54 protein-coding genes, 1 tRNA gene and 1 pseudogene (1 of these 56 running past the window's edge) are annotated in these 55,919 nt (G+C 70.2%); 15 read left to right on the top strand and 41 right to left on the bottom strand.

Annotated features, from left to right (window positions below):
• Window positions 1-546 carry the 3' portion of a LacI family DNA-binding transcriptional regulator gene (locus CXY76_RS02215; RefSeq protein ID WP_104162637.1) on the top strand. Its footprint begins 477 nt before the window's first position, so only the last 546 of its 1,023 coding nucleotides appear in the window; its start codon lies beyond the left edge, outside the window; it ends in the stop codon at window positions 544-546.
• Between the two features lie 172 nt (window positions 547-718).
• Here CXY76_RS02215 and CXY76_RS02210 read toward each other — a convergent pair whose 3' ends face one another.
• Window positions 719-1,282, bottom strand: a complete 564-nt coding sequence (locus tag CXY76_RS02210; protein ID WP_104162636.1) for a hypothetical protein — start codon at window positions 1,280-1,282, stop codon at window positions 719-721.
• A 126-nt stretch (window positions 1,283-1,408) separates the two neighbouring features.
• On the opposite strand from CXY76_RS02210, the gene CXY76_RS02205 reads away from it, so the two are divergent.
• Together CXY76_RS02205 and CXY76_RS02200 are read left to right on the top strand one after the other, a co-directional pair.
• Entirely contained in the window at window positions 1,409-1,678 is a 270-nt protein-coding gene (locus CXY76_RS02205) for an acylphosphatase (RefSeq protein ID WP_369826048.1), read from the top strand.
• A gap of 62 nt (window positions 1,679-1,740) precedes the next feature.
• Entirely contained in the window at window positions 1,741-2,511 is a 771-nt protein-coding gene (locus CXY76_RS02200) for a Pr6Pr family membrane protein (protein ID WP_146073339.1), read from the top strand.
• Between the two features lie 69 nt (window positions 2,512-2,580).
• Here CXY76_RS02200 and CXY76_RS02195 read toward each other — a convergent pair whose 3' ends face one another.
• The 7 genes from CXY76_RS02195 to CXY76_RS02165 all read right to left on the bottom strand — a co-directional run bounded on the left by CXY76_RS02195 (window position 2,581) and on the right by CXY76_RS02165 (window position 10,731).
• Window positions 2,581-2,850, bottom strand: a complete 270-nt coding sequence (locus CXY76_RS02195) for a hypothetical protein (RefSeq protein ID WP_104162633.1) — start codon at window positions 2,848-2,850, stop codon at window positions 2,581-2,583.
• Window positions 2,851-3,127: 277 nt separating this feature from the next.
• A complete protein-coding gene (locus CXY76_RS02190) occupies window positions 3,128-4,564 on the bottom strand; it encodes an NAD(P)/FAD-dependent oxidoreductase (protein WP_104162632.1) in 1,437 nt (478 codons plus the stop codon).
• A 206-nt stretch (window positions 4,565-4,770) separates the two neighbouring features.
• Window positions 4,771-6,360, bottom strand: coding sequence for a methyltransferase (locus CXY76_RS02185; protein ID WP_233199517.1), 1,590 nt, complete (start codon window positions 6,358-6,360; stop codon window positions 4,771-4,773).
• A gap of 266 nt (window positions 6,361-6,626) precedes the next feature.
• Window positions 6,627-7,808, bottom strand: a complete 1,182-nt coding sequence (locus CXY76_RS02180; RefSeq protein WP_104162631.1) for an NAD(P)/FAD-dependent oxidoreductase — start codon at window positions 7,806-7,808, stop codon at window positions 6,627-6,629.
• A complete protein-coding gene (locus tag CXY76_RS02175; RefSeq protein WP_233199516.1) occupies window positions 7,801-8,541 on the bottom strand; it encodes a class I SAM-dependent methyltransferase in 741 nt (246 codons plus the stop codon). Before CXY76_RS02175 ends, CXY76_RS02180 begins: the two co-directional genes overlap by 8 nt.
• A gap of 4 nt (window positions 8,542-8,545) precedes the next feature.
• A complete protein-coding gene (locus CXY76_RS02170) occupies window positions 8,546-9,799 on the bottom strand; it encodes a type III polyketide synthase (RefSeq protein WP_233199515.1) in 1,254 nt (417 codons plus the stop codon).
• A 95-nt stretch (window positions 9,800-9,894) separates the two neighbouring features.
• Entirely contained in the window at window positions 9,895-10,731 is an 837-nt protein-coding gene (locus CXY76_RS02165) for a phosphatase PAP2 family protein (protein ID WP_104162630.1), read from the bottom strand.
• Between the two features lie 125 nt (window positions 10,732-10,856).
• Here CXY76_RS02165 and CXY76_RS02160 point away from each other — a divergent pair, with 125 nt between their 5' ends.
• Entirely contained in the window at window positions 10,857-11,063 is a 207-nt protein-coding gene (locus CXY76_RS02160) for a hypothetical protein (protein WP_104162629.1), read from the top strand.
• A gap of 189 nt (window positions 11,064-11,252) precedes the next feature.
• Window positions 11,253-12,191, top strand: coding sequence for a phosphodiesterase (locus tag CXY76_RS02155; RefSeq protein WP_104162628.1), 939 nt, complete (start codon window positions 11,253-11,255; stop codon window positions 12,189-12,191).
• Here CXY76_RS02155 and CXY76_RS02150 read toward each other — a convergent pair.
• The 3 genes from CXY76_RS02150 to CXY76_RS02140 all read right to left on the bottom strand — a co-directional run bounded on the left by CXY76_RS02150 (window position 12,121) and on the right by CXY76_RS02140 (window position 16,683).
• Complete coding sequence (locus tag CXY76_RS02150) at window positions 12,121-13,938, bottom strand: stealth family protein (protein ID WP_104162627.1); 1,818 nt, start codon at window positions 13,936-13,938, stop codon at window positions 12,121-12,123. The two genes, CXY76_RS02155 and CXY76_RS02150, sit on opposite strands and share 71 nt — an antisense overlap.
• Window positions 13,939-14,210: 272 nt before the next feature.
• Window positions 14,211-14,639, bottom strand: coding sequence for a DUF1761 domain-containing protein (locus CXY76_RS02145; protein ID WP_104162626.1), 429 nt, complete (start codon window positions 14,637-14,639; stop codon window positions 14,211-14,213).
• Between the two features lie 196 nt (window positions 14,640-14,835).
• Window positions 14,836-16,683, bottom strand: coding sequence for a thioredoxin domain-containing protein (locus CXY76_RS02140; RefSeq protein WP_104162625.1), 1,848 nt, complete (start codon window positions 16,681-16,683; stop codon window positions 14,836-14,838).
• Between the two features lie 275 nt (window positions 16,684-16,958).
• Between CXY76_RS02140 and CXY76_RS02135 the strand changes: the two genes are divergently transcribed.
• Window positions 16,959-17,180: a PLDc N-terminal domain-containing protein gene (locus CXY76_RS02135; protein ID WP_104162624.1), complete on the top strand. Its 222-nt coding sequence runs from the start codon at window positions 16,959-16,961 to the stop codon at window positions 17,178-17,180.
• Between the two features lie 65 nt (window positions 17,181-17,245).
• Window positions 17,246-17,974, top strand: coding sequence for a hypothetical protein (locus CXY76_RS02130; RefSeq protein ID WP_146073338.1), 729 nt, complete (start codon window positions 17,246-17,248; stop codon window positions 17,972-17,974).
• Window positions 17,975-18,157: 183 nt separating this feature from the next.
• Here CXY76_RS02130 and pnuC read toward each other — a convergent pair whose 3' ends face one another.
• The 7 genes from pnuC to CXY76_RS02095 form a co-directional block, all read right to left on the bottom strand.
• The gene (pnuC, locus tag CXY76_RS02125; protein ID WP_369826047.1) at window positions 18,158-18,853 is read right to left on the bottom strand and encodes a nicotinamide riboside transporter PnuC; all 696 of its coding nucleotides are present in this window, start codon (window positions 18,851-18,853) and stop codon (window positions 18,158-18,160) included.
• Window positions 18,854-18,913: 60 nt separating this feature from the next.
• Window positions 18,914-19,495, bottom strand: a complete 582-nt coding sequence (msuE, locus tag CXY76_RS02120) for an FMN reductase (RefSeq protein ID WP_104162621.1) — start codon at window positions 19,493-19,495, stop codon at window positions 18,914-18,916.
• Window positions 19,496-19,683: 188 nt separating this feature from the next.
• Window positions 19,684-20,517, bottom strand: coding sequence for an aldo/keto reductase (locus CXY76_RS02115; protein WP_104162620.1), 834 nt, complete (start codon window positions 20,515-20,517; stop codon window positions 19,684-19,686).
• A gap of 190 nt (window positions 20,518-20,707) precedes the next feature.
• Window positions 20,708-21,535 carry an ABC transporter permease gene (locus CXY76_RS02110; protein ID WP_233199514.1) on the bottom strand — a complete coding sequence of 276 codons (828 nt, stop codon included), beginning with the start codon at window positions 21,533-21,535 and terminating at the stop codon, window positions 20,708-20,710.
• On the bottom strand, window positions 21,532-22,491 hold the full coding sequence (locus CXY76_RS02105) for an ABC transporter ATP-binding protein (protein ID WP_104162619.1): 960 nt from the start codon (window positions 22,489-22,491) through the stop codon (window positions 21,532-21,534). Before CXY76_RS02105 ends, CXY76_RS02110 begins: the two co-directional genes overlap by 4 nt.
• Complete coding sequence (locus CXY76_RS02100; RefSeq protein WP_199190174.1) at window positions 22,488-22,790, bottom strand: transcriptional regulator; 303 nt, start codon at window positions 22,788-22,790, stop codon at window positions 22,488-22,490. Before CXY76_RS02100 ends, CXY76_RS02105 begins: the two co-directional genes overlap by 4 nt.
• Entirely contained in the window at window positions 22,787-23,434 is a 648-nt protein-coding gene (locus CXY76_RS02095) for a hypothetical protein (RefSeq protein WP_104162618.1), read from the bottom strand. Before CXY76_RS02095 ends, CXY76_RS02100 begins: the two co-directional genes overlap by 4 nt.
• Before the next feature lie 86 nt (window positions 23,435-23,520).
• Between CXY76_RS02095 and hrpA the strand changes: the two genes are divergently transcribed.
• On the top strand, window positions 23,521-27,513 hold the full coding sequence (gene hrpA / locus CXY76_RS02090) for an ATP-dependent RNA helicase HrpA (protein WP_104162617.1): 3,993 nt from the start codon (window positions 23,521-23,523) through the stop codon (window positions 27,511-27,513).
• A gap of 312 nt (window positions 27,514-27,825) precedes the next feature.
• Here hrpA and CXY76_RS02085 read toward each other — a convergent pair whose 3' ends face one another.
• Window positions 27,826-28,296, bottom strand: a complete 471-nt coding sequence (locus tag CXY76_RS02085; RefSeq protein WP_104162616.1) for a MarR family winged helix-turn-helix transcriptional regulator — start codon at window positions 28,294-28,296, stop codon at window positions 27,826-27,828.
• A 133-nt stretch (window positions 28,297-28,429) separates the two neighbouring features.
• Between CXY76_RS02085 and CXY76_RS02080 the strand changes: the two genes are divergently transcribed.
• Complete coding sequence (locus tag CXY76_RS02080) at window positions 28,430-28,807, top strand: DoxX family protein (protein ID WP_104162615.1); 378 nt, start codon at window positions 28,430-28,432, stop codon at window positions 28,805-28,807.
• Window positions 28,808-28,877: 70 nt separating this feature from the next.
• Here CXY76_RS02080 and CXY76_RS02075 read toward each other — a convergent pair whose 3' ends face one another.
• The 8 genes from CXY76_RS02075 to CXY76_RS02040 form a co-directional block, all read right to left on the bottom strand.
• Window positions 28,878-29,630 (bottom strand): amino acid ABC transporter ATP-binding protein, encoded by a 753-nt coding sequence (locus CXY76_RS02075; protein ID WP_146073340.1) that lies wholly within the window; start codon window positions 29,628-29,630, stop codon window positions 28,878-28,880.
• A gap of 41 nt (window positions 29,631-29,671) precedes the next feature.
• Window positions 29,672-30,715, bottom strand: a complete 1,044-nt coding sequence (locus CXY76_RS02070) for an amino acid ABC transporter permease (RefSeq protein ID WP_104162613.1) — start codon at window positions 30,713-30,715, stop codon at window positions 29,672-29,674.
• Window positions 30,716-30,718: 3 nt separating this feature from the next.
• The gene (locus CXY76_RS02065) at window positions 30,719-31,615 is read right to left on the bottom strand and encodes an ABC transporter substrate-binding protein (RefSeq protein ID WP_104162612.1); all 897 of its coding nucleotides are present in this window, start codon (window positions 31,613-31,615) and stop codon (window positions 30,719-30,721) included.
• A 188-nt stretch (window positions 31,616-31,803) separates the two neighbouring features.
• Window positions 31,804-32,700: an ABC transporter substrate-binding protein gene (locus CXY76_RS02060; protein WP_104162611.1), complete on the bottom strand. Its 897-nt coding sequence runs from the start codon at window positions 32,698-32,700 to the stop codon at window positions 31,804-31,806.
• Window positions 32,701-32,894: 194 nt separating this feature from the next.
• Window positions 32,895-33,920, bottom strand: a complete 1,026-nt coding sequence (locus tag CXY76_RS02055) for an iron-siderophore ABC transporter substrate-binding protein (protein WP_199190173.1) — start codon at window positions 33,918-33,920, stop codon at window positions 32,895-32,897.
• A 69-nt stretch (window positions 33,921-33,989) separates the two neighbouring features.
• Window positions 33,990-34,868 carry an ABC transporter ATP-binding protein gene (locus CXY76_RS02050; protein ID WP_104162610.1) on the bottom strand — a complete coding sequence of 293 codons (879 nt, stop codon included), beginning with the start codon at window positions 34,866-34,868 and terminating at the stop codon, window positions 33,990-33,992.
• Window positions 34,868-35,923, bottom strand: coding sequence for an iron chelate uptake ABC transporter family permease subunit (locus tag CXY76_RS02045; RefSeq protein WP_233199513.1), 1,056 nt, complete (start codon window positions 35,921-35,923; stop codon window positions 34,868-34,870). The genes CXY76_RS02050 and CXY76_RS02045 overlap by 1 nt, the downstream gene beginning before the upstream one ends.
• 8 nt (window positions 35,924-35,931) lie before the next feature.
• Complete coding sequence (locus tag CXY76_RS02040; protein WP_104162608.1) at window positions 35,932-37,047, bottom strand: iron ABC transporter permease; 1,116 nt, start codon at window positions 37,045-37,047, stop codon at window positions 35,932-35,934.
• Between the two features lie 125 nt (window positions 37,048-37,172).
• On the opposite strand from CXY76_RS02040, the gene CXY76_RS02035 reads away from it, so the two are divergent.
• Window positions 37,173-38,039, top strand: a complete 867-nt coding sequence (locus CXY76_RS02035) for a PhzF family phenazine biosynthesis protein (RefSeq protein WP_104162607.1) — start codon at window positions 37,173-37,175, stop codon at window positions 38,037-38,039.
• Window positions 38,040-38,183: 144 nt separating this feature from the next.
• Here the strand turns inward: CXY76_RS02035 and CXY76_RS02030 are convergent, their stop codons facing one another.
• Window positions 38,184-39,083, bottom strand: coding sequence for a sulfurtransferase (locus CXY76_RS02030; protein WP_104162606.1), 900 nt, complete (start codon window positions 39,081-39,083; stop codon window positions 38,184-38,186).
• A 73-nt stretch (window positions 39,084-39,156) separates the two neighbouring features.
• Between CXY76_RS02030 and CXY76_RS02025 the strand changes: the two genes are divergently transcribed.
• Window positions 39,157-40,365, top strand: coding sequence for an MFS transporter (locus CXY76_RS02025; protein WP_104162605.1), 1,209 nt, complete (start codon window positions 39,157-39,159; stop codon window positions 40,363-40,365).
• 65 nt (window positions 40,366-40,430) lie between these two features.
• On the opposite strand, the gene CXY76_RS02020 is transcribed toward CXY76_RS02025, so the two are convergent.
• Window positions 40,431-41,366 carry an SDR family oxidoreductase gene (locus tag CXY76_RS02020; protein ID WP_104162604.1) on the bottom strand — a complete coding sequence of 312 codons (936 nt, stop codon included), beginning with the start codon at window positions 41,364-41,366 and terminating at the stop codon, window positions 40,431-40,433.
• Between the two features lie 343 nt (window positions 41,367-41,709).
• Here CXY76_RS02020 and CXY76_RS02015 point away from each other — a divergent pair, with 343 nt between their 5' ends.
• Complete coding sequence (locus tag CXY76_RS02015) at window positions 41,710-42,528, top strand: aldo/keto reductase (protein ID WP_104162603.1); 819 nt, start codon at window positions 41,710-41,712, stop codon at window positions 42,526-42,528.
• Window positions 42,529-42,594: 66 nt separating this feature from the next.
• Here CXY76_RS02015 and CXY76_RS02010 read toward each other — a convergent pair whose 3' ends face one another.
• The 4 genes from CXY76_RS02010 to CXY76_RS01995 all read right to left on the bottom strand — a co-directional run bounded on the left by CXY76_RS02010 (window position 42,595) and on the right by CXY76_RS01995 (window position 45,550).
• Window positions 42,595-43,581, bottom strand: a complete 987-nt coding sequence (locus CXY76_RS02010; RefSeq protein WP_104162602.1) for an aldo/keto reductase — start codon at window positions 43,579-43,581, stop codon at window positions 42,595-42,597.
• A 61-nt stretch (window positions 43,582-43,642) separates the two neighbouring features.
• Window positions 43,643-44,449, bottom strand: coding sequence for a GNAT family N-acetyltransferase (locus tag CXY76_RS02005; RefSeq protein WP_104162642.1), 807 nt, complete (start codon window positions 44,447-44,449; stop codon window positions 43,643-43,645).
• Between the two features lie 4 nt (window positions 44,450-44,453).
• Window positions 44,454-45,314: an alpha/beta fold hydrolase gene (locus CXY76_RS02000; protein WP_199190172.1), complete on the bottom strand. Its 861-nt coding sequence runs from the start codon at window positions 45,312-45,314 to the stop codon at window positions 44,454-44,456.
• 23 nt (window positions 45,315-45,337) lie between these two features.
• A complete protein-coding gene (locus CXY76_RS01995) occupies window positions 45,338-45,550 on the bottom strand; it encodes a hypothetical protein (protein WP_104162601.1) in 213 nt (70 codons plus the stop codon).
• 161 nt (window positions 45,551-45,711) lie between these two features.
• Here CXY76_RS01995 and CXY76_RS01990 point away from each other — a divergent pair, with 161 nt between their 5' ends.
• The 3 genes from CXY76_RS01990 (at window position 45,712) to CXY76_RS01980 (ending at window position 49,481) form a co-directional block, all read left to right on the top strand.
• On the top strand, window positions 45,712-46,641 hold the full coding sequence (locus tag CXY76_RS01990; RefSeq protein ID WP_104162600.1) for a DUF4349 domain-containing protein: 930 nt from the start codon (window positions 45,712-45,714) through the stop codon (window positions 46,639-46,641).
• 10 nt (window positions 46,642-46,651) lie between these two features.
• The gene (locus CXY76_RS01985; RefSeq protein ID WP_104162599.1) at window positions 46,652-47,842 is read left to right on the top strand and encodes an acyl-CoA dehydrogenase family protein; all 1,191 of its coding nucleotides are present in this window, start codon (window positions 46,652-46,654) and stop codon (window positions 47,840-47,842) included.
• 103 nt (window positions 47,843-47,945) lie between these two features.
• Window positions 47,946-49,481: a threonine/serine exporter ThrE family protein gene (locus CXY76_RS01980; RefSeq protein ID WP_158253817.1), complete on the top strand. Its 1,536-nt coding sequence runs from the start codon at window positions 47,946-47,948 to the stop codon at window positions 49,479-49,481.
• A gap of 66 nt (window positions 49,482-49,547) precedes the next feature.
• On the opposite strand, the gene CXY76_RS01975 is transcribed toward CXY76_RS01980, so the two are convergent.
• From CXY76_RS01975 to CXY76_RS01940, 8 genes and pseudogenes are all read right to left on the bottom strand, one after another.
• Complete coding sequence (locus CXY76_RS01975; RefSeq protein ID WP_104162597.1) at window positions 49,548-49,793, bottom strand: hypothetical protein; 246 nt, start codon at window positions 49,791-49,793, stop codon at window positions 49,548-49,550.
• A 428-nt stretch (window positions 49,794-50,221) separates the two neighbouring features.
• Entirely contained in the window at window positions 50,222-51,358 is a 1,137-nt protein-coding gene (locus CXY76_RS01970) for a hypothetical protein (protein ID WP_104162596.1), read from the bottom strand.
• 77 nt (window positions 51,359-51,435) lie between these two features.
• A complete protein-coding gene (locus CXY76_RS01965; RefSeq protein ID WP_104162595.1) occupies window positions 51,436-52,206 on the bottom strand; it encodes a hypothetical protein in 771 nt (256 codons plus the stop codon).
• Between the two features lie 69 nt (window positions 52,207-52,275).
• Entirely contained in the window at window positions 52,276-52,731 is a 456-nt protein-coding gene (locus tag CXY76_RS01960; protein WP_104162594.1) for a DUF6194 family protein, read from the bottom strand.
• 66 nt (window positions 52,732-52,797) lie between these two features.
• On the bottom strand, window positions 52,798-54,525 hold the full coding sequence (locus tag CXY76_RS01955; protein ID WP_104162593.1) for an AarF/ABC1/UbiB kinase family protein: 1,728 nt from the start codon (window positions 54,523-54,525) through the stop codon (window positions 52,798-52,800).
• A 108-nt stretch (window positions 54,526-54,633) separates the two neighbouring features.
• The gene (locus CXY76_RS01950; protein ID WP_104162592.1) at window positions 54,634-55,047 is read right to left on the bottom strand and encodes an ankyrin repeat domain-containing protein; all 414 of its coding nucleotides are present in this window, start codon (window positions 55,045-55,047) and stop codon (window positions 54,634-54,636) included.
• 303 nt (window positions 55,048-55,350) lie between these two features.
• A tRNA-Ala gene (locus CXY76_RS01945) sits at window positions 55,351-55,426 on the bottom strand.
• A 46-nt stretch (window positions 55,427-55,472) separates the two neighbouring features.
• Window positions 55,473-55,919, bottom strand: a pseudogene (locus CXY76_RS01940) (hypothetical protein); the annotation flags it as partial.

Here is a 55,919-nt window from a genome sequence, read left to right as displayed (position 1 = left end):
CCGCAGGACCTGCGCGACCTGCCGTACGTGGGAATCAACAACCGCGCCGCGGCCCGCGCCATCACCGAGCGCCTGATCGGCACCGGCCGCAGCCGCATCGGCATGATCGCCGCGGCCCTGGACCGCGACTCCGGCGCCGACCGGCTGGCCGGCTTCACGGATGCGCTAGGCGACCGGTTCGACCCGTCGCTGGTGGCCCCGGTGCCGCTGTACACCTACGCCGACGGCCGCGACGGGATGCGCGCACTGCTGGCCCGCGACCCGCTGATCGACGGGGTCTTCGCGGCCTCCGACGTGATCGCGGCCGGGGCCCTGAACGCCCTGCGCGAGGCGGGCCGCAGCGTGCCCGGCGACGTGGGCATCGTCGGCTTCGACGACAGCGCCTGGGCGCTCCGCTGCCAACCCCTGCTCTCCACGGTGCGCCAGCCCGCCAACGGACTGGGCCAGCGGGCGGCCGAGTCGGTGCTCAGCCAGCTGCGCGGCGAGGCGCCCGAGCTGGGCGGCATTCTGCTCGACACCGAAATCGTCTGGCGCGACTCCGCCTGACCGTTCTGCTCGCTGGTCTCAGGAGGCCAACCGAATCCGTTGGTCGAGCTTGTCGACGCCGTGCTGAGCCTGTCGAAGTAGACCCCGTGAGCCGCCAGCCCGACGAACCGCACACGGGTCACCAGGTTTCGACACGCTCAACCAACGGGGATGGGAACGTACCGAAGACGCGTCACCCCTCCTGGATGTGGCGCGCGATCTCGGCCAGGATGCCCGCCTGCAGCTCGAGCGACCCCCGCCAGTCCCCCGGCAGCGTCAGCGCGTGGCCCGCACCCGGCACCGACAGCAGCTGTGCCTCGGTGCCGGCGACCGCATCGGGCCGCCAGAACGCATCCAGCTCGCCGCCCATGGCCAGGTCCGCGGCAGTCGCCTCCGACAGCGCCCGGTACACCGGCTCCTCGGTGAGAAGCGGGGTGAGCCACACCCCGGCGATACCCTCGCGCCGGGCCCACGGCAGCGCGTAGGTGCCGAACGATTTCGCCACGACCAACCTCCGTGAGCTCGGCGGACTCGCGTCGAACGCGCCCGCCACGGCGCGCTCCACGAAGGCAAGCGGATGCGCCAGCGCTTCGTCGTCCACCGACCAGTCCACGGCCTGCACGTGCCAGCCGCGCTCGGCGAGCAGAGTCGCGCACCAGTAGAGCAGCGGTGCCTGCACCGAGTAGTTCACTCCGGGCAGAAGCACCGCGACGGGCGCATCCGCCGACTCGGCCCGCGCCCACGCGTAAGAGGTCATGGCTCGACGGTACCGCCCCGTTTCTCACGCAACTGTTGCCGCTGCGGAAACAGTTGCGGCCCGGCCGGCGCGCGAGGCCGGCGGGCGGGGTTGTCCGGGCGGCGGCAGGCGCACAGAATGGGGACCGTGAGTCGCAAACGAGTGATCGTCAACGGGATGGTTCAGGGCGTGGGGTTTCGGTACTACACCGAGGCGCAGGCCGGCACCCTCGGCCTGGGCGGCTACGTGCGCAACCGGTCCGACGGAGCCGTCGAAGCCGAGATCGAGGGTGACGACGACGCGATCGAACGGATGCTGGCCTGGCTGCACACCGGACCCCGTTCGGCGAGCGTGGAATCGGTGCAGGTGACCGACCTGGCCGAGCACGGCGAGGCGAGTTTCAGCATCCGCCTGTAGGCAACCCGCCCCGATGCCGGCGATGGCCGCGGGCGACCGGCTCTCTGGCGTACCGTGGGAGTATGGGCGCGCAGGCATCCGGTCCCGGCCGGACGGGACCGACGGTGCGCGAATCCTCCCCGCTGCGGGAGGAACCACAGGCGCGCGAGCCGTTGCGCGCGCGCAAACGCCTGAGCCTGCGGTCCAGCTACGGCATCGGCCGGCTGCTGCTGGCCGTCGCCGGCATCGCGGGGCTGATCGGCAACTACGAGTACGTGTTGCGGTTCCCCACCTTCGCCGCGTACAACGTGTTCACCTATTTCACGGTGCAGAGCGCGATCGCGGCGGTGATCGCGTTCGTGCTCGGCGCGATCGTGGCCCTCCGGCAGCCGAAGGATCCGCAGTGGCTGGACGTGTTCCGGGCGCTCGTGACGACGTACATTCTGGTGTCCGGAATCGTGTTCCTCACCATCGTCATCCAGTCGTCATCGCGCGACTACTCGATCGAGGTGCCCTGGCCGAGCCAGGTGCTGCACTTCTACATCCCCACGCTCGCGCTGCTGGACTGGCTGACCGACACCGGCAAGGCCCGGTTGTCCTGGCGTTTTCTGCGCTGGATCCTGCCGTACCCGATCGCCTGGGGCATCTTCACCTTCGTGCGCGGCTCGGCGGTGGGCTGGTACCCGTACTTCTTCCTCGACCCGGCCCAGGTCAGCGGCCCGCTCGAGACCGCGTTCTACTGCCTGATCGCCGTGGTGCTGTTCCTGGGCATCGCGGCGGTGCTCGTGGCCACGTCGCGGCTCAGTTGGCGTCCCCGCCCGCGCGGGGACCGCACGTCGTCGGTGCCGAACTAGGACCGGCCCGGCCGGGGCCGACCCTGGGCGCGCATCCGGGCGGATGTTGGCCGCTGCGGGGACTCGCGGCTACTGCTCGACGGGGAGAAACGTGTACTGGCTGGTGAGGTGCTCGGACTCGCAGGTGCCGCAGTAGAGCACACCGGAGGCCTGCATCGCCGAGACGCGTGGCGAGCACTGGATCACCTTGGGGCCGCAGCACGGTGAGATCACCATGTAGGCGCCGGGCTCGGCGGCGGCGTGCCCGCTCAGGCTCCGGTGGTGGTGGCTGCCCTCGCAGGGCAGGTTCGTGTCGAAATCCAGCAACGACACGGAGTCAAGACTTGTCAGAATATACATGGTTCACACGGTCAATCAGATTGGGCATCGGCCGCGGTGCAGGTGGGACACCAGGATCGCGACCGCACCCGGTGACCGACGGCGAAAAGCGCCCCTCTGGACTCCGTCGGCACGTCCAGTCGGGAAACGACTGGATCTCCCCGTGGGGGCATCCCTGAATTGGGCGGCCCCTTCACCGACTAGACGTTTCGTGGAGCTTACACCCGAACTCTGAGCTTTGCTCGTTAATGTTCGGGCGGCATATCCTCCCGCCCAGAGCCCCGGGCAGAAGTGCCGGTCAGGGCGCCGGGGTGGCCGTGGCGACGATCGCGAACGGTTCCAGGCTGCGCAGCGCGGCGTCGGTGAACTCGGTGTTGTCGGCCTTCGCCAGCCCCAGCGCCTGTTCGCCGCTGACGAAGCCCACCAGGATCGGCTCGTTGGTGATCGGCATCATGTTCACCCAGACCCTGAAGTCGAGGGTGTCGTCCCCGACCGTTGTCCACAGGGCTGCGTCGGTGTCCCAGAACGGCTCCTCGAAGCGCAGCCAGATCTTGTCGAGAGTCCCCATCCCCAGCGCGGCGATCGCGCCCCGGTGGGCGAACGGCAGGGGCGGGTCGAATTCGATCACGTCGCTCTTGAGCACACCCAGCGGCACGGTCACGATCGCGCGGTCTACGGTGAGCGACTCGCCGGTGCCCAGCCGCAGGCTGACGGCGCTGTCGGTGTACGCCACCCGTGTCACCACGCTGGAGAAGAGCACATCCAGGTCCGCCGCATCCTCGTCAAGGAGCGTGCCGTAGCCGCCGAGCACAATGCGGATGTCGTCCGCGGCGGGCGTCGCCGGGGCGGGGGCATACCAGCCGGACATCTCGTCGGCCGGGGCGCCGGACTCCAGCGTGGTGGAGGTGGCGAGCTGGTAGTCCAGCCAGTCGGCGTCGGAGACGCCGGCTTCGCCATCCGCCATCGACAGCGTGGCGGAGCCGGTGGCGACGAGGGCCTTGGCCAGGGAGGTGTCCTCGGCCTGCGCGGCGGCCCAGGCCAGCGCCGCGGTGACGGCGTCGGCGCCGACGGGCGAGACCGGGGCGACGGTGCCGTCCGGGGTGCGCGCCTCCGGGGCCGGTACGAACGGGGCGTGCGAGACCTCGAGGCCGGTGAACTCCTCGTCGAGGGAGTTGGTGCTGCCGGCGACGATGAACGACGGGCCGAGCTCGACGGGCATCGGCCAGGAGTCGCTGGTGACGGTCTGGATTCGACCGCCGATCCTGTCGCGGGCCTCGATCACGAGCACGGTGAAACCGGCGTCGGTCAGCAGCCGGGCGGCGGCGATGCCGGCGGCGCCGGCGCCGATCACGGCCACCCGCTCGCCGGGTTCGGCGACGTCCGCCAGGGCCCTGGCGGCGCGCTGGCCGGAGCCGCGGGCGCCCTGCACGGTGCCGGGCGCGGTGTCTGAGAGCGCCTCGCCGGCGAGGAAGAGCCGGTCGAGGATGGGTTCGGCCAGGTCCTCGCGCTGCTGCGGCGTCGACGAGACCGCCGCGAAGCTGTAGGACCCGCGGGCGAACGGGTCGTCGGACCAGGAGCTGCGGAGCATGTCCTGGGGCTGCGGCACCAGGGACGGCGCCGGCGTGGTGGTGGGGGTGGGCGTGCCCGTCGGCGCGGGTTTGGGCGGTACGCATCCGCTGAGCGCGAGCAGGGAGAGCCCCGACAGGGAGCTGATCAGGAAGGTCCGACGTTTCATCGCTGTGTGCGCGTCACGTGACGCCCTCCTCTCGGCCCCTCGAAGTGGTACCCCTCACGCTACCTCAGGCCGTGGCCGCCGGGTTTCGACCGCGGTCGGGGCGCGCCGGGCCGCGCCGGGCCCCGGCGGCAGCAACTGTTACCGGTGCGGACAATTGGTCCCGGCACACCGGGCGCAATTGTCCGCATCGGCAACAGTTAGCGCGGTTAGGCGGCGGGCGGCTCGAGGAAGCCGTCGTCGAGCAGGCCGCGCACCCGGGGCAGCAGCTCCGCCCGGAGCGCGGCCGCATCGGCGTCGAGCAGCTGGGCGATCGCGTCGATGATGGCGCCCACCGGCAGTTCGCCGTCGCAGGCGCCGATCAGGGCGGCCTGGGCGGTGTCCAGCGGCACCGACCGGCCGAAGCCGCCGCCCTGGTGCAGGGTCATCAGGGTCGGGTCCTCCTGGCCGGGCCAGAAGTGCCGTTCCTCGGTGACGTCGGATGCCACGGTGAGCGTGCTGCGGGAGAGCGCGTCGTCGTCCAGTCCGGCCTGCCAGTCGTGCGCGGCCAGGCACTCGGCCAGGTGGTGGCCGATGCCGGCCGGGTTGTGGCCCAGGGCCTCCGGCAGCCGTTCGAGCCGCACCAGGCGGGGGCGAGCCGGCGCGGCGGAGCGGCGGCGGCCATCCGTCGGGCGGCGCAGCAGCATGTAGCCGAAGCCCACCTGACGCACCCCGCGGGCCTCGAAGTCGTCGAGCCAGGCGCCGTAGAGGCGGTCGAAGTCGGGGGTGTCCGGGCGGGTGCCGCCGTCGCGGATCCAGGTCTCGGCGTAGCCCGTTGGCGGCTGCACCTCGCGTTCGATGATCCAGGCGTCCAGCGCGGCCTCCTCCGGGCTCTCCAACCAGCCGGTGAGCCTGTCGAAGGCGTCGTCGGCGTGGTACTCCCAGTTGCCGAGCAGCTGGGCTACGCCGCCGGGGGTGAGGTGATCGGCGGCGCCGCGCACCACGGCCTCGACGAGGGCATCGCCGACCAGGCCGCCGTCGCGGTATTCGTAGCTGGGCACGCCCTCCACCCGCGGGGTGATCACGAACGGCGGGTTGGAGATGATGTGGTCGAAGCGCTCCCCCGCGACGGGGTCGAACAGGCTGCCGAGCCGGAACTCGATGTTCTCGACGCCGTTCAGCCGGGCGTTGAGCGCGGCGAGCTCGAGGGCGCGCTCGGAGATGTCGGTGGCCACCACCCGGGTGGCGTGTCTGGAGGCGTGCAGGGCCTGGATGCCGCAGCCGGTGCCGAGGTCCAGCGCACTGTCGACCGCGGTGGGGATCATCAGGGCGCTCAGGGTGAGCGAGGCGCCGCCGACGCCGAGCACGTGGTTTTCGCCGAGCGGATGTCCCAGCGCCAGTTCCCCCAGGTCCGAGGTGATCCACCAGCTGCCGGCGCCGTGCGCGTCCACGAAGCTGTACGGCCGCAGCTCCACCAGCGGTGCCACCTGTGCCGGGCCGGCGTCGGGGGTCGAATCCTGCGGGTGGGCGCCGACCAGGCCGAGTTGCTCGGCGCCGTGCACGCCGAGGGACGGCAGTGCGGTGTCGAGTTCGGTGCGTTCGACGGGCAGGCCGAGGACGAACAGCTGGGCCAGCACCACATTGGGTTCGGGCACGGTGAGGGTGGCGCGCAGCGTGCCGAGCGCCCGCAGGGCCGGCACCCGCTGGTTGCGGCGCAGGGCGGCATCCGCTTCGATGCCCCACAGCCCGGTCAGGGCGGTCACCGAGAAGTTGGCGGCGGCGAGGTCGGCGCGGAGCAGGTCGATCAGAGGAGCAGTCACCCCTCTATTCAACTGCACGCCGGCCCGCCGACCTTCCGTTGGTCGAGCCTGTCGAGACCCCGCGACCCGGCCCACGCGACGCAACCATCCCGTCGGTCGAGCCTGTCGAGACCCCGCGACCCGGCCTACGCGACGCAACCATCCCGTTGGTCGAGCCTGTCGAGACCCCGCGACCCGGTCTACGGGACGCAACCGTCCCGTCGGTCGAGCTTGTCGAGACCTCGCACCAGGTCTCGACAGGCTCGACCAACGGCGGCTATGACCGGCTAGAGCCAGCGCATCGTGAACGCCCGCGCGAGCAGCCCGTTCAGCGGCGGTGTCGCCAGCAGCCGCACGATCACGTTGCGCAGCCGCAGCCGCAGCCCTCGCGCGGGCCGGCCCATGGCCATGTTGAAGCCGGCCTGTCGGGCGGCCATGCGTGCGCTCCGCCGCCGGCGCCGGTCGTAGCCGGCGAGCGTGACCCGGGCCTCGATCGGTTGCGCGAGCGCGTGCGTGAGCGCCGGCGCCAGCGCCACCGCGTCGAGCCAGCCGAGGTTCATGCCCTGCCCGCCGATCGGGCTGATCTCGTGCGCCGCATCCCCCACCAGCAGCACCCGGCCCTGCACCATCGTGGCGGCCAGCCGCTGCCGCACCGAGAACGAGCTCGGCAGGGCGTCCGAGGCCGGCAGCAGCACCCCGGTGCGATCGAGCACCAGCGCCGTCAGATCCTCGAGCGAGGCATCCGTCATCAGGGTGGGCGTCAGCGCCACCCAGCGGCGCCGGCCGTTCGGCAGCGGGAACGACTCGACGACGCCGCCGCGCTCGAAGAACAAAACGGCCTCGCTGCCGTGTTCGCCGGTGTCGGGATAGTCGGCCATCAGGTAGGTGTCGCCGCCGCCGAGCGGCCGGGAGGCGATGCCGACAGCGTCGCGCAGCTGACCGCGGGCGCCGTCGGCCACCACCACGTACCGCGCCGACCCCACGATTTCGAGTCCGTTGTCGCCGGCGCCCTCGTCGGCGGCGTCCCCGGTTCCGTCCGGGCCCGGCTCAGCGATCAGGTCAACGTGGTGCCCACGATCGTGCAGCATGCCCACACCCACGCCGGAGCGCAAGCCGTCCGGCCGCAGCTGCTTGAACCGCTCCCGCAACACGGCCTCGGTCTCGTGCTGCGGCAGGGCCACGACGAACGGAAACCGCCCCGTCGTCTGCGCGAACGACAGCCGTCCGAGTGTGCGTCCGCCGCTTTGCACGCTGCCGGTCTCGATGCGCACCGCCCGGGCCAGCACCTCCTCGGCCACGCCGGCCTGGCGCAGCACCCGCATCGACGGCGGGTGGATGCCGATGGCCCTGGCGAGCATCGACGGTTCGGTGCGCCGTTCGAGCACCTCCACGTCCACGCCGCGTTCGGCGAGCAGGCAGGCCAGCAGGATGCCCACCGGGCCACCGCCGACCACGATCACGTCACGCATGCGCCCGCCTTTCCTCGGCCCGGTGCGGTTCGGCGGCCGCGGGGGCCTGCCAGCGCAGCATCAGCCGGTACGGCACCTCCCGGCGCACACTCCATCCCGGCGGCGCCACCGCCGCAAGCTCCTGCCAGGTGAAGCTGCGCCGGATCGAGGTGAGGCCGTCGGGGCGAATGTAGGAGCGGCGAAAGAACGGCCAGGTGCCCAGCCCGAAGCCGAGGTAGGCCAACGGGGAACGTTCGATGTCGCCGTGCAGCACCAGGGCGCGGCTGAGCCGTTCGGAGTCCACCAGCAGCGCGCCGAGCTCGGCGCCGCTGAGGTGGTGCAACACATGGTTGGAGAGCACAATGTCGAACCGCTCCCCCGCGGCCACGAGGTCGCTGCTGAGGGCCCGGCGAAACACCAGCCCGGGCAGCGGCGGCCGGCCGGACGCGTAGGCGTGCGCCCGGGCATCCGGGTCGATCGCGGTCACGGTCAGGCGCAGCCCGTCACGGGCGGCCCACCGGGCCAGTGACCGGGCCACGTCGCCGCCGCCGGAGCCGATGTCGAGCAGGCTGGTCTCGGCGCCGGCCGACAGGCGCGGCCGGATGTCGCGGCGGTAGGTGTGCCGCAGCCCGGAGACGACGGCGTTGACGTACCGAAAGTTCGCGTAGGTGCGTCGAAGCGCCTCGGCGTCGCAGTGCGGATCATCCATGATCTCGACGGCGTCGACCGCCCGTTCGCGGAGCGTCAGGAGCACGGCGTCAGCCGCGCTGCACGGTCATCAGGCCCGACTCCACGGTCAGTCCCGGCCCGAACGCCATCGCGCAGACCCTGTCGCCGTCGGCGGTGGCCAGGCCGTCGAGGATCTCCTTCATCACGAAGAGGATGGTGGCGCTGGACATGTTGCCGTTGGTGCGCAGGGTCTGGCGCGACGGCACCAGTTGCGCCTCGGTGAGGCCGAGTTTGGCCTCGGTCTTATCGAGGATGCTGCGCCCGCCGGGGTGGATCGCCCAGTGCGCGATGGCGGTGCTCAACGCCGAGGCCGAGGTCGCGGCCGTAAGCACCTGTCCGGGGCTCCCGCCGACCTCCTGCGTCTGCGATTGGGACTGCGCCTGCACGGTAACGGCGTCGGCTTCGGCCACCACACCGGCCGCCAGCGCCAGGGTCAACGACTCGTCCCGGCCGAACAACGGCGCCAGGGCCGACTCGATGTGCTCGTCGATGATGTGCGGCACATAGGAGCTCAGGACCATTTCGAACCCCTCGTCGCCGATCTTCCAGGCCATGTCGCCCTCACCGACGGGCGTGATCACGGTCTCGAAGTGGTCGAGGTTGAGGGCGTTCTCACCGGCGACCGGCGGTCGGCTGCTCACGATGCCGGCGGCAGCGCCATCCGAGAACAGCGACGACGCCACGATGGTGTCGGGGTCGCTGGAGGTGCGCAGGTGCAGCGAGCACAGCTCGGCGCTGACCACGAGCACCACGGCGGTCGGGTCGGCTTCCACGAACTGCTTCGCGGTGCGCAGCGCCGGCATTGCCGCGTAACAGCCCATGAAACCGAGGTGATAGCGCTGGGTGGACGGCGCCAGACCCAGCTCGCGCACCAGCATGTAGTCGGGGCCCGGTGCGTAGAAGCCGGTGCAGGAGACCGTCACGACATGGGTGATGTCGCTGGCGTCCAGCCCCGGGCAGGCGGCCAGCGCGCGCCGGCCGGCCTCCACGAACAGCTTCGTGGCCTGCTCGATGTACAGCTCATTGCGCACCCGGGTGCCGGGCACGAGCAGCCGCTGGGTGGCCGCGTCGAAGAACTGCGGCTCGGCCACCTGCGAGTCGAGGGTGAGTTCCTCGATCACGGTGTGGCGGGTGTCGATCCCGGACAGGTTGAAGGATGCGGTGACCAGCCGCTGCGCAAGCCGGCTGAGGCCGGGTTGGGCGGCGAAGATGTCCCTGACCTGCTCCTGCACAAGGACGGTGGGCGGTACAACGGTCTGGAGCGCTCTCAGCGTGACGGCCATGCCCCAGTGTTACACGCACCGCGCCGTGGGCACATCCCCCTCTGCGGCGAGGCGTGAGGCCGATGCGCCGGCCGGAGGGCTCGAGGCCGCGGCCGTTAGGGCAGGCGGTCGAAGAGCCGGGTGGCGGTGATGGCGAGCACAAAACCGACCGCGACGATCGCGGTGACCGCGCCGAGATAGGCCACCGGCGCATCCGAGACACCGAACGCCCCGGTGGCGCCGATGCCGGCGGCCACCGCGGTGACGATGCCGGCGAGCACGGCGATCCCGGTCTGCAGCTTCAGGCCCACCCGGGCCGGGGTGGGGGTGCGGGCGGTGCGCTGCCGGCCACCGGCCCTGGTGAGCACGGCTCCGGCGACGCAGCCCCAGAACGCCACGACGAGCAGCCCCGCGATCACGTCGCTGGGCCGGTGCCACAGGCTCACCAGCGTCGACACCCCGGCCGCGACAGCGAAGGCCGCCCCGATGGTGCCGGCCAGCCAGCGCGTGTGCGCGCTGGCGACGAGGAACACCACCAGCGCGGATGCGGCCGCCACCGTCGTATGCCCGGAGGGGAATGAGTTGGGAATGTAGCCGTCCACGCCGAGTTCCGGTCGGGTGAGGATCACGTTCTTGAGCAGCTGGGTGGTCACAACGGCGGCCGTGGCGGCGCTCACGGCGACCACGAGCGGGAACCAGGCGCGTCGCACCAGGGCGATGACCAGGCTCACGATCGCACCGACGGCGACCATCACCGAGGGGATGAGGTCGAGCAGCTGCCGGGTGACCGTGGTTCCTGTCGAGCCGTCCTCGGCTCCATTGAAGGCCAGTTGATCGATGGCCTGCCCGGCGACATCCCGTACGAAGAAGAGGTAGAGCACCACAAACGCAGCGACGCAGAGCAGCGCAGCCCCGATGTAGCGGGTGGGGGTGAGGCGGGAGGTCGAGGGCACTCTCTAGTTTCCCATGACAGCTTGAGTGAACCGTGAAAGCCCGGTGCACAAAACATGTGCGCCAGAACCTGACAGACGCTCAGATTGTCTCTTGACATCGGGATTCTGCGGCGTAGCGTCGAATCATGTTCGGCAAAAAGACGAAAGAACGTGCCACCCGCGGTGAGGATCGCTCCCTGGACCGCGGCGGGTACCCGGGGCTGGAGGGCGACTTCGAGTCCGAGCGACGCCGTGCCGCCGCCGCCGCCCACGACACCATCGAACCGTATGAGCACGACGAGGGCGCGCTGGCGGTGCTGCCGGTCACGGAGCCCGGGCTCACGCATCCCTGAGCAAAAAGACGGGCGGCTCGTCACCACGCGGAACGCGGTGGGAAGGCGGGATCCAGAGGGTTTATCCTCCGGGTCCCGTCTTTTCGCGTGTTGGACACGCTATGTTCATAATTCTCTGATCGACTGGTTTTGTAGCATCCGCAGCGTAATCCCCGTAAAGTGCCTAAGTACCAAACGAATGGAAGCTCCGTGAGCATTCGAACGGCCGAATACCCCAGGCCGGATTATTTCCTTCTCCACCTCAGCGACACGCACCTGCTCGCAGACGGCAACCGTCTCTACGGCAGCGTGGACAGTGCCGCACACGTGCAGCGGTTGGTCGCGGATGTCGAGGCATCCGGCGGCAGGCCCGACGCGATCATCATCACCGGCGACCTCGCCGACAAGGGTGAGCCGCATGCCTACGCACAGCTGCGCGGCATCGTCGAACCCGCGGCGGAGCGACTCGGCGCGAAGGTGATCTGGGTGATGGGCAACCATGACAACCGGGCGAACTTCCGCACCGAGCTGCTCGGTGAGGATCCCAGTCAGGCACCCATCGACCACGTTGACTTTGTCGGCGGCCTGCGCATCATCACCCTGGACACCTCGGTGCCCGGCAGCCACTACGGCGAGATCACCGAGCGTCAGCTCGAGTGGCTCAGCCTGCAGCTGAGCGTTCCCGCGCCGGACGGCACCATCCTGGCCATGCACCACCCGCCGGTGCCGAGCATGCTCGACCTGTCGGTGGCGGTGGAGCTGCGCGATCAGGCCAGCCTCGCGCGGGTGCTGCGCGGCACGGATGTGCGCAGCATCCTGGCCGGACACCTGCATTACTCGTCCACCGCCACGTTCGCGGGCATCCCGGTGTCGGTGGCGTCGGCCACCTGCTACACCCAGGACCTCAACGTTCCCGTCGGCGGCACCCGCGGCCGCGACGGCGCGCGGGCGTTCAACCTCGTGCATGTCTACGCCGACACCGTGCTGCACTCGGTGGTGCCGCTGGGCGAGTTCGAGCCGCTGGACTACATCGACGCCGCCGAAAGCGCCCGTCGCCTGGCCGCCTCCGGCATCGAGATCATGCCTGCGGGGAGTCTGCCCGCATACCGGGAGCCGCCAATGACCAGGCCGATCCAGGTTCTGCGCTGACGTCGCCGTTTCCCAGGCCGAGGGCACTCTCGATGAGGGTGTCCTCGCCGTGGTGGCTGGCCGCGATGACGCTTTCGCGTTCCCACGGGGCCACGATCGGGAAGTAACGCTCGAGGAAGTCGGTCACGGCCTCGGTGCGTACCTCGTCGCTGATCTCGGGGAAGCTGCCGTCGTTGAGGCAGAACATGTCCTGGTCGCGGCGCTTGAGCAGCTTGTTCATCTGGCGTAGCGCCAGCTTGAGCGTCGTTTCGACGTACAACGACCGAACCTGGGTCTGCTCCACGGCCCGCCCGGTGGCCAGCGCGTAGTAGTGGTACAGCGAGTTGGTGACCGAGATGTCGGTGGCCGAGCGGAACCGGCTGGCCATGGTGCGCCGGAAGTCCTCGGGGAACTCGGCCTCCAGGTCGGCCATGACGCTCTTCCGCAGCGGTGCCGGGGTGTGCTCGAGGTGCCGGGTGGTGACCTTGCCGAAGCGTTCGCGCAGCAGCGCCCGGTTCACCCGCGCGGCGTTCTCGAATCCGCTGCGGCTGGGGTCGTTGTCGCCCAGGCCGATGCGGGTCGCCGCCTCGACGAACTTGGTGATGCCGCCGGGTGAGAAGAACAGCTCCGGTCCCACCGGACGGCCGAAGAACATGTCGTCGTTGGAGTAGATGAAGTGCTCGGCGATGCCCGGGATGTGGTGCAGCTGGCTCTCCACGGCGTGCGAATTGTGGGTGGGCAGCACGGAGACATCCGGGAAGAAGTCCTCGCTGTTCATGATGGTCACCCGCGGGTGGTCGACCAGCCATTCGGGGGCGGGCGAGTCGGTGGCGATGAAGATCCGGCGCACCCACGGCGCGAACATGTAGACGCTGCGCAGCGCGTACTTGAGTTCGTCGATCTGGCGGAAGCGGGCATCCGAATCGTCGCCGGAGCCGGCGACGTAGCCACTCATGCGCAGGGCACGGGCCTTCTGGAAGTCGCTGGAGGAACCGTCGACCCAGGAGAAGACCAGGTCGATGTCGAAGCTGATGTCGCTGACGAGGTCGTCGAACATGTTCTGCAGGGTGCGCCAGGTGCGGCCGAAGAGTTCGACGGTGGTCTCGCGGGCCTCGGAGCGGGGCAGCCGGCGGCGCATGAGGGCGTTCTCGACGGGGGCGACGATCTCGTCTTCGCCGAAGCGCCACAGTTCAAGCTGGAACGCGGTCTCGGCGCCGTAGCGGAGCCGGCCGATGGGTTCGATGCGCGGCTGGTAGACCCTGAAGACGTCGGAGCTGCGCAGGGCGGCGAGGGCGCCGTCGGCGGCGAGGGCCGGGCGGGCGAGGTCGCCGTCGAGGGGCTTGAGGTAGAAGGGCGTGTTGGCGAAGGCCTCGGCCAGAACGCGGCTGATCTTCTTGCGACGCTTGCGGTTCACGGCGATGACCGGACGGTCGTGGTCGCCGCGCACCAGCAGGTAGTCGATACCCGCGGTGTCGAGGGCGTCTGCCAGGGCGAGAAGGTCGCTGACCCGGGACTCGTGCGGGGTGAAGTGACCGTTGATCAGGGCGATCTCGCCCTTCCGCACGACCACGTCATCGCGGTCGAAACGGCGGGTGCGGTCGTCGAGGGTGCGCAGCACCAGCTCGGGTTCGCTGCTCAGCGAGAGGATGGGAATGGACGCGGTGTCCGGGGCCGGTTCGTCGACCGGGCTCGGAGGTGCCTCGGAGAAGCCACTTCCGGCAGCGCTGCGGGAGTGTCGGGTGGAATCGGTGCGGTCAAAGCGTGCCATGGTCCTCCTTGGAGAAAATACGTGGAGTGGTAAACGGATGCAGGGCTCACTGCGGGTGCGAAGCCATTGTGCGGGAAATGCGACGGGCGATCTGCGCAGGGCGGGCATCGATGCACCAGGCCCCGGAGTTTGCGCCCGGATCTCCCGGGCATCCACGCACCGGTCCGGGCGGGCAAAGGGCCCGCTGGGAATAGTGACGTTGGTCTAGTGTACGTCGCCGGGGCGGCCGGGGCGTGACCCGCGCCGCCGGGCGGGTGCGGCGTGCTCCCGCGTCAGGCGGCGCTGATGCCGAACAGGCCGATGATGAGGGCCATCACCACGATGGTGACCAGCTCGTGGGCGAGGTTGAGCGCGGTGAGGCCCCAGGGCCGGCGATCGAACGCATCGTGGGTGATCATCCGGGCGGCGGTGAAACCGGCCCAGAGGATGACACCGGTGAGCAGGGTGTTGGCCAGGAAGTTGCCGCCGTAGAAGTTCTGCGCGATGGCCGCCGCACCGGCGAGCACCCACGCCGTGATGAAGCTCACGATGATCGTGACGACGATGGCCCGGGTGGCACCGGACTGCATGGTCTGATCGGTGTGCCCGACCGCCTTCATCCAGTAGCGGCCGAACACCGGCTTGGCGTACCAGATCGAACCGATGACCATGCTCGAGACTGTGGCGAGCAGTACGGCCCAGATGTTCACTTCGGGGATCACGGTGGTCTCCTTCCGCCGGGCGAAGGTGCCGCCGGGTCGCTCCGATGCTACTGCGGTCGGGTCCGTCGGCGGCGGATGTGGGCGCTCGAGTCGCGCAGCAGCAGCATCCGGCGAGATGACAGTTCGGGCCCTGTGCGAGGCCTGCCATGGGCCTCAACTGGCAACTCACAGGCGCGGCACGGGCGGATGGCGCGGGTCAGGTGAGGGCGGCGGCATCCGTGCTGGGCAGGCGGCAGACGAAGTCGCGGCAGAGGTATGCGGTGGGCAGGCCGTCGCGGGTCGTGCGGTCGGCGAACAGCTCGAAGCCGGCCGCGGTGAAGGCGGCGCCCTGCCCCTCGGTGACCACGGCGACGACCCCGGTGCGACGCCGTGCTGCGTCGAGCAGGGCCGGACCGTCCGGGCCCGCAACGTCCGGGGTTCCATCGGGGGTGACGACGACGAGTTGCTCCACCGGCGAGGTGAGTCCGTTGACGAGCCGGAGGGCGGCGCCGAAGGCGAGGGGGTTGGTGTCGCCGGCGCCGACCAGCCGCACCATCGCGGCCGTGGCCGCGTCGCGGTAACGGCCGGCTCCGGTGAGCAGGTGCAGCCGCCAGGCCGCCGCGGCGATGGCCGAGAGCCCGGACGGGTAGGCACCCTCCGAGGGGTCGGTGGCGAGGTCGAGGCCCTGGGCCGTGAGCACCGGGTCGGCGCCCTCCGGGGCGGCGACGGTCACGCCGTCGCCGGGTATTGCCCGGTCGATGAGCTCCCGGGCCGCGAGCGCGAACCGCACCTCTCCGGTGGCGGTGGCGAGCTCGAGCAGGCCGCCGGCGAACATGCCGTAGTCCTCCAGCGTCGCGACCGCGGGCGAGAGGCGCCCGTCGATGGATGCCCGCACCAGGGCGCCGTCGGCGCGGCGGTGCGACTCGAGCAGCCGGTCGGCCGCGCGGCGGGCCAGGTGCAGCGCGGCCTCGTCGGCGAAGGCGTGCCCCGCCAGGGCGAGGGCCCCGATGGCCAGCCCGTTCCAGCCGGTGAGCACCTTGGCGTCCAGGGCCGGCGGGGCCTGGTCGCGGCGCGCATCTTCGTCGAGGGCGTAGTAGCCGCCCTCCACCCGCAGACCGTCGACGGTGCTCTCCGAGTCCTGGGCGCTGGCGAAGCCGCCGTCGGGCAACTGCAGCACCGCGCCGAGAAACCCCACGATCCCCTCGGCGACGATGCGGGCCCAACGTTCGCCGGTGAGCATCCACGCCCGGGTGTATAGCTCGAGCAGTTGCGCGTTGTCGTAGAGCATCCGTTCGTAGTGCGGGTCGCTCCAGTCGCGGTTGACCGCGTAGCGGAAGAAGCCGCCCTCGATTGGGTCGCGCAGCGGCGACGCGCCCATGCGCTTGAGGGTGCGCAGGGCCAGCTCACGGCTGTCGGCGCGGTCGAGCAGCAGGCCCAGGGTCGGCGCGGCGGGAAACTTGGGGGCGCCGCCGAAGCCGCCGAAGACGGGATCCTCGGCCGTGGCCAGCCGGGCGACGACGTCGGCGAGTCTGGCCTGGTCGGGCAGCTCCCCCGCACCCGCGGGCACCGCCTGGGCGAGCGCCTCTGCCAGGCCCGCCGCACTGTCTTCCACGGCGTCCCGCCGGCTGGTCCAGGCATCCGTGACGGCGTTGAGCACCTCACGAAACGCCGGATGCCCGGGCATCGGCGTTGGCGGCGAATAGGTGCCGGCGTAGAACGGCCGGCCGGCCGGGGTGACGAACACGTTCAGCGGCCAGCCGAGGTTCTGGGTGAACGCACCGGCGGCGGCGAGGTAGCTGGCGTCGACATCCGGATGCTCTTCCCGGTCGACCTTGATGCTCACGAAGTGCTCGTTGAGGTACTCGGCGAGCGCCGGATCGCTGAAGCTCTCGCGGGCCATCACGTGGCACCAGTGGCAGGTGGCGTAACCGATCGACACCAGAACCGGCACATCCCGGTCGCGGGCTTCGGCGAAGGCGGCCTCGCTCCAGGGCTGCCAGTCGACCGGGTTGTCGGCGTGCGAGCACAGATACGGGCTGATGGCGTCGGCGAGGCGATTCGGCATGGCTCCATTGTGACCCGGCAATCTCCGTTCCGGCTGGTCGTGGCGATATCCAAGCGCGCGGCCGCCACGGCGAGTTGCCGCATAATTTCCCCCTCGCGCCGCCTGACAGGGGCATCCGACGCAACTCGACGCTCCGCCCCACGGCGACATGCCGCATAGTGCCCCGTCGGAGCGCGGAACGGGGCACATTGCGGCAACTCGCGCGCCACGACTCGTCTGCGGAGGCTTGCCGAGCCGATGGGCGGCTGTGAGACTGGAAGCGACGAAGGGGCACGATGGATCTCTGGGCACTGTTGCTGGGCATCGGCACGATTGCCCTGCTCGCCGCGGCCGTTCTCATGGTCTTCGGTTCGCTCTTTCGCACCCCGATGTCGGGCACCGAGCGCGCGATCTGGGTGCTGATCATCCTGATGTTCCCGGTTCTGGGCGCCTTCGTATGGATGTCGTGGGGCCAGGACTCCTTTCGCCGCCGGATCGTCGAACCGCCGCGGCGCTGACCGGACGCCTCTCTCCGTCATCCGCCCATGAGCACCCACCGCCGTCCCGTGACCGTCTGCATCGCATGACCGAGCGCACGATGACCCCGGCCGAGGCTGCGGCGCTCCTCGAGGTCGCGGTCGATGCCGAGCTGGAGCAGGTGGAGCGGGCGTTCAGGTTCCAGGCCCAACGCTCGCACCCCGACCTGTTGACCGCCCCGAGCCCGGCCGAGCTTGCCGCGGCGGCGGCCCGGTTCGACCGGATCACCCAGGCGCGGGCCGTGCTGCGTGAGGTCGAGGCCGATCGGATGCGCCGCTTCCCTGGATCCGCCGGGCGCCCGGCGCCCGACGGTGCGGGTTCCGGATCGGGCTCGGACTCCCCCTGGTTCGGCACCGGCCCGGCACCGCGCCGCACCGAACGGGCCGCCCCGCCGGGTTGGGCGGCCGACGAGCCGTACCAACCGGCGGAGCCCGCCGGCCCGTGGCTGTTCTGGGTGTGGACGGTGCTCTATGCGCTGGCCGCCGTGATCTCGGTCATCGGCGGGCCGCTCCCCCAGTCTCCGGCCGACCTGTGGCTGCGGCTGGTGCCGCTGGGGCTGGCATCCGTTGCCTTCGCCCGAACCGGTCGCACCCCTTATCTGGTGATCGTGCTGATCCTGGGCGCCGCGACGGCGGTGCTCACGGTGATGTTCGCCTCGTTCGGCCCTCTGGTGGCGCTGCAGTTGCTCATCGCGCCGGTGCTGGGGCTGGTGGCCCTCGGCCGGCCCAGGCAGCTCCGGCGCCGGTCACCCGCCCCGCCGCGCCCCGCCGGCTGACCGTCCCGACGGCACCCAAGCACCCGCGAAAGCTCGCGAAAGCGGCCATATGGTCACTTCGCCCCAGCCGAGGCAACCACACGGCCGCTCTCGCGGAAGGACGACCTCGCGAAAGCGGTGTTCTGGCTACCTCAGCCGCACCAGGCAACCACACGGCCGCTTTCGCGGGCGCGAAGGGTGGGATCAGGCCAGGGCCCGCTCCACGAGCGCGCGGCGGCGTTGCACCCGGGTCCAGATCACGAAGCCGGTGATGGTGAACGCGCCATAGAAGAGGTACAGGATCGCCGAGGCGTAGTAGCCGGCGCTGATCAGCAGGGGCACCCCCACGATGTCCACGGCCACCCAGATCAGCCAGAACTCGGTCCAGCCGCGGGCCATGCCGTAGGTGGCCAGCAGGGAGCCGGTGAAGATCCAGGCGTCGGCCCAGACCGGTTCGAACGAGCCCAGCGCCCGGAAGATCGGCGTGAGCACCAACGTGCCCACGACGAGGCCCACCCCCAGGCCGATGCGGGCGCGGGCGCCGGCCCAGTGCGGGGCCACGGCGACGGTACCGACGGAGCGGCTGCGCGACCACTGCACCCAGCCGTAGATCGACACGATGATGAACATCACCTGGCGGCCGGCCTGGCCGAGCAGGTTCACCGGGTTGGGCGTGCCGAAGACGGCGCCGAGGAACACCGTGAACAGCAGGGCGTTGCCGATGATGCCCACCGGCCAGGCCCAGATCTTGCGGCGCATCCCGCCGACGGCGCTGGCGATGCCGAAGACGTTGCCGATGATTTCGCGCCAGAGGATCGTCTGGCTGCCGATCTGCAGCTGGGCGTCGAAAAGCCAATCGATCAGGGACACAAGGATACTTCTCTCCCGGATGGGTCGCATCCGTGCACGTCCCAATGTAAGGCGTTCGGGCGCGGGTCTATTCCGTGGGCGCCCGCAGCATCACCAGACGATGGCGGCGGAGTCCGCCGAGAGGATGGCCGGCAGGCTGGCCCGCACCAGCGGCAGCCCGCGGCGGATGGCCTGGTCGATGCGCTCACTGAGCTCGGCGTTGGTCACCCTGTAGTCGGTGAAGTCGGAGTCCTTGGCGTACACCCCCAACGGCAGGGTGAGCGCCTGGAAGAAGCTGAACAGCGGCCGGAACTGGTGCTCGAGGATCAGCGCGTGCCGGTCGCTGCCGCCGGTCGCAGCCAGCAGCACCGGCTTGTCCACGAGCGAGTACTGCTCGACGAAGTCGAAGACGTGCTTGAACAGTCCGGTGAACGAGGCCCGGTACACCGGGGACGCCACGATGAGCAGGTCGGCGCCCTCGATGCGCCGCAGGTCGGCTTCGGCCGCGGCGGAGAGCTCGTCGCGGCGGAGAGCCCCGCTGAACTCGCGGCCGACCCGGCTCAGCTCGATCAGGTGAACGGTGATCGAGAGCTCGCGTTCGAGCGCGTCGAGGATCGCGCGCACCAGGGCGGTGGTCTTCGAGGGCGAGTGCAGGCTGCCGGAGACGGCGACGACGTTCAGGGTGTACGACATGTTCCGACGCTAAATGCCCCCGCCGGATGCCGCCAGCCGTGCCGACACACGGCGTAAGACGGTGGATGGCCCGGCGCAGGCCGCATCCGCCGCCGCACGTGGGCACAGAGCACCTCGCCCAGATGCCGCAAACGGCCCCGTCCGACGTGCGGAAGGGGCCGTTGGCGGCAACTCGACAACCGGTGCGGCTAGTTGACCTCGTTGGGGTGCGCGCTGACGCGGCCGCCGCGCTCGAGCGCCGAGATGGTGGCGAGCTCGGTGTGGCTGAGCTCGAAGTCGAAGACATCGAAGTTCTCGATCATGCGCTCACGGCGGTTGGACTTGGGGAAGACGATGTTGCCGGTCTGCAGGTGCCAGCGGATGATCACCTGTGCGGGCGTCTTGCCGTGCGCCTCGGCCGCGGTGGTGACCACGCCCTCCTCCAGCAGCGGGTACTTGCCCTGACCGAGCGGGCCCCAGGCCTCGATGTGGATGCCGTGCTCGCGGGCGAACGCCGTGATCTCGGCCTGCTGGTAGGCGGGGTGCAGCTCGATCTGGTTGACCGCCGGCACGACGTCGGTCTCGGTGAGCAGGCGCTCCAGGTGCGGCACCAGGAAGTTCGAGACGCCGATCGAGCGGGCCCGACCGGACTCGCGGATCTTCGCGAGCGTCTTCCAGCTCTCCACGAACTTGTCGTTCGCCGGTGCCGGCCAGTGGATGAGGTACAGGTCGACGTAGTCCAGACCGAGCTTCTCCAGGCTCTCATCGAACGCATCCAGCGCCGACTGGGTGCCCTGCTTGTCGTTCCACAGCTTGGTGGTCACGAACAGTTCCGACCGGTCGATGCCGGACGACGCCAGGGCCTGCCCGACACCCTCCTCGTTGCCGTAGACGGCGGCGGTGTCGATGTGACGGTAGCCCACCTCGAGGGCGTCGGTGACGATGCGGGTGGTCTCGGTCGGGTCGACCTTGAAGACCCCGAAGCCGAGCTGCGGGATGGTGTGGCCGTCGTTCAGGGTGATGGTGGGTACGGATTTCGTCATCCACTGAGCCTAGGGACCCGCCACGGCCCGCGCACGTCAGGCATGCCGAGAGCGTAATCCGCGGCCGCCCGCCGTCGAGACCCACTTCGCTGGTCGAGCTTGTCGAGACCCGGTGACCGTGCCTGCGTTCAGGGGACGGCTCACGAGGTTTCGACAAGCTCAACCAGCGAGATGGCGCGACCTCTCAGACCTAGCGGTAGCGGCGACCCTCGTCGCGGCGGAAGAGCAGCAGGGCCAGGGCGAAGGTCGCCGCGGTCCAGACCAGGATGCCGATCCACACCCACGGCTCCAGCTCGCCGCCCTGCACGGCCCAGATCACGAACTCCCGGGCCTGCCGGGAGGGCAGGAACTTCGACAGGGTGTCGAGCCAGTCCGCGAAGAGGTAGGGCGGCAGGAACAGCCCGCCCGCGAATGCCAGGGCGAACATCACGATCTGCACCACCGCGATCGCGGCCTTGGACGACATCGAGTAGCCGATCGAGATGCCGATGAACATGAACGGCAGCGCCGAGATTCCCAGCGCGACCAGGCCGGTCAGCACCCGCGGCACCGTCACATCGGCGGCGGTGAACAGCGCTCCGATCGCGATGACCGGCAGGATCGACACCAGCCCCATCAGCCCGGTGGAGAACACCTGGCCGAGCACCCGGGCGATGCCGGGCGCCGGCAGGGTGCGCAGGTACGGGTCCCAGGGCTGTTCCCGGTTGGCCGAGATGGTGAGGCCGAAGCTGAACAGCGAGTTGGACATCAGCGCGAACACGCTCAGCGCGATCACCGCCTGGGTGGCGAACTCCGGGTTGTCGGCCACGGTGCGCTGGGGCACCACGAAGAACAGCAGCGACAGTCCGGGGAATACCAGCGCCCCGATGACGGCGGCCGGGATGCGGAACGTCTCGACCAGGTTGATCCGGGCGTGCAGCAGCGTGAGGGCCAGGATGCCCGTGCGGCCGCCAAGAGCCGACCGGCGGCCGGGCGTGCCGGGAGCGGTGCCGGCCGGGGTTGGAGTCAGGGTGCTCATCGGTTCATCTCCTTCTGGGCGGCACGGGTGCTCGAGGAGCCCTCGGCGCGGGATGGCGACGGCGCGGCGGGGGCATCCGTCGCCCCGGTGAGGGTGAGGAACGCCTCTTCGAGGGTGGCGCCGCGCACGGTGAGGTCGGAAAACGGAATGCCGGAGCGCACCAGCTCGACGATCAGCCGGTCGCTGTCGTTGGCGTAGAAGGTGGTGCTGCCGTCGTCGCCGACGTCGCGGCCCACCACGCCGGGCAACCCGCTGACCCGGTCGGCCTGGGCGGTGACCAGGCGCACCTGCCGCAGCGACACCTGGTTGATCACGGCGGCCACGGTGTCGTCGGCGATCACCCGGCCGTGCCCCATCACCACGACCCGTTCGGCGAGCGCCTCGATCTCCTCGAGGTAGTGGCTGGTCACCACGACGGTGGCGCCGCGCTCGTGCTGGCGCCGCACCGCATCCCACAGGGTGCGGCGGGCATCCACGTCCAGGCCGGTGGTGGGTTCGTCGAGCAGCACCAGCCGCGGCTGGCCCACGAACGCGAGCGCCACGCTGAGCCGGCGCTTCTGGCCGCCGGAGAGCGCGCCGGTCTGCCGTTTGAGCAACTCCCCCAGGCCGAACTCCTCGGCCACGGCCGCGGTACTCAGCGGCTCCTCGAAGTGCCGGCCCACGAAGTCGATCACCTCGCCCACCCGCAGTGTCGGCGGCAGCGCGGTCTCCTGCGGGGTGCCGCCGAGCTTCTGGCGCATCCGGTAGTCGCCCGGCGACCCGCCGAACAGGGTCACCGTGCCGCTGCTGGGCCGGCGCAGGCCCTGCAGCATCGTGAGCACGGTGGACTTGCCCGCGCCGTTGGGCCCGAGCAGGCCCAGGATGCTGCCGGAGTGGATGTCGAGGCTGACGTCATCGACGGCGAGCACGTCGCCGAAGCGGCGGGTGACGTGATCGAGCCGGGCCAGAACTGTCATGCGGATTCTCCCAACAGCCCGCGCAGGGCTTCTCGGTAGTCTTCGAACGCGCGCCGGCCGGTGCGCGACAGGGCCAGGTAGGTGACCGGGCTGCGGCCCTGGTGGGACTTGACGACGTCAACATAGCCCGCGTCTTCGAGCTTGCGCAGGTGGGTGGAGAGGTTGCCGGCGGTCATGCCGAGCAGCTCCTGCAGCCGGGGAAAGGCGATCTGGTCGCCCACCGGCAGGGTGGCGAGCGTGGCAGTGATCTTGAGGCGGGCGGATGCGTGGATCACCGGGTCGAGTTCGTCCACGGTCATCGCCCCGATCGGCGCCGCACCTGCAGGGTGACGGCGGCGGTCAGGAACGCGCCACCCACCCCGATGGCCAGGACGAGGTCGTTGCCGGGCGACCCGGCGAACGAGGATGCCGCGCCGACCGCGAGAAGCACCAGGCCGAGCACCAGCTGGGAAATGTCGCGCCAGAGCGCGGCGCCGCCGAGGTAAATGGTGCCGCACATCAGTGCGTAGGCGGCCGGGAAGTAGAGGTTGGCGAGTTCGGGCGAGAGGCCCTGGCTGATCAGGCCGGTGCCGAGCACCGCGAACGCGGTGCCGCAGGCCGTCCAGGAGAGGCCGTAAACCGCCCCGGAGAAGACCGAGGCACCGCGCACGCCCCGGTTGATGCGCACGCCGAGCACGGCGGACGCCACGATCGAAGCCACCAGCATCACGATGAACAGCGGCGTGGCCACGTAGGCCGGGATGGTGAACCAGGGGTTGCCGTCGACGTCGCCCGACCAGAGGGCGAGGAAGCCGACCAACCAGGTGACGCCCCAGATGAAGTACATCCAGATCACCGGGGTCTGTTGGGCGTTCAGCACCTGCCGCTGCTGCGCCTCGAGCAGGGCAAGGGTGGTCCGCGGGTCGCCCAGCGGTTCGTCGGTATCCGGCGTCCGGTTTGTCATGTGTACTTTGTAACACAAACTACTTTGCACCACAACGGTTTGCGCCGAAGTGGTGCGACCGCTGGAGGCAATACGATGGAGGGCTAATGATTCCCGTGAAAATCACCTTCCCGCCCGAGTTGCCGATCAGCCAGCGCCGCGACGACATCGCGCGCGCCATCCGCGACAACCAGGTCGTGATCGTGGCGGGGTCGACGGGGTCGGGCAAGACCACCCAGCTGCCCAAGATCTGCCTGGAGCTCGGCCGGGAGTCGATCGGCCACACCCAGCCGCGCCGGCTCGCCGCGCGCACCATCGCCGAGCGCATCGCCGAGGAACTCGGCCAGGAGGTGGGCGAACTCGTCGGCTACCAGGTGCGCTTCACCGACCGGGTCGGCGTGAACACCCGCATCAAGCTGATGACCGACGGCATCCTGCTCAACGAGATCCACCGCGACCGGATGCTGCGCAAGTACGACACCATCATCATCGACGAGGCGCACGAGCGCAGCCTCAACATCGACTTCCTGCTCGGCTACCTGCAGCAGCTGCTCCCCCAGCGACCCGAGCTCAAGCTCATCATCACCTCCGCGACCATCGACCCGGCCAGCTTCGCGAAGCATTTCGCGGCCGCCGACGGCACCCCGGCGCCCATCATCGAGGTCTCCGGCCGCACCTATCCCGTCGAGATCCGTTATCGCCCGCTCGTGGCCGAGGCCGCGATCGACGACGAGGACGAGATCGCGGATGCCGCGCCCAGCGTGGACCGCGACTACATCGAGGGCATCTCCGCGGCGCTCGACGAGCTCGAGCAGGAGTCCAACGGCGACGTGCTGGTGTTCCTCTCCGGCGAGACCGAGATCCGCGACGCGGCCGACGCCCTGCAGGGCAAGTTCGCCGGCGGGGGCCGCACCAGCCCTACCGAGGTGCTGCCGCTCTACGGCCGGCTGTCCTCCGCCGACCAGCACAAGGTGTTCCAGCCCTCCACCGTGGCCGGGGTGCGGCGCCGCATCGTGTTGGCCACCAACGTGGCCGAGACCAGCCTCACCGTGCCGGGCATCCGGTACGTCATCGACGCCGGCACCGCCCGCATCAGCCGGTACAGCGTGCGCTCGAAGGTGCAGCGGCTGCCGATCGAGGCCATCGCGCAGGCCTCCGCCAACCAGCGCTCGGGCCGCAGCGGCCGCACCAGCGACGGCATCGCCATCCGCCTGTATAGCGAAGAGGACTTCACCCGCCGGCCCGAGTACACCGAGCCGGAGATCCTGCGCACCAACCTGGCCGCGGTGATCCTGCAGATGATCTCGTTGGGCCTGGGCGACATCGCCCAGTTCCCGTTCCTCACTCCGCCGGACTCCCGCAACATCAAGGACGGCCTCGACCTGCTCACCGAGCTCGGTGCGGTCAAAGCCACCGTGGCGCCGACGGGCACGCCCACCGAAGACCCGAGCCAGGCCGCCGGCGCCGGCGCTCGGTCCGGCGGGCGCGGTCGCGGCGGCGGCGGTCGCGGACCCCAGGGCGGCCGGATGGCCGTCACGGCCGGCACGCACACCCTCACCCGGGTGGGCCAACAGCTCGCCCAGCTGCCCATCGACCCGCGCTTCGGCCGCATGGTGATCGAGTCCAAGGTGCAGGGCACCAGCCGCGAGGTGATGGCCATCGTCGCCGGGCTCACCATCCAGGACGTGCGCGAGCGGCCGCTCGAGCGCCGCGGCTCCGCCGACGAGAAGCACGCCAGGTTCGCCGACCCCACCAGCGATTTCCTGTCGCTGCTCAACCTCTGGAACTATCTCGAGAACCAGCAGAAGGAGCTCGGCTCCAGCGCCTTCCGGCGGCTGTGCAAGAACGAGTACCTCAACTACCTGCGCGTGCGCGAGTGGCAGGACGTCTACAAGCAGCTCCGCCAGCTGGCCAAACCGCTGGGCCTGCACATCGGCGACCCGAGCGTGAACCCCGACGGCATCCACCGGTCGATGCTCTCCGGCCTGCTCTCGCACATCGGCCTGAAGGACGTGGCCAAGAAGGACTACATCGGCGCGAGGCAACAGCGCTTCGTGCTGTTCCCCGGCTCGGCGCTGGCCAAGAAGCAGCCCAACGCCGTGATGAGCGCCGAGCTGGTGGAGACCAGCCGGCTGTTCGCCCGGATGAACGCCGTCGTCGACCCGGCCTGGGCCGAACAGCTGGCCGGTGACCTCTGCAAGCGCTCGTATTCCGAGCCGCACTGGGAGAAGAAGCAGGGCGCCGTGGTCGCCTACGAGCGGGTCACCCTCTACGGGGTGCCGATCGTGCCCCGCCGCCGGGTGCAGTTCTCCAGGGTGGACCCGGCCTACGCCCGGGAGCTGTTCATCCGACACGCCCTCGTCGACGGCGAGTGGGACCTGGACCGCGTCGACCAGCGCGTCACCGCGTTCGACCGGGCCAACACTGCCCTCCGCAAGGAGCTCGCCGAGCTCGAGGAGCGCACCCGGCGCCGCGACATCCTCTTCGACGACGAGGCCGTCTTCGAGTTCTACCACCGCCGCATTCCGGCCGACGTGCACAGCACGCGCACCTTCGAGACCTGGTGGCGCGTCGCCCGCGCCGAAACGCCCGACCTGCTCACCATGACCGCCGAGGCGCTCGTGCCCGAGGATGCACCCGAGATCGACGAGTCGCTGTTTCCGCCGACCTGGCAGCAGCGCGACCAACGGTTCGCGCTGAGCTACCGGTTCGAGCCCGGCGAGGAGGACGACGGCGTGACCGTGCAGATTCCCCTCGCGCTGCTCGCCCGGGTCTCCCCCACCGGTTTCGACTGGCAGGTTCCGGGCCTCCGCGCTGACCTGGTCACCTCGCTGATCAAGTCGCTACCTAAGGCCATCCGCCGCAACGTCGTGCCCGCCGCCGACTGGGCCGTGCGCCTGCTCGCCGAGCTGCCGGAAGCCCCGGGTGTCGTGCGCTCGTCGGTCGAGCCTGTCGAGACCTCGCGAGCCAACGGGTCGCTGGTCGAGCCTGTCGAGACCTCCTTCGCCGAAACCCTCGCCGCCCTCATCCAGCGCCTCACCTACGTGCCCGTCACCGTGCGCGACTTCGACCTGTCCCGGGTGCCCGCGCACCTGCGGATGACCTTCCGGGTCGTCGACGAACGCGGCCGCGCCGTCGCCTCCGGCAAGGACCTGACCGAGCTGCAGCGCCGCCTGGGCAACAAGGTGCGCGAGTCCGTCGCCAAGGCCTCCGCGGCCACTCCCAAGAACGCCATCGAGCGCAGCGGCCTCACCACCTGGGACTTCATCGAGCTGCCCCGTTTCATCGACACCAAGCAGGGTGACAACACCATCCGCGGCTACCCCACCCTGGTCGACGACGGCACCTCGGTGAGCATCCGCATGATGAGCACCGCCGAGGAGCAGGCCCGCACCCTGCCCGGCGGCGTGCGCCGCCTGCTGTTGCTCGCCACCGCGTCACCGGTGGCGTACGTGCAGCAGCACCTCAAGGGCGGCGAGAAGCTCTCGCTGGCCACCAGCCCGTACCGCTCCACCCAGGCGTTGTTCGACGACTGCCTCGCGGCCGCCGTCGACGACGTGCTCTACAGGGTGCGACCCGACGGTCAGGTGTTCATGAAGGCCGAGTTCGACACCATCCGTGACCGGGTCTCCGGCGTCGTGATGGACTCGATGTTCGAGACCGTCGGGCTCGTCGCCCGCATTCTCACGGCGTCCCGGGCCGCCGACAAGGCGCTCAAGGCCTCCACCAGCATGGCCCTGCTGGCCGCGCTCACGGATGCCCGGGAGCAGCTGAACGGGCTGGTCTACCCGGGGTTCGTCAGCGCCACCGGCCTGGCCCAGCTGCGGCATCTGCCGCGCTACCTCGGCGGCATCAGCGCCCGCATCGACAAGCTTCTCGATAACCCCAACCGCGACCGGGTCTGGATGAACGAGGTGCAGTCGGCCACGGCCCGCTTCGCCGACGCGGGCGGGCGCATCCCGCTACCGGCGGAGGCCGCGCCCAACCTGGTGCGCGCCCGCTGGATGATCGAGGAGCTGCGCATCAGCCTCTTCGCCCAGGAGCTGCGCGCCGCCGAGTCGGTCTCCCTTCAGCGCATCCAGAAGGTCCTCGTCTCCTAGCGCGTCCCGCGAGATCTCGACAAGCTCGATCAACGAAATGGTCGCGACCCACACGCTTGTCGACGCCGTGCTGAGCCTGTCGAAGTAAACCCCGCAACAAACGCGCGGTCGCGCCCCACACGCTGGTCGAGCTTGTCGAGACCCTGCGACATACGCGCGGTCGCGCCCCGTCCGCTGGTCGAGCTTGTCGAGACCCGGTGACCCTGCCCCCGTTCAGAGGACGCCTCACGAGATCTCGACAAGCTCGATCAACGGAGATGGGCGCGTTCCGCGGGCCGACTCACGAAATCGCGAGACGCTCGATCGGCGAGGTTAGGTGTCGCAGGCGGCGTGGTCGTCGGGGTGCGCGAGGGCGCGGGCGATCTCGTTGAGGGAGAGCACCTGGGCGGGGGTGAGACGGTCGAAGATCAGCCTCCGCACCTGGGACACATGCCCCGGGGCCGCGGCAACGAGCTTCGCCAGGCCCGATTCGGTGAGGGTCGCCAGCACCGCTCGACGGTCATCCGGCGCCATCTCGCGGGTCACGTAACCGGCGGCCTCCAGCCGGGCCACGATGCGTGACAGCCGCGACTGCGAGGTGCTGGCGGATGTCGCGAGCTCGCTCATCCGCATGCAGTGGTCGTCCCGTTCGGAGAGCATCACCAGCACCATGTAGTCCGCCATGGCGAGATCCGAGTCGCGCTGCAACTGGGAGTCGAGCGCCGTCGGCAGCAGGAAGAGCACCCCGGCGAGGGCCTTCCACGCATCCAGCTCGTCGGCGTTCAGCCACTGCGGTTCGTCCATGCCCCCACCCTACCGATAATTACTTGACGCAGAAAGTAGTTCACGCTAGTTTATTTGACGCGGCAACTACTTCCGCCGCAATCATCGTCGTGTTCGGCGTCTTCCGGGGCCGGCATCAACACAGGAGTCCCCCATGAACATCGCCATCTGGATCATCACCGCCCTGCTCGCCGTCGCCTTCATCGGCGCCGGCGTGATGAAGGTCGCGCAGCCGCGCGCCAAACTCGCCGCCAACGGCATGGCCTGGACCAACGACTACTCGGATGCCGGCGTCAAGCTCGTCGGCCTCGCCGAACTGCTCGGCGGCATCGGCCTGATCCTGCCCGCGGTCACCGGCATCGCCCCGATCCTGGTGCCGATCGCGGCGGCGGCCCTCACTGTGATCATGATCGGCGCCGTCGTCTGGCACGTGCGCGCCGGCGACGGTGCCAAGGAGACCATGCCCAGCGTGATCCTCGGCGCGCTGGCCCTCGTCGTGGCCATCACCCGTTTCGGCCCCTGGGCGTTCTAGCCCGCGAACTGTGAGAAAAGCCCCAAAAACTCGACGTTTTTGGGGCTTTTCTCACGGTTCGCGTGGAGGGTTAGAGCACCTTGGAGAGGAACGCCTGCGTGCGGGCGTGACGCGGGTTGGCCAGAACCTCCGAGGGGAGGCCGGACTCGACCACAACACCGGCGTCCATGAACACCAGGGAGTCGGCGACCTCGCGGGCGAAGCCCATCTCGTGGGTCACCACGATCATGGTCATGCCCTCCTTGGCCAGGCCCTTCATCACGTCGAGCACTTCGCCGACGAGTTCGGGGTCCAGCGCGCTGGTGGGCTCGTCGAAGAGCATCAGCTTGGGCTCCATCGCCAGCGCCCGGGCGATCGCCACCCGCTGCTGCTGGCCGCCGGAGAGGTGCGCCGGGTAGTAGTCGGCCCGGTCGGCCAGGCCCACCCGGGCCAGCAGGTCGCGAGCGGTCGACTCCACCTTCGCCTTGGGCAGTCCCTTGACCCGCAGCGGCGCTTCCATCACGTTCTGCAGCGCGGTCATGTGCGGGAACAGGTTGAACCGCTGGAACACCATACCGATGTCCCGGCGCTGCTTCGAGGCTTCCTTGGGCGCCATCTCGTACAGCTTGCCGTTGGACTCGCGGTAGCCGATCAGCTCGCCGTCCACACTCAGCCGCCCGGCCGAGAGCACCTCGAGGTGGTTGATGCAGCGCAGGAACGTGGACTTGCCGGACCCGCTCGGCCCGACCAGGCACATCACCTCGCCGCGCTTGACCTCGAGGGTGATGCCCTTGAGCACCTGATTCGAGCCGAAGCTCTTGGTGACCTGCTCGGCCAGCACCATCGGCACGTCAACGGATGTCGCGGCCCTCGCTGTCGTCGCGCTCATCGTGCTCCTCCGTCGCCGGTCGTGCCCGGTGCATCCGTTTTCGGCGGCAGCACCACGGTGGGCTGTCCCGCCCCGACCACGGGTACGACACCGGTGATGGCGCCCGTGGTGGGAGCCGCCGGGTCGCTCTTGTCGGTCTGCCGGTCGCCCACCCCGCGGGAGAAGCGCTTCTCGAGGAAGTACTGGCCCACCATCAGGATCGAGGTGAAGAACAGGTACCAGATCGACGCAACGATCAGCAGCGGGATCGGGTTGAAGGTCTCCGCCGAGATGTCTCGCGATCTCGTGAACAGCTCCAGGCTGAACGGCACCGCGGTGACCAGGGAGGTGGTTTTCAGCATCGAGATCACCTCGTTGCCGGTCGGCGGGATGATCACCCGCATCGACTGCGGCAGGATGACCCGGGTCATCGTCTGCGACCAGCTCATGCCCAGGGCGACGGAGGCTTCTTCCTGACCCTTGTCGACCGAGAGCAGACCGGCACGCACGATCTCAGCCATGTACGCGGCCTCGTTCAGGGCCAGGCCGATGACGGCCAGGGTGAAGGTGTTCAGCGCCGCGTTGGTGCTGAACGAGATCCACGGCGTCATGAACGGCAGGCCGATGTCGATGCTCGTGTAGATCAGCGAGATCAGGCCCCAGATGGTGAGCTGCACGTACACCGGAGTGCCGCGGAAGATCCAGAGGTAGAACCACGCCACGGCCTTGACCACCGGGTTGGGTGAAAGCCGCATCACGGCCAGGATCACGCCGAGGATGATCGCGATCACCATCGAGAAGACCGTCAGTTCGATCGTCACCAGGGCGGCCATCGAGATGCGCCGGTCGAAGAGGTACTTGCCCACCGCCGGCCAGTCGTACGCCGGACGGAACGCCGCGTCGATGACGAAGAACGCGAAGATCGCCACGAGCAGCACGGCGAACACCATGCGCCATGGGTGTCGCAGCCGGATGGCCTTGATCGGCTCCGACGTGGGTGGTGCGTCGCTCGGCGGCGGGGTCGAGCCCGCCGCCGGGCCGTACGGGTGCGTGGCACTCACGGGTTAACCGTTCGCGCCCGCGTTGATTGTGATCTCGTCGATGCCGCCGTCGGCGACGCCCCACTCGTCGAGGATTGCCTGGTAGCTGCCGTCGTCGACCATGGACTGCAGCGCGGCCTGCACGGCCACGGTGAGCTCGGAACCCTTGGCGACGACCATGCCGTACGGGGCCACGTCGAAGGTCTCGCCGGCGAGCTGCAGCTTGTCGCCGGTCTGGGCGATCGCGTACAGCGTGACCGGGGAGTCGGCGCTGAGCGCGTCGGCCTGGCCGAGGACGACGGCGTTGGTGGCGGCATCCTGGGTGTCGAACTTGAGCTTGTCGATCGGGGGCTTGCCGGCCGCCACACACGCGTCACTCTTGGCGGGCACCTCGTCGGTGTCCTCGAAGGTGGTGGCCTGCACGGCAACCTTCAGGCCGCAGGCGTTGTTGGGGTCGACATCCTTACCCGCCGCTGAGGCCCACTGGATGCCCGCGGTGTAGTAGTTGACGAAGTCGACCTGCTGCTGCCGCTCGACGGTGTCGGTGAAGGAGGACGAGCCGATGTCGGCCTTGCCGCCGGTGACGCTGGGGATGATGTTGTCGAACTTGGCGACCTGGAACTTCGGTTCGAGGCCGAGCTTGGCGGCGATGCCACTGGCGATCTCCACGCCCCAGCCGATCGGGTCGCCGGCCTCGTCCTTGAACTCGTTCGGCGCGTAGGTCGGGTCGGTGCCGATGACCAGGGTGCCCGTGTCGGCGACCTCGGCGGGGACCAGGGCCGCTGCCGCGTCGTCGACCGCGATCGTGGGGGTGCTGCTGGTCTCGGAGCCGCTGGTCGCGGGCGTCGAGTTGTCGACGCAGCCGGTGAGCATCAGCGCAGCAGCGGCAGCGAGGGCGGGGAGTACGTATCTAACGCGCATGGCACGACCTTCTTCATTAGGGCGTCGAGGGTTCGATTCGACTGAATGGCAGTGAACGGTACGACTGCAGTGAGCCTAATACACCCCTGCTCCGGGGGAATGGTCTGGCGATATCGGTTCGGGAACAGCCCAAACGACGCCCGCCAAGGCTAGCGGGTTCCGCGATGTAGTCGCCGATGCCCCTGGGGTCAGCCGTTCGCGGCTGCGTTGATCATGATCTCGACCACGCCACCGTCCGTGACACCCCAGGCATCGAGGATGGTCGTGTAGCTGCCGTCATCCACCATCGACTGCAGGGCGGCCTGCACGGCGGCGGTGAGTTCGGAACCCCTGGCGACGACCATGCCGTACGGGGCCTCATCGAAAGTCTCGCCGGCCGGCTGCAATTTATCGCCGGTCTGGGCGATCGCGTACAGCGACACCGGGGAGTCGGCGCTGAGTGCGTCGGCCTGGCCGAGCACAACCGCGTTGGCCACGTCGGCCTGGGTGTCGAACTTCAGCTTGTTGATCGGCGACTTGCCGGCGGCCACGCAGGCCTCGCTCTTGGCGGGCACCTCATCGGTGTCCTCGAAGGTGGCGGTCTGCACGGCCACCTTCAGGCCGCACGCGTTGTCGGGGTCGACGTCAGTGCCCGTCGCCGACGCCCACTGGATGCCGGCGTTGTAGTAGTTGACGAAGTCGACCTGCTCCGCCCGCTCCGGGGTGTAGGTGAACGAGGATGCCCCGATGTCGGCCTTGCCGCCGGCCACGCTCGGGATGATGTTGTCGAACTTCGCGACCTGGAACTTCGGCATCAGGCCGAGCTTGGCGGCGACGCCGGCGGCCAGCTCGATGTCCCAGCCGATCGGCTCGCCGGCCTCGTTCTTGAACTCGTTCGGCGCGTAGGTCGGTTCGGTTCCGATGATCAGGGTGCCACGATCGGCCACCTCGGCCGGGACCAGCGCCGCTGCCGCGTCGTCTTTCGTGATCGCAGCGGCGCTGCTCCCTGGCACTCCTGACTCCGCCGGAGTCGAGTTGTCCACGCATCCGGTGAGCAGCAGCGCCGCCACGGCAGCGAGAGCGGGGAATACGTATCTAGCGCGCATGGCACAACCTTTTTTATGGATCTCGATGCCTCAAAGGATCGAGTCGACTGAGCGGTCCGTGGATGGTACGACCGGCGTGAGCCTGAAACACCCCTGCGCTGGGGTACGGCTCGTACGATATCGGCTTCGGAACCAGTCGGAACGGAGGCATACCAAGGTTACCGTGCTCAGGCAGCCCCCGCTCCCGGCCGCGATTACTTCGCGGCGTCGGCCGCCAGCGCGGCGACCGAGAGCTGCTTGACGTAGTCGTCGATGCCCCAGGTCAGCGACAGGCCGGTGGGCGGGGAGACCGAGGCGACGAAGGCAGCGCCGACCGGGGACGCCACTGCATTGTTCTGCACCTGCGGCATGACCTGCGCGTAGCCGGCGGTCAGGAACGCGTCGGATTCCTCCTGGGTGGGGGCAAAGTTGACGATCACGTCGCTGGTGAGCTTGTCGAGCTGCTCGTAGCTGATCGTGTAGAAGAAGTCGGACTCGCCGTTGGCCAGCTCGGCGACGCTCGGGGCGCTCTCGAAGCCGAGCTCGGTGGCGAAGGTCACGCGCGGGTCGGCATCCGTGTAGACGTAGAACACGCCGGCACTGTCGGAGGTGAGGGCCACGGTCTTGCCCTCGAACTCCGGATGCGCCGCGGCCTTCTCGGCGATCGTGTCGTCGATGTCGCCGAGCAGGGTGGTCGCCTCGTCGGACTTGCCCAGGGCCGTGCCGGTGATCTCGATCAGCTCGCGCCAGTCGGTGGACCAGGGCTCGTCGGGGTAGGCCACGACGGGGGCGATCTCGCTGAGCAGCTCGTACTGTTCCTCGGTCAGGCCGGAGTATGCGGCGAGGATCACGTCGGGCGCGGCGGCCGCGATCTCCTCGTAAGGGGGTTCGGTGGAGTCGGAGAGCACGGTGGGCAGGTCTGCGCCCTGCTCGTCCAGGGCTTCGGCGATCCACGGCAGCACACCGTTCTCGTCGCCGCCGTAGGCCTGGAAGGGGATGGCGACGGGCACGACGCCCAGGGCGATGGCGTCGTCGGCGCTGCCCCAGCCCCAGGTAGCCACGCGGGTGGGCTCGGCGTCGATGGTGGTCTCACCGAAGGCGTGCTCGATGGTGACGGGGAACGCGCCACCGGTCGCGGCATCCGTGTCGTCGCTGCCGGAGTCGGAGGCGGAGCATCCGCTGAGCGTGAGGGCGGCGATGGCCGCGGTGGCGGCGAGCACGGTGGTCAGACGTCTGGACACAGGTAACTCCGGTTCTAAAAGGGGGGAAGGACTACCAGCGTTTAGGGTAGCCTCACCTAATATAGCGGGTCAGGCGGTCCCGTGGAAGCGTCCGATCGGCACGACCAGCGGGGAGCCGCAGACCGGGTCGGCGATGATGCGCGCGGTGAGCCCGAAGGCGTCGAGCACGACGGCTTCGGTGAGCACCTGGGCCGGGGGCCCTTCGGCGATGATCCTGCCCTGGCGCATGACGACGAGCCTGTCGGCGTAGCGGGCGGCCAGGTTGAGGTCGTGCAGCACCATCACCACCGTGGTGCCCTGCTCGTGGTTGAGCTCGTGGAGCAGGTCGAGCACCTCCACCTGGTGGGTGACGTCGAGGAAGGTGGTGGGTTCGTCCAGCAGCAGGATGTCGGGCTTCTGTGCGAGGGCCATGGCGATCCAGACGCGTTGACGCTGGCCGCCGGAGAGCTCTTCCATGCGCCGGGAGGCCAGCTCCAGGGTCTGGGTGGCGGCCATGGCCTCGGCGACGATGGCGTCGTCGGTGCTCGACCAGTGCCGGAACCAGCCCTGGTGCGGGTACCGGCCGCGTCCGACGAGGTCGGCCACGCCGATGCCCTCGGGCGCGATGGGCTGTTGCGGCAGCAGGCCCACGATGGTGGCGACCTGACGGCTGGGCAGGCCGGCGATGTTCCGGCCGTCGAGGGTGACCGTGCCGGCCTGCGGCGGCAGCAGCCGGGCGAGGCCGCGCAGCAGGGTGGACTTGCCTGACGCGTTGGCGCCGACGATCACGGTGATCGCGCCGGGTTCGATGGCGAGGTCGAGGTTGTCGACGATGCGGGTGCCGTCGTAACCGAGGCTGAGGCCGGTGGCGGTGAGGGCGTGGCGGGCGGATGCGGCGGGCGCGACGGCGGTCTGGCCGACGGGCTTTTCGGTGGGCTGGGCGGTGGTCTGTCCGGTGGGCTGGGGCATCAGGCTCCCTTTCCGATTCGGTTCTGGGTGGCGAGCAACCAGAGCAAGTAGGGGGCGCCGATCGCGCCGGTGATGATGCCGGCCGGCAGTTCGAGTGAGCCCGGCAGCAGGTGCTGGGCGGTGAAGTCCGCGACCGTGGTGATCAGCACGCCGATCAGGGCGGCCGGCAGCAGGGCCAGGCTGCCGGTGCCCACGAGGCGCCGGGCGATGGGCGCGGAGACGAAGGCGATGAACGCGAGCGGGCCCACGAACGCCGTGGCGAGGGCCGCGAGGGCCACGGCCGCCACGAGCAGCGCCAGCCGGGAGCGTTCGGCGTGCACGCCGAGGCTGCTCGCGGTGTCGTCGCCCAACTGCAGCATCCGCATCCGCCCGGCGAGCACCCCGATGGCCGGCAGCAGCACCGCCAGGAACCCGGCGAGCACCGCGATCTCGGGCCAGCGGGCGCCGCTGACGCTGCCGACCAGCCAGGTGAGGGCGTCCTGCGCGTTGCGCAGGTCGGCGCGGGAGAGCAGGTAGCCGAGCAGGCCCTGCACCATGAACGCGACGCCCACGCCGATGAGCACGAACCGGTAGCCGACCACGCCGCCGCGCCACGCGAGCAGGTAGATGGCGGTGGCCACGACCATGGCGCCGGCGAAGGCCATGAACGAGGTGGCGACGCTGCCGAGGCCCAGCACGAGCAGGCCGAACACGGCCGCGGCGCTGGCGCCGCCGGTGACGCCGATGATGTCGGGGCTGGCCAGGGGGTTGCGCAACACGGTCTGGAACAGCGCGCCGGAGACCGCGAAGGCCACGCCGACGAGGATCGCCAGGGTCAGCCGCGGCAGCCGCAGCTTGAAGACTATGAAGTTCTCGCTGCTGGACCCCTGGCCCACCAGGGTGCGCAGCAGGTCGGGCACGCTGAGGTTGTATGCGCCCACCATCAGGCTCAGCGCGGCGACGAGCAGCACCAGCGCGGCCAGCACGAGCACGATGCGGCGTTCCCGGCGGTGCCGCAGGGTGCGAGCCAGGGCGAGCGGGGCGGCATCCGCCACGGCCCGGGTGGATGTCGTCACGGCGGCGCTCACAGGCCGGCCAGCTTCACGCGGCGCACCAGGGCGATGAGCATCGGGGCGCCGAGGAACGCGACCACCAGGCCGGCCTCGATCTCGCCGGGCCGGGCGATGACCCGGCCGAGCACGTCGGCGGCCAGCAGCAGCACGGGGCCGAGCACCGCGGAGTAGAGCAGGATCCAGCGGTAGTCCGGGCCGGTGAAGCGGCGGGCGATGTGCGGCACGGCCAGGCCCACGAACACGATCGGTCCGGCCATGGCGGTGGCGGAGCCGCACAGCAGCACCACGGCGACGGCGCAGACGATGCGGGCCGCGACGAGGTTCTGGCCGAGCCCACGGGCCAGGTCGTCGCCCAGGGCGAGCGCGTTGAGCATCCGCCCGGCCACGAGGCACAGCAGCACGCCGACGCCGACGAACGGGGCCAGCTGCAGGGTGGAGTCGAGGTCGCGGGCCACGAGGGAGCCGGCCGACCAGAACCGGTACTTGTCGAAGGCGGCCGAGTCGCTGAGCAGCACGATGGTGATCAGCGAGGTGAGCGAGGCGGTGAGCGCGGTGCCGGCCAGGGCCAGCTTCACCGGGGTGGCGCCCTCGCGGCCGAGGGAGCCGACCACGTAGACGATCACGGCGGCCACGAACGCGCCGGCGAAGGCGAACCAGACGTAGCCGAGCGCCGAGGTGACCCCGAACCAGGCGATGCCGGCGACGACGAAGAGGGAGGCGCCGGCGTTGACGCCGAGCAGTCCGGGATCGGCGAGCGGATTGCGGGTGATGCCTTGCATCAGGGCGCCGGCCAGGCCCAGCGCGAGGCCGGCGAGCAGGCCCATGGCGGTGCGCGGCACCCGCAGGTCGAGCACCACGGTGTGGTCGGTGACGCCGAGGTCGGGGCGCACCAGCGCCTCGAGCACGGTGCCCAGCGGGATCGACCGGCTGCCCACCACGAGCGACGCGGCCACGGCGAGCGCCAACAGGAGCACGGCGATCCCCAGCCCGGCAAGCTGGCGGCGGCGCGGAACCCGCACGGCGTCCAGGCCGGTGCCGGGCGCGGGGGCGCCGGGTGCGGCTGTCGCGGGCAGACCGGTGCCGCGGGCAGGCGCGCCCGTCGTGCCCGGCTGTGCTGAGGTAAGCATTACCTAAGTATGACAGCCCCGCCCGAACCAGCACCATGACCGCGCCTTTCGGGTCGCTGCACCTCGTACGGCCGTTTTCGGGTTCGCCGCACCGGGATGCGCGCCGGTGCTGGCAGCATGGGGCCATGACCGTGCCCGTGCTGCGTTTCGCCGCCTTTACCGACCCCGACCTCGCCGATGCCTCCGCCGGGGGCAACCCCGCCGGCATCGTCCTCGACGCCAGCGGCCTCGACGACGCCGCGATGCAGGCCATCGCGGCGAAGGTCGGCTACGCCGAGACCGCGTTCGTGACGGTGCCGATCGTCGACGGCGACCCACGGCGCAGCCGGCTGCGGTACTTCTCCCCCGTCGCCGAGGTGCCGTTCTGCGGGCACGCCACCGTCGCCACGGCGGTGGCGCTGGCCGGCCGCGACGGCGCCGGCACCCTCACCTTCGACACCAGCGTCGGCGCGATCACGATCGAGACCCGCAGCACGGATGCCGGCCTGACCGCGTCGTTCACCAGCGTCGCCCCCGAGGTGCGCGCCATCGCGCCAGAGGTGCTCAGCGCCCTGCTCGCTCTGCTCGGCGCCTCGGCCGGGTCGCTGCACCCCGACTACCCGCCCCGGCTGGCCTTCGCCGGCAACTGGCATCCGGTGCTGGTCTTCGCCGGCGCCGCCGAGTTCGACGCCTTCACGTTCGACCCGGCGGCCATGCGCGCGCTGATGGATGCCCAGGGCTGGGCGGGCACCGTCACCACCCTGACGGTGCGGGGCCCTAACGAGTTCGAGGCGCGCAACCTGTTCCCGGTCGGCACCCTCAGCGAAGACCCGGCCACCGGCTCGGCCGCGGCCTCGGTGGGCGGTTACCTGCGCGAGCTCGGGTTGGTGGCACCGCCGGTGCGGGTGGTCATCCGCCAGGGCCGGCACGTGGGCCGGCCGAGCCTGCTGCTCGTGGACGTGCCCCGCACCGGCGGCATCGTGGTGAGCGGCACGGCGGTCCACATCGCCTAGCCTCGCGGCGCACCCTCGTGCTCGCGGCGCACTTTCGTGCTCGCGGCGCAGGTTAATGCGTCACATATGCTGCGCCACGAGCACTAACCTGCGCCGCGAGCACGTACCTGCGCCACCACGGATGCGCATCCACTGCGACCGGGGTCAGCGCTCCCCGCCGGGCGCGTGCCCGGGCTCGTCGCCCGGGGCGTCGCCGGTCGCGACCGGCCGCTCGGGCAGGTTCGACCACTGCGACCAGGAGCCGGGGTAGAGCGCCGGAGTGAAGCCCGCCAGGCTGAGTGCCACGGCCTCGTGCGCGGCCGTCACTCCGGAGCCGCAGTACACGCCCACGTCGAAACCGGCCCCGTGCGTCCCGGCGGCCATCTGGCCCCGCACCCCGAGGGCCTCGAACCGAGCCCGCAGCACCGCCGCCGGCAGGAACCGTCCCTCGGCATCCAGGTTGCCGCCCGTCGGAGCACTCACCGCACCAGGGATGTGGCCGGCACGCGGGTCGATCGGTTCGATGTCACCCCGGTAGCGTTCGGCGGCACGGGCGTCGAGCAGCACGCCGTCCTGCGCGAGCGCGGCCGCGGCATCCGCGTCGAGCACGGGTAGGGCGCCGAGGGTCAGGGAGACCGAACCGGTCGGCACCGGCTCCTCGCCCGCCACCACCGGCAGTCCGGCGGCGCGCCAGGCGGCGAGGCCGCCGTCGAGCAGCCGCACGTCGCGCACCCCGGCGTGCCGCAACAGCCACCAGGCGCGGGCGGCCGACATGTTGCCCAGGTCGTCGTAGACCACGACGGTGTCACCGTCGTTCAGGCCCCAGCGGCGGGCGGCGGCCTGCAGGTCGACCGGTGCGGGCAGCGGATGCCGTCCGTCGGCCGGTTCGCCGTGCCCCGCCAGCTCGGAGTCGAGGTCCACGTACACGGCTCCGGGCAGGTGCCCACGGCGGAACTCGGCGCGGCCGGGAGGGCCGCCGAGCTTCCACCGCACGTCGAGGATGTGCGGAGCCGGGCCGACAACGAGGAGCGCGGCCAGATCGGCCGCCGAAATCAGTGTGTGCATCCGTTCACGTTAGCCGGGCGGGTGGACCGACCCCTGCGCTTCGGGTGTCGCCCCGGCCATAGACTAGACGGTTGTGAGCAGCTACTGGACCCTTCTGAAAACCCCGGGCGTTGCCCGACTCATCGGAGCCCAGCTCACCGCCCGATTCCCGTTCGGGATGCTCTCGCTGGCGTTCCTGATCCATATCGAAGCGCTCTTCGATTCGTACGCGGCCGCCGGCCTCGTGCTGGCCGCCATGAGCATCGGCCAGGCCATCGCCGGCCCGCTCACCTCCCGGCTGATGGGCCGGCTCGGCATGCGCCCGGTGCTCATCGTCACCATGATCGTGTGCACCGCAGCCATCGTGGTCATGGCGCTGGTACCGCTGCCGATCCCGGGCCTGATGGTCGTCGGCTTCATCGCCGGCCTGTCGATGCCGCCCGTCCAGCCGGCCGTGCGCACCATCTACCCCAAGGTCGTCAACTCCCGCCAGCTCACGCCGCTGTTCTCCCTGGATGCCTCGGCGCAGGAGATCATCTGGGTGCTCGGCCCGGTCATCGCCACCTTCGTTGCCATCCAGGTCAGCAGCACCGCGGGCATCCTGCTCGCCGCGTTCTTCCTCGTCGCCGGCGGCATCTGGTTCGTGGCGCTGCCCGAGGTGGGCCGGGTGCGCATCCCCCGCAGCCGCCGCAAGCTCGGTGTGGTGCTCAAGAAGCCCGAGGTGCTGCTGAGCACCGTCGTGGGCTTCATGCTCGTGGCCGCCTGCGCGGCCGTCGAGGCCGGGGTGGTCGCCGTCTTCGGCCACGGCAGCGCCAACGCCGGCTGGGTCCTGGGCATCTTCGCCATCGGTTCGCTCATCGGCGGGCTCGCGCTCGGCCACCTCCCGATCGGCCCGTGGGCGCTGGCCAGCCGGATGCTCATCGTCACCATCGGCCTGGCCATCGCGGGGCTCTTCCTCAACTTCTGGTGGCTCTCCGCCGCGCTGCTCGTCGCCGGCATCGGCATCGCGCCGTCGTTCGCGGTGCTGTTCGGCATCGTCTCGGCCAGCGTCAAGTTCAGTGACACCGCCGAGGCCTACGGCTGGATCGGCACCGGCCAGCTCATCGGCGCCGCGCTCGGCTCCGCGCTGGCCGGCTTCGCCATCGACCACTCCGGCGCCGGGTCGGCGATCTACGTGGCGGCCGGGTTCGCCGCTCTCGGCACGATCATCCCCGCGCTCGGCCGTCGCTGGCACCCCGACCTGCGCGGCCGCGACGCGGGCCCGATCCCCGACACCGAGCCGATCAGCATCCAGGTCTCCTAGCCCCGCCCTTCTCCCGCGAACTGTGACCTAAGCACCTAAAAACTCGAGTTTCTGGGGCTTTTCTCTCAGTTCGCGAGGCTGAAACCGCCGTCGCTGGTGAGGACCTGTCCCACCAGCCAGCGGGCCTCCGTGGTGCACAGCCAACCGATCAGGCGGGCGGGGTCGGTGGGCTCGCCGAACCGGCCGAACGGGAGGGTGCGCAGGTACTCGAGCATGCCGTCCAGGGGGCGGTCGGTGGTTTCCGGATCGAGGTAGCCGGTATTCACCGGACCGGGATTGACCGTGTTGAGGATGATGCCGCGCACCAGCAGCTCGCTGGCCACGGTGGGGGTGAGCCCGGCCAGGACAGCCTTGCTGGCCGCGTAGGCGACCTCGCCCGGCATCGGCCCGTGGATCTGCCCGGATGTCAGCCAGATCACCCGCCCGGTGGCGAACTCGTCGATGGCGGCGGCGGGCAGGTCTCCGCGCTCACCGGGGCGCCGCGGCGTCGGCGCCGCAACTGCAGCGTCCGTCGGCGCCGCACCGGCCGCGTCCGCACCGGCCGCGTCCGGGCGGGCCGCGTCCCCGAACTGTTCGGCGAAGGCGCGGGTGAGCAGCAGCGTGGAGCGCGCGTTGACCTGCCAGTGCCCGTCGAGCATGTCCGCGGTCATGTCGAAAATGGAGCCGTCGCCGCCGCTGCGGGCGTGGTTGGCCACCAGGATGTCGACCCGGCCGGTGAGGCCGACGGCCGCGCGCACGACCGCCGCCGCGGCATCCGGCCCGGCCAGGTCGGCGCTCACGTCACCGAACACGGCGCCCTCGGTCAACGCCGAGCGGATGCCCGTACGCACCGCATCGAGGTCGTCACCGCCCCAGGGCTGCTCGTCGTCGTGCGGAGCGAAGTGCTGGATGAACACACTGGCGCCCAGCTCGGCCAGGCGCACCGCCACCGCGTAGCCGATGCCCTTGCGCCGCGACACCCCGGTCACGAGCGCCGTCCTACCGTGCAGTGCGGATTCCATCCCCCGAGACTAGGCCCCACCCTCCCGCGAACCGTGACTTAAGCACCCAAAAACGCGCGCTTCTGGGGCTTTTCTCTCAGTTCGCGAGAGGCACGGCCAGCCCTGTGGAGAGATTCCCCGACGGTGGGCGCCAATTTGGCATCCTCTGTGCATGCCACGACGCACACCCCTTCCGCCCGAGCTCCTGGGCGAGCCCTTCCCGGTCGCCCTGGCCCGAAGCCTCGGCCTCACCCGGCGCCGCCTCCAGGGAGCCGACCTGTGCGCCCCTTTTCGCGCCGTGCGGCTCAAGTCACGGTTCGCGACAAGGACGGGTCACACCAGCGCGAGGGGTTTAATGAGAGGCATGGACCACACGCTTCTGATGAACGACGGCCACACCATCCCCCAGCTCGGGCTCGGGGTCTACAAAATCCCGGATGCCCTCGCCGCCGGCACCGTGCAGATCGCGTTGGAAGCGGGCTACCGGCACGTCGACACCGCGGCGTTGTACGAGAACGAACGCGGCGTCGGCGAGGGGCTGGCCCGTGCCGCCCTCCCCCGCGACGAGGTTTTCGTCACCACCAAGGTCTGGAACGACCGGCACGGCTACGACGAGACCCTGCGCGCGTTCGACGAGAGCCTGGCCAAGCTGGGCCTGGACTACGTGGACCTGTACCTGATCCACTGGCCGGCACCCCGGCAGGACCGTTACGTCGACACCTACCGCGCCCTGGAGACGATCAAGGCCGACGGGCGCGCCCGGTCGATCGGGGTGTCGAACTTCCACACCCAGCACCTGGACCGGTTGCTCGCCGAGACCGACATCGTGCCCGCGGTCAACCAGGTGGAGCTGCATCCGTGGTTGCAACAGGCCGAGGTGCGCGCGTACAACGCCGCGCACGGCATCCTCACCGAGGACTGGTCGCCACTGGCGCGGGGACGTGCAATCGGCAACAAAACCCTCGACGCCATCGGCGCCCGGTACGGCAAGTCCGCCGCGCAGGTCGTGCTGCGCTGGCACCTCGACCTCGGCGACGTCGCGATCCCCAAATCGGTGACCCCGTCCCGCATCCGCGAGAACCTCGACGTGTTCGATTTCACCCTGGATGCCGACGACCACGCCGCCATCCAGGCCCTGGACGCCGGCGAGCGCACCGGAAGAGACCCCAACGACCTCGACTAACCCCGCGAACCGTGAGAAAAGCACCTTCCCAGCGCGTGGGAAGGTGCTTAGCTCACAGTTCGCGAGTTACCAGCGCTCGTGGATGGACGCGCGCAGGAGGCGGTCGTAGATGGACTGCACGCCCACCATGAACTCCTCGGACAGCTGCGGCAGGGCGCCGGCGGATGCGTTGCCCTGCGCCTGCGACACCGACCGGGCGCCGGGGATCACCGAGGACACCCCGTCGATCTGCGCCACCCAGGCCAGCGCGGCCTGAGCGGGCGTGAGGCCCTCCGGCACCAGCGCGGCGAACTCGGTCGCGGCGATCAGGCCGGTCTCGTAGTCGACGCCGGAGAAAGTCTCGCCCACGTCGAAGGCGCTGCCGTCACGGTTGTAGTTGCGGTGGTCGTTTTCGGCAAACACCGTCTCGCGGGTGTACTTGCCGGTGAGCAGCCCGCTGGCCAGCGGCACCCGGGCGATGATGCCCACGCCGGCGGCGCGTGCGGCCGGCACGACCTCGTCCAGCGGCTTGAGCCTGAACGCGTTGAGGATGATCTGCACGGTGGCGATGCCGGGCCGGGCGATGGCCGCCAGCGCCTGCTCGCAGGTTTCCACGCTCACGCCGTAGTTGGCGATCACGCCCTCGTCGACGAGGCTGTCCAGGGCGTCGTAGACCTCGCCGGACTCGACGACCGCGCTCGGCGGGCAGTGCAGCTGCACCAGGTCGAGGGTCTCGGTGCCGAGGTTCCGGCGGGACCGCTCGGTCCACTCGCGGAAGTTCGCCAGCACGTAGTTCTCCGGCAGCTGCTCGGCCCGGCGGCCCATCTTGGTGGCCACGGTGATGTCGACGCCGGGGGCGCCGTGCTCGAGGAAGTGCCCGATGATCTGCTCGCTGCGGCCGTCGCCGTAGACGTCCGCGGTGTCGAAGAAGGTGACGCCGGCCTCGACGGAGGCGGCGAGCACGGCGGTGGCGTCGGCCTCGGTGACGTCGCCCCAGTCGGCGCCCAGCTGCCAGGTGCCCAGTCCGATGACGGAGACGGTGCGGCCGGTTCTGCCCAGTGTTCTAGTGTCCATCCGACCAGCCTATCCACGCGGCCCGACCACAGCGGGGACACTCCCGGCTGCCGGGTGATCCTCAGACTTGAGGGCGCCGCGCCCGGCTCCAGTTGTACGGCGTGGTCGTGGATACCCTGATCAGGCCGGACCGTTCCAGGATCGGGCGCGAATCCTCGGTCGAGTCGCTGTGCACAAGTTTCTTCCCCTGGGCGAGGGCGGACCGGGCGCGCGCGGCGGTCAGGGCACGGTAGATGCCGCGGCCCCGGTAGGCCTCGAGGGTGGCGCCACCCCAGATGCCCACGAATTCGGTACCCGGCACCGGTTCGAGCCGACCTCCGCAAACGAAACGTCCGTCCGTCTCCGCTCCCCACAGCTCCATGCCGTCGTCGCGGGCGAGGCGGGCGAGCAGTGCTTCGGCCATCCGCGTGTCGGCCGGGTCGCCGAACGCTTCATCGACGGCTGCGCTCATGGCCCGCACGTCGGCCTCGGTCGTGAGCCGCCGCACGGTCACTCCCGCCGGGGTATCGACGCCTGCACAGAGCGCCTCGAGCGGGCCGATCATGATGGATTCGGCGTCGTCGGCCTCGAACCCGTTCGCCAGCAGCGCCGCGTGCAGCCCGGGCGCGTGGTCGTGGCCGCGGCTCTTCCATTCGACCCGGTTGATCTGCGGGTCGGCGCGGAAATGATCCAGTGCCCCCGTAACCAGCCGTGCGACCGCCGGGCCGTCAGCGCCACCGAGGTCGCGGTAGGTGACGAAGCCGCGACCGCCCGCGAACGTCACGAGACGCAGCGGGCCGAGCCGGGTCACGCTGATCGCGCTGGGCGTTTCGGCGTCGGTTCTCAGCTGGTCGTCATAGGCCTGGAGGTAATCCGCGGGATGTGTCATCGGTTCATGCTGGCAGACGACCGGCAGCGCCACCGCCATCCTCGCCGTCGATCACCTTCACGAGCACCTTCGCGATGCGGCTGCGCACGATGTGGTCGTTGGCCTCCACCCGGTGGGTGGTCACGTGCCGCATCCGCTCCACCACACGCAGGCTGCCCGGCGCCACGAAGGCGTCCAGCGCCCCGTAGATCAGGTCGACGGGGATGCCCAGGCCGGCGATGTCGCTCACCATCGTCTGCGATTCGATGCAGTGCTCGAGCGACTTCACGAACGGGGTCCAGGTGTCCTCGGTCAGATCCAGGATGCCCTTGGGCAGCAGCCGGCCCAGCACCGCAGCGTTGGCGAGGGTGAAGTCCTTGTTCGACCGGAGGAACTCGTAGGCCCGCAGGTATGCGGTGACCCTGGCACGCACCCACGGGTCGCCGATGTCAGTCGGCGAGAGATAGATCGGCGGCCCCACGAGCACCAGACGGGAGACCCGCAGACCGGGCCGGGTGTACCAGCGGTGCTCGGCGGCATACCGGGTGGCGATCAGGCTGCCCAGCGAATGCCCGACCAGCACGAAGGGCTCGCGCAGATTCAGCGCCCGGATGGTCGCGGCGAGCGCCGCGACGTGGTCGTCGAGGGTGTACTCGCAGTCCGCCGGCGCCGGCGAGGCGCCGTGGCCGAGGATGTCCACGGCGATGACCCGGTGCCCGGGGGCCAGCAACGGTACAACCTTCCGGAAGGTCACCGCGGTCGAGGCGATGCCGTGCACCAGGATCACGACGGGGCCGGTGCCGGTGTCGGTCTGGATGAACAGTTGCGGGGCGCGGCGCCGACGGAGGACCTCCGTCAGCGCCCAGCGTCCGCGGCCTGTGGCCACGGCGCCGCTCCCGGCGGCCGCGGCTAGCGCAGGCCTTCCTTGTAGTCGTTCTTGGCCTTGGTGGCGTCCCGCTCGGCTTCGGCGTGCTTGACCTCGGCCTCGGCCTTCTTGACCTCGGCGTCGGCCTTGGTTTCGTCGAGCTTGTCCGACACGCGTTCCTTGGCGTCTTCCGCCGCGCGTCCGATCTTCTGGCCGGTGGCCGCGATGGCGTCTTTGGCGTCGTCTGCGAATCCCATGGTTCCTCCTCGAGCGAGAACTGAAAGTGTTTTCTGCAACGGCGCCGCAGAAGCCGGCGCCACTTCGAGCGTACGACGCGGCCCGAGGTCGAGACTCGATTGTGATCCGACTCCCAGAAACCATCCAGATAGCGGATGCGGACCGACAATACAGTGGGCCCATGAGCTACAGCGCGGAGACCCAAGGTGTGGCGCAGACCGCCCCGACACGGCGGCCCCGCCGCCTGAAGACCTGGGCCGGCGTGACGGGCGCGCTGGCTCTCACCGGCCTGCTCCTGGCCGGCTGCACCACCCTCGGTTCGGAGAGCGCCACCGACTCCGGGTCCCGCACAGAGCTGGATTCCGGCACCGTGCCCGGTGAGCTGCCGGTGCCCGGCGAGGCCGCCGTGGGCGACGCCGCGGGCGACACCGCCATCGCGGACCGCTCGGTGATCACGACGGGTTCGGTGTCGCTGACCGTGGCCGACCCGATCCGCTCGGCCGAAGACGCCGCGACGATCGTCGAAGAGGCCGGCGGCCGCGTCGACAGCCGCACCGAGACCCCCGAGACCGAGAACCAGTCCGCCAGCGCGAACCTGTCGCTGCGCATTCCCGTCGGCGACCTCGACCGCACCCTCGACGCGCTCCGGGGCCTCGGCACCGTGAACTATGTGTCCCTGAATTCCTCCGACGTCACCCAGCAGAGCCAGGATCTGGACGCCAGGATCACGGCCCTCAGCACCTCCGTCGACCGACTGCTGGCCCTGATGTCTCAGGCGACGACCACCACCGACCTGATCGCGATCGAGAGCGAACTCTCGACCCGCCAGGCCGAACTGGAGGGCATGAAGTCCCAGCGCGACTACCTCACCGACCAGATCGAGTACTCCACCATCAGCCTCGAGCTGTACTCCACCGGCACCGTCGCCCCCGGCGCCCCCGACAATTTCTGGACCGGCATCGTGGCCGGCTGGAACACCCTGGTGACGGCGCTCGGCGCCCTCCTCGTCGGCATCGGATTCGCCCTGCCCTGGCTCGCCATCCTGGCGGTGGCCGGCGGGATCGTCTTTCTCATCGTGCGCCTGGCCACGCGAAGGGGAAAGGCTACGTAGGCTTGCGGGTGTGACCGAATCTTCCCGCCCCGCACCGTCCTCCTCCGCCCCCGGCGCGGTGCTCGACGACGCACTCCTCGGCCGCATCCGCTCCCGCGCCGCCGCGCACGACGCCGCCAACACCTTCCCGTTCGACGACGTCGCCGAACTCGCCGCCGCCGGCTACCTCCGCGCCCTGGTGCCGACCCGTTTCGGCGGGCTGGGCCTCACCTTGCCGCAGCTGGCCGCCGAGCAGTCCCGGCTGGCCGCGCACGCCCCGGCCACCGCCCTCGCGGTGAACATGCACCTGGTCTGGACGGGCGTCGCCAAGGCCATGCACGACAGGGGCGACACCGCCCTCGAATTCGTCCTCACCGAGGCCGCGCAGGGTGCGATCTTCGGTTTCGGGGTCAGCGAACCCGGCAACGACCTGGTGCTGTTCGGCTCGTCAACGGATGCCGCTCCGCAGCAGGGCGGCGGCTACAGGTTCACCGGCACCAAAATCTTCACCTCCCTCTCCCCGGTCTGGACCCAACTGGGCACCATGGGCCTGGACAGCTCCGATCCGGCCCGGCCGCTGATCGTGTGGGCGTTCCTGGACCGCGCAGACCCCGGAATCACCCGGAAGGACGACTGGGACACCCTCGGCATGCGCGGCAGCCAGAGCCAGACCACCCTGCTCGACGGGGCCTTCGCCCCCGCCGACCGGGTGGTGCGCACCCTCCCGCCCGGACCGGTCAACGACCCGCTGATCTTCGGTATCTTCGCCACCTTCGAGATCCTGCTCTCGAGCGTGTACACCGGCATCGCCCAACGGGCGCTGGAGCTGGGGGTTGAGGCCGCGAAACGGCGCCGCTCGGCCAAGAACGACGGCCGCGCTCTCGCGCAGGATCCGGACATCCGCCGCCGCATCGCCGAGGCGGCCCTGCTGCTGGATGCCGTGTACCCGCAGATTCAGACGCTGGCCGGCGACGTCGAAACCCTCGTCGACCACGGCCCGTTCTGGTTCGCCAGGCTCGCCGGCCTCAAGCACCGCAGCGTGGAGAGCGCCATGCAGGTCGTGGACCTGATGCTGCGGGTGAACGGCGGCGCCAGCTACTTCTCCGGCGACGAACTCGGCCGGCTGTATCGCGACGTGCTGGCCGGGCTGTTCCACCCCTCCAACGCCGACTCCGCCCACGCCACCGTCGCCACCGCCTGGCTCGGCCCGCTCGATGTCTGAGCAGCCGCGCACATTCCCTCCCCGCATCACCGATCCTCGAAGTGTTGAAGNCCCTCCCCGCATCACCGATCCTCGAAGTGTTGAAGTTGTCCAGTTGACTGCCGTGCCCCCCTCCTCTCCGCCCGCGGACACCAAACCGGTGCCCGTCGCCGTGACGACCGCCCCCATCCCCAAGCAGCCCTACCGGGCACCGCACCCCACCACCCCGCGTCCGGTCACCACCAGCATCCCGATCCTGAGGGCCGACGCCACCGGCATCGCGGCCGTGCGCGCCTACGAGGACGCACCGAGCACCTCCACGACAGCCATCCCGACGATCGACATCGCCGCGTACACCCGGTCGGTGCTCGACCTCACCATGCGTCTGGCCGAGGTGATCTTCTCGTCCGGCGCCGGCGCCGAAGACGCCACAGCGGCGATGCTCGCCCTGACCCGCGCGTACGGGCTGCGCGGCACCGAGGCGAACATCACCCACACGATCATCACGCTCACCCACGAGGACCAGTCCACCCACGAGTCGATCTCCCGCAGCCGCGACGTCAAGTACCGCAACCTCAACTACGCCAAGCTCACCGCCACGTCGGAGCTGATCGCCGAGCTGATCGAAGAACCCACGGATGTCGCGGAAGCCCGCAAACGCCTGGCCACGATCGTCTCGTCGAAGCCGCAGGTGACGCTGCTGTACCGCCGGGTCGGCTGGAGCCTCGTCGGTGCCGGTGCCGCCGCGCTGTTCGGAGGCAGCCCGATCGTGATCCTTGCCGCGTTCGTCGCCGGGTTCGTGATCGACTTCCTCACCACCGCGCTCGAGAAGCGGCGGGTGCCGTTGTTCTACCAGACCGTCGTCGGCGGGGCCATCGGTCCGATCTTCGCCGCGGTCGTGCCCCTGGTCGATCCCGGCGCCAGCCCGTCCCTCGTCGTGGTCGCAACGATCATCATGCTCCTGGCCGGGGTGACCACCTTCGGCGCGGTGCACGACACCCTGTCGGGGTTCTACCTCACCGGCACGGCGCGGCTCATCGAAGCCCTCCTCATCACCGGTGGCCTGGTGGCCGGAGTGGCCGGCTCGTCGCTGGTCCTGGCCAGGTTCGGGCTCGACCTGGGAATCAGCGCCGATGTGCCCGTCACCCTGGGTGTCGTGGCAATCCAGTTGGTCGCCGCGGTGGTCATCGTGGCGGGCTTCGCCCTGGGCACCCAGGTGCCGTGGCGGGCGTTCTGGGTGGTCTGCCTGCTCGGCGCCGTGGCCGAGGCGATCTACCTGGGCGCCAGCAACGCCGGTTTCGGCCTGGTCTGGTCCTCCGGCGCTGCGGCGATGGGCGCCGGGCTCCTGGCGGCCGTCGGTGCGCGCATCGTGCGCACCCCTCCGCTGGTGATCATCGTCTGCGCCCTGGTTCCCCTGGTGCCGGGCCTCGCGCTGTTCCGCGGGCTGCTGGAGATGGCCGACGGCGATATCAACGGGCTGCTCAACCTGCTCACCGCCGGCGCGGTCGCGGTGGCCCTGGCGGCCAGCGCCATCCTGGCTCAGCTGATCGTGCAGTACGTGTGGGGCCCCGGCCGCAGCCTGCAGCGCCGCTTCGTGGGTCCGCTGATGGCCCTGCCCGTGCGCCTGAGCCGCAGCAACAAGCCGGGCGCCCGCATCTAGCCCGGTCCGCCTGGCGCACCGGCGGCAGCGCGTCCCGCGCTGCCGCCGGTGTGCAGATCCGGCCGGCTAGTTGGGGACATCGCCCTCCGCGGTCTCGTCAGACACGTCTTCGTCGACGAACCGGTACGGGATGGGCTCCTCGGTTTCCCGGCCCTTGCGATAGGTGCGGGTGATCGTCTGGCCGTCCTCGACGGCTTCGAGCACCACCACGTCCTGGTATCCCCCGTTGGCGAAATGCAGTTCGATTTCGGTACCGGACCCGATCACGTTCGGACCGAATAGCACCGCTTTGTACGTTTCCTGTGCGCTCATGATCTCCCGGCTCTCCGTACGACTTCTCGTCCCAGCGACGAGGAGCCTCATCGCAGACAGCCTACGTCGACACTCCCGAAAGGCACAGGCCCCGGCGGGACCCCCAATCGGGCGGTGTGGAGGCGGCGTCGAGGGCGCGCTGAGGCTCTCGAGATGCCCTTTCTGCCGAACCCGCGTAGGGTCAGATCATCCGTGCCGCCCAGGCTCAGGTCGAAGGAGTACACATGGCTGACAAATCACCCAAGAAGGATGCGACCAAGAAGGTCGCCGGCAAGTCCCTGAAGGAAAAGCGCGCCGACAAGCAGCTCAAGTCCGCTGAGACCGAGAAGGCCCGCAAGCGCTAGCTCGTCTCCGGCCGGGCGCAACTCGCCCGGCGCACGAAACTCACCGGTGTCGCCTGCCTGCAGGCGGCACCGGTTTCGTGTGGGTCAAACCATGAACCGCACCCCCGCGGCGACGGCCCCGCCGCCGGGCATGTCATCGGCCCGCACCGCGAAGATCTCCGCCCCGGACAGCAGCGCCCGCCGCAGGATCTCGTCGACGACACCGTAGGTGACGGCGTCGTCTTCCGCGCTCAGGGTCACCGCTCCGGTCTCCTCGTCCACCAGCCCCGGCACGCTTTGGTCGATGTCCACGAACAGGGTGTCGACCGCACCGTAGGTGGCGGCCCGCGCCACGTCGCTGAGGTCGGTGACGGCCCGGCCGTGCGCGGCCCGGCGGGCCATGCGGTCCTTGAGACCGTCCAGTTCCGCCGCGTAGAGCTCATCCAGGATGCCGCGCGCCGCCCGCCCCAGCTCCTCGTCCGGGGTCTCTTCGGGGTTGCCGGGGATGATCGCCTCGGTGAGGTTGGGGTAGCTGTTCACCGACCTGTAGATGCCGGAGAGGGGTTCGGCGGCCGCGAGGATCAAGGGCAGGTCCAGGCCGCTGAGCACCGGCCGCAGGGCCCGGTCGATCGCCCGCGCGTACTGGCGCATCCGCACCTTCTGCCCTTCGGCGCCCTGGATGCGGCCGCCCATGATGTGGCTGTCCTGGGTGCGGCCGTTGATCGAGGGCAGCCCCACCGCGTCGGCCACATCGCTGGGCAACCCGGGCACCGAGACCGCGTAGACCGGGCTTTCCGCGCTGATCTCCAGCAGCCGCACGGAGTTCTGCGCGAGGGCGAGCACAAAGGCGGCCTGCGGGAACGTGACCGCGCGCAGCAGCGGCTTGAGGTAGAACCGGTCCGAGACCTCCAGGGCCCCGCTGAGCCGGTTGGGCAGCCGGAAGGTGCGCACGCTGTCCGGGGTGGCGAAGATGGCCAGGCTGTACGACAGGGACCGCCAGAAATCGGAGTCCATGATGAGGTCGTCGAGGGTTTCCTGGAGCTCCTCGATGGGGCCCTTCTCGGTGCCGGCGTCACGCAACTGTTGCACCGCCTCCGTCAGCCGGTTCTTCAGCTCCATCCTGGCCTTTTCGGACTCCTGAGGCAGCGGGCTGGTGCTCAGGTAGATCGAGACGCACGGATGTTTGCGCACCGCTGCGAGGGTGTCGACGTCGTCTCTGGTGGGTATGTCGGTGTGCAGCACGACAGGGCTCCTTTGCTCAGGCCGGCGACCCACCCGCCGGCCCCCAGCTCGACCGTGAGCCACTTACCCGGCCCACTCTAACCACTCGGCCCGCTTCTCATAAGGGCGGTCACGGCCTCCTCCCCGCGGATCACACCGAGCAGGCACAGGACCTCGTCGACGACGCCGGCGGAGACCACGGAGCAGACGATGCTGTACGGTCCCAGCGCCGCCAGGCCGTCGGCACGCACCCGGATCACCGCCCAGCCCACCTCCTCCAGGGCCGCGTCCTTCTCCAGGTCAGAGGCCTCCTTGAGGCCGCGGTGCGAGGTCTTGTCGCGGCCGGGCGAGTCGTATTCGATCGCCACCCTGAGGGCGGGAATGATGATGTCCGGCCACACCTCCGGCTTTCCGTAGAAGGTGCGGTTGATGCGAATCGCGTTCACCCGGTGCGGCAGCCGGATGCGTTCGCCGAGCAACATTCGCAGCTTCTGTTCCGCCTGCGAGGTGCGCGTCTTCAGCCCGGGCTTCATGAACGGCACGCCGCCCTCGTACCGGGCGGCCGGCGCCTGCGCGTTCCGGGCGCACTTGGGGCAGCCGGGCCCGGTGAGGGTCTCCCGCACGCTGGCCGTGTACCGGGAGTGCCCGCGGCTGCAGATCCACTCGTAGCTCGCCCCGATGCGGGTCTCCCGCGCCAAGGCGGCCCGGCCGGCCGGGGCAACGCGGCGCAGCAGCTGCTCCCGGGAGCGCTTGGTCTCGGCCAGCAGCATGCACAGCGGGCAGTCCCGTTGCAGGGTGATGCGTGCCTCGGCCGCATCCGCGCCGTGCCCGCAACGGAACCGCACGGTGGTGCCCGTCTCCCCGTTCATGCGTCTGGAACCCTTCGTGTCGCATCCGAGTGTGTGCCCACACGCTAACAACGACCTGGGACATCGCCTTCAGGAGCGACGGGAGACGCGCCTGATCTCGTCGGCGTGCGCGTCACGAAGCAAGCCGAGCACGGTCGGCATCGTCCTGGCTCCTGGATTGACCACGGCCACCCAGCCGAGCACCCCGTAGACCGGATGCGGCAGAAACACGTCGACCTCGGCAACGTCGCGCGGGACGACATCGTCCTGGTTCGTCCCGGTCAGTTCCCGCAAGGTGGACTGCCCGACGTGGATGTTCACTCGCCAACGGCCGGCCGGGTCCAGCCCCGACCGGGCGTCGTCGGGATAGTCCTTGGTGACGATCGTCGCGTACGGTTGCGCGTTCCGCGGAACGTTCCCGTCTGGCGCGTAGTAGAAGAAGTAGTCGCCCCACGCGATCTCGGGGGCGTCGCTGCCCGCGACGGGGGCCAGCACCAGGCTGCCGTCGAGGGAGCGGACCATGTCGAGTACCTGTTCCATGCTCATGGTCCCAGTTTCCGGGCCGACGACGTTCAGCACAATCACCCGTGCGAGCACAGGCACGGGTGCGGCTCAGTCGCGGCGGCGGGTCACGATCGCGTCGATCCCGGCGGAGGCGAGCAGCAGCACGGCCGCCACCCCGGATGCCGTGCCGGCGGTGGCGGTGCTGATCACCCCGGCGGTCGCCGCCGGAGTGAGCGGCTGGGTGAGGTAGCCCAGCGACAGCACCCCGGCGACCACGCCCACCAGCACGAGCAGGCCCTGCCGCACCCAGGCGCCGAGCAGCCGGCGGTCCCGCCGGTCGGCCAGCAGCCGCACATTCACGTTGAGGTTGCCCTTCTCCAGGGCCTGGCCGACCTGGTCGAACCGGCGCGGCAACCGGCGGATGCTCGGCAGCAGCCCGAGCAACTCCGTCGTGACCAGGCTCCGCACGTTGGCGGGCGCCATCTGCTCGCGGATCTGCTGAGCCGCGAGGGTACGGGACTCCTCGAGCAGGTCGAACTCCGGCAGGGTCGAGCGCAGGGTGCCTTCGAGCACCGCGAACCCGCGCGCGGCCGCCACGAATTCGGCGGGTACCGTCATCCGGAACCGGGTGAGAATGGCCACCAGCGCGTCGACGGTCAGCACGGTGACCCGGGCGCCCGGGCCCAGCTCGAAGGTGATGAAGGTGCTCAGCTCGCGCCGGAAGCCGGCCTCGTCGGCGCCGTCGGGCAGCGGGGCGAGGGCGAGGAGGGCGTCGGCGATCTGCTGGGTGTCGGCCTGGATGAACGCGATCAGCAGTTCCTGCACGGCCTCGCGCAGTTGCAGGTCGAGGCGGCCCACCGAACCGAAGTCCACCAGCGCCGGCGTGCCGCCGGTCAGCAGCATGATGTTCCCCGGGTGCAGGTCGGCGTGGTAGACCCCGTCGAACACGATCTGCCGCACGAAGGCGTTGAGCACCACACGCACCGCGTCGCCCAGGTCGGCGCGGTCGTCGGCCGGTTTCTCGTTGATCGCGGCGAAGGTGTCCCCCTCCAGGAACTCCATCACCAGCACCCGGCCGGTGGAGAGCGATTCGACCAGTTCGGGCAGCCGCAGTTCGTCCGAGCCGGTCCCGCGCTCCTGCATGGCACGCATCGCGGAGAGGTTCAGCGCCTCGAGGGTGAAGTCCAGCTGCCGCACCAGGTCCGCGGCGTACTGTTCGGCGACGGCCTTGATCCCGAGCGCCTTGGCCTGCGGCGACGTGCGGATGATGGCGCTGGTCATCCGTAGGGCGATGTCGATGTCGCGTTTCACCTCGGGCACGATGCCCGGGCGCAGCACCTTCACGGCCACGACCCGGCCGGTGAGCGTGACGGCCCGGTGCACCTGCCCGATCGACGCCGCGGCGATGGGAACCCGATCGAATTCGGCGAAAACGCTCTCCAACGGCGCCCCGTATTCGGTCACCAGCATGGCCTCGACATCCGCCCAGGCCGCCGGCTGCACGCTGTGCTGCAGCTGCGAGAGCGCCCGCACGTATTCCTCGGGCAGCACGTCGGTGCGGGTGGAGAGCAGCTGGCCGATCTTCACGAACGCGCCACCGGCCTCTTCCAGCGCCCGGCGCAAACCCTCGGCCTGCACCAGACGCACGGATGCGCCGCCCGGCGCCGTGGTGAAGTCCAGTTTGCGCCAGGGCAGCAGACCGTTCCGGCGTGCGATGCGCACCAGTTCGGCGAAGCGCCGGCCCCGGCCGAGCAGGGTGGGCTTGGACTCTGTCGAGCCGCGGTCGGCGGCCAGGGTCAGCTGGGGTGCGGCGAATCCTCGTGTGGTGCTAACCATCTCAGCCCTCGTCTCGCCTGTGGTGCAGAACACGCATGGCCCATGCAACCACGAAAAGCTGCACGGGACCGGTAACCCTCGGGCCTACTCGGCCGTCTGGGCGGCCTGTCAGGTGCCGGTGTGCGCTTCGATGACCGCGCGCATCCGCGGCAGGGCGAACTGGTCGGCGATCTGGATGCCGGAGTGGCTGCCCAGATCCGGGTCCGCGCCGGCCTGCAGCAGGTCGAGCAGGATCGGCTCGTTGCCGCGGAACACGGCGCAGGCCAGTGCCGTCTGCCCCATGCTGTTCACCGCGGCGGTGTCGGCGCCGCGTCGCAGCAGTTCCCGCACGGTCTCAGCGTGTTGCCCGTACGCGGCCACGATCAGCAGGCTGTCGCCGCGACCGTTGACCAGGTCGAGGGGCACGCCGGCGTCGAGCATCTCGCCCAGCGGGCCGGTGCGCCCGTCCCTGGCCAGCTCGAAGACGCCCTCCACGACGGCTGCGGGCGGCGTGGCCGCCGGCTGAGTTCGGTGCTCTGTCATGGTCGTCTCCCGGTCGTGCAGGACCGCCCAGCCCCCGCGGCCCGGCCGGTCCCGGCAATGCGCCCAATTCTAACCGGCCGTCACCGGTCCCACCCCGAGCCGACCGCCCGGAACATAACTCCTGCAGCTTTTCCGCGGCGGGGCATACTCCCGCGTGATTCCGGCATCCCCTGCCGACCGGATGACGAATTGCAGGAGTTAGGCAATCGGTCTCGGGCGAATGCGCCGGTGTGGGCTGCGGGTACGACGGCCGGTGAAACACAGAAGGACCGCAGCCCGGGGGCCGCGGTCCTTCTGCTTCAGTGGTGGAGCTAAGGAGATTCGAACTCCTGACCTTCTCATTGCGAACGAGACGCGCTACCAACTGCGCCATAGCCCCAGACTGCGTATTTACAATATCACGCGAGTGCGGCGCTTTCGAACCGTCAGCCGACGGCGCGGCGACGGCGGAGCACCGCGTCGAGGTCGGTCATGCCGGGTTCGGTGTCGCCGATGATGCCCATGTTGGCGAATCTGCTCTGCGCCGCCGGAGGGGCGGCCTTGGCAGCGGAGGTGCCGGACCGGGCGACGACCGGGCGGGTGATCGGGGTGACCTCCGACGGGGCGATGGCCTCGGCCATGGCCAGCGCGCGACGGTGCAGCTCGGCTTCGGCGGCGGCCTGGCGCAGCTGGGCGGCGGCATCCACCGACGCCATCGCGGCCTGGGCGATCGAGCCCGGCGACAGGTGCAGGGGCTTGGGCAGCGGCTGCGGGGTCCACGGGCTGGGCTGGGCGACGGGGGCCTCGTCGACGAAGTGCACGGGTTCGAAACGCTGGCCGCGGGCGCCGGCGGGCGCGCGACGGCCGGCGGCGGAGGCGTCGGCATCCGCTGC

Source organism: Cryobacterium sp. N22, assembly GCF_002929555.1.
Lineage (GTDB): Bacteria > Actinomycetota > Actinomycetes > Actinomycetales > Microbacteriaceae > Cryobacterium.
The sequence above is the reverse complement of the archived record's forward strand: the minus strand, read 5'-3'. Positions and strand labels throughout refer to the sequence as shown.

Excerpts from the sequence above, each read along its gene's own strand:
- CXY76_RS02115 (WP_104162620.1), bottom strand. The coding sequence starts at position 20,517 with ATGACGAAATCCGTACCCACCATCACCCTGAACGACGGCCACACCATC.
- CXY76_RS02075 (WP_146073340.1), bottom strand. The coding sequence starts at position 29,630 with ATGGTGCTGGCCGAGCAGGTCACCAAGAGCTTCGGCTCGAATCAGGTG.
- CXY76_RS02170 (WP_233199515.1), bottom strand. The coding sequence starts at position 9,799 with ATGGCCGTCACGCTGAGAGCGCTCCAGACCGTTGTACCGCCCACCGTC.
- CXY76_RS02010 (WP_104162602.1), bottom strand. The coding sequence starts at position 43,581 with ATGGACACTAGAACACTGGGCAGAACCGGCCGCACCGTCTCCGTCATC.
- CXY76_RS02040 (WP_104162608.1), bottom strand. The coding sequence starts at position 37,047 with ATGCTTACCTCAGCACAGCCGGGCACGACGGGCGCGCCTGCCCGCGGC.
- CXY76_RS02195 (WP_104162633.1), bottom strand. The coding sequence starts at position 2,850 with ATGTATATTCTGACAAGTCTTGACTCCGTGTCGTTGCTGGATTTCGAC.
- CXY76_RS02160 (WP_104162629.1), top strand. The coding sequence starts at position 10,857 with ATGTTCGGCAAAAAGACGAAAGAACGTGCCACCCGCGGTGAGGATCGC.
- CXY76_RS02100 (WP_199190174.1), bottom strand. The coding sequence starts at position 22,790 with ATGACCGTGGACGAACTCGACCCGGTGATCCACGCATCCGCCCGCCTC.
- CXY76_RS01995 (WP_104162601.1), bottom strand. The coding sequence starts at position 45,550 with ATGGGATTCGCAGACGACGCCAAAGACGCCATCGCGGCCACCGGCCAG.
- CXY76_RS02130 (WP_146073338.1), top strand. The coding sequence starts at position 17,246 with ATGACCGAGCGCACGATGACCCCGGCCGAGGCTGCGGCGCTCCTCGAG.
- CXY76_RS02110 (WP_233199514.1), bottom strand. The coding sequence starts at position 21,535 with ATGAGCACCCTGACTCCAACCCCGGCCGGCACCGCTCCCGGCACGCCC.
- CXY76_RS02210 (WP_104162636.1), bottom strand. The coding sequence starts at position 1,282 with ATGACCTCTTACGCGTGGGCGCGGGCCGAGTCGGCGGATGCGCCCGTC.
- CXY76_RS02150 (WP_104162627.1), bottom strand. The coding sequence starts at position 13,938 with ATGGCACGCTTTGACCGCACCGATTCCACCCGACACTCCCGCAGCGCT.
- pnuC (WP_369826047.1), bottom strand. The coding sequence starts at position 18,853 with ATGCGACCCATCCGGGAGAGAAGTATCCTTGTGTCCCTGATCGATTGG.
- CXY76_RS02085 (WP_104162616.1), bottom strand. The coding sequence starts at position 28,296 with ATGGACGAACCGCAGTGGCTGAACGCCGACGAGCTGGATGCGTGGAAG.
- CXY76_RS02135 (WP_104162624.1), top strand. The coding sequence starts at position 16,959 with ATGGATCTCTGGGCACTGTTGCTGGGCATCGGCACGATTGCCCTGCTC.
- CXY76_RS02035 (WP_104162607.1), top strand. The coding sequence starts at position 37,173 with ATGACCGTGCCCGTGCTGCGTTTCGCCGCCTTTACCGACCCCGACCTC.
- hrpA (WP_104162617.1), top strand. The coding sequence starts at position 23,521 with ATGATTCCCGTGAAAATCACCTTCCCGCCCGAGTTGCCGATCAGCCAG.
- CXY76_RS02060 (WP_104162611.1), bottom strand. The coding sequence starts at position 32,700 with ATGCGCGCTAGATACGTATTCCCCGCTCTCGCTGCCGTGGCGGCGCTG.
- CXY76_RS02050 (WP_104162610.1), bottom strand. The coding sequence starts at position 34,868 with ATGCCCCAGCCCACCGGACAGACCACCGCCCAGCCCACCGAAAAGCCC.
- CXY76_RS02105 (WP_104162619.1), bottom strand. The coding sequence starts at position 22,491 with ATGACAGTTCTGGCCCGGCTCGATCACGTCACCCGCCGCTTCGGCGAC.
- CXY76_RS02015 (WP_104162603.1), top strand. The coding sequence starts at position 41,710 with ATGGACCACACGCTTCTGATGAACGACGGCCACACCATCCCCCAGCTC.
- CXY76_RS02200 (WP_146073339.1), top strand. The coding sequence starts at position 1,741 with ATGGGCGCGCAGGCATCCGGTCCCGGCCGGACGGGACCGACGGTGCGC.
- CXY76_RS02030 (WP_104162606.1), bottom strand. The coding sequence starts at position 39,083 with ATGCACACACTGATTTCGGCGGCCGATCTGGCCGCGCTCCTCGTTGTC.
- CXY76_RS02005 (WP_104162642.1), bottom strand. The coding sequence starts at position 44,449 with ATGACACATCCCGCGGATTACCTCCAGGCCTATGACGACCAGCTGAGA.
- CXY76_RS02180 (WP_104162631.1), bottom strand. The coding sequence starts at position 7,808 with ATGCGTGACGTGATCGTGGTCGGCGGTGGCCCGGTGGGCATCCTGCTG.
- CXY76_RS02095 (WP_104162618.1), bottom strand. The coding sequence starts at position 23,434 with ATGACAAACCGGACGCCGGATACCGACGAACCGCTGGGCGACCCGCGG.
- msuE (WP_104162621.1), bottom strand. The coding sequence starts at position 19,495 with ATGTCGTACACCCTGAACGTCGTCGCCGTCTCCGGCAGCCTGCACTCG.
- CXY76_RS01965 (WP_104162595.1), bottom strand. The coding sequence starts at position 52,206 with ATGAACGGGGAGACGGGCACCACCGTGCGGTTCCGTTGCGGGCACGGC.
- CXY76_RS02020 (WP_104162604.1), bottom strand. The coding sequence starts at position 41,366 with ATGGAATCCGCACTGCACGGTAGGACGGCGCTCGTGACCGGGGTGTCG.
- CXY76_RS01955 (WP_104162593.1), bottom strand. The coding sequence starts at position 54,525 with ATGGTTAGCACCACACGAGGATTCGCCGCACCCCAGCTGACCCTGGCC.
- CXY76_RS01950 (WP_104162592.1), bottom strand. The coding sequence starts at position 55,047 with ATGACAGAGCACCGAACTCAGCCGGCGGCCACGCCGCCCGCAGCCGTC.
- CXY76_RS01960 (WP_104162594.1), bottom strand. The coding sequence starts at position 52,731 with ATGAGCATGGAACAGGTACTCGACATGGTCCGCTCCCTCGACGGCAGC.
- CXY76_RS01990 (WP_104162600.1), top strand. The coding sequence starts at position 45,712 with ATGAGCTACAGCGCGGAGACCCAAGGTGTGGCGCAGACCGCCCCGACA.
- CXY76_RS02080 (WP_104162615.1), top strand. The coding sequence starts at position 28,430 with ATGAACATCGCCATCTGGATCATCACCGCCCTGCTCGCCGTCGCCTTC.
- CXY76_RS01975 (WP_104162597.1), bottom strand. The coding sequence starts at position 49,793 with ATGAGCGCACAGGAAACGTACAAAGCGGTGCTATTCGGTCCGAACGTG.
- CXY76_RS02190 (WP_104162632.1), bottom strand. The coding sequence starts at position 4,564 with ATGAAACGTCGGACCTTCCTGATCAGCTCCCTGTCGGGGCTCTCCCTG.
- CXY76_RS02140 (WP_104162625.1), bottom strand. The coding sequence starts at position 16,683 with ATGCCGAATCGCCTCGCCGACGCCATCAGCCCGTATCTGTGCTCGCAC.
- CXY76_RS02065 (WP_104162612.1), bottom strand. The coding sequence starts at position 31,615 with ATGCGCGTTAGATACGTACTCCCCGCCCTCGCTGCCGCTGCTGCGCTG.